The organism is Pseudomonas sp. SDO52101_S400 (assembly GCF_054071635.1).
On record NZ_JBSVWF010000016.1, the window covers coordinates 57150 to 104464 of the forward strand.

Annotated in this window: 50 protein-coding genes, 2 tRNA genes and 2 pseudogenes (1 of these 54 only partly in view); 17 read left to right on the forward strand and 37 right to left on the reverse strand. The window is 58.5% G+C overall.

Features of this window, described 5'->3' with window-relative positions:
- Positions 1-46 (forward strand) — tRNA-Leu (locus ACW9HX_RS10500); it begins 41 nt to the left of the window's first position.
- An 82-nt stretch (positions 47-128) separates the two neighbouring features.
- Here ACW9HX_RS10500 and ACW9HX_RS10505 read toward each other — a convergent pair.
- The 3 genes and pseudogenes from ACW9HX_RS10505 to ACW9HX_RS10515 all read right to left on the reverse strand — a co-directional run.
- A pseudogene (locus tag ACW9HX_RS10505) lies at positions 129-542 on the reverse strand (tyrosine-type recombinase/integrase); the annotation flags it as partial.
- 223 nt (positions 543-765) lie between these two features.
- A pseudogene (locus ACW9HX_RS10510) lies at positions 766-1089 on the reverse strand (hypothetical protein).
- Between the two features lie 497 nt (positions 1090-1586).
- Positions 1587-2270, reverse strand: a complete 684-nt coding sequence (locus ACW9HX_RS10515; protein WP_457380538.1) for a hypothetical protein — start codon at positions 2268-2270, stop codon at positions 1587-1589.
- A 215-nt stretch (positions 2271-2485) separates the two neighbouring features.
- Here ACW9HX_RS10515 and ACW9HX_RS10520 point away from each other — a divergent pair, with 215 nt between their 5' ends.
- Positions 2486-3391 carry a hypothetical protein gene (locus ACW9HX_RS10520; RefSeq protein WP_457380539.1) on the forward strand — a complete coding sequence of 302 codons (906 nt, stop codon included), beginning with the start codon at positions 2486-2488 and terminating at the stop codon, positions 3389-3391.
- 72 nt (positions 3392-3463) lie between these two features.
- Positions 3464-3781, forward strand: a complete 318-nt coding sequence (locus tag ACW9HX_RS10525) for a hypothetical protein (protein WP_457380540.1) — start codon at positions 3464-3466, stop codon at positions 3779-3781.
- Here the strand turns inward: ACW9HX_RS10525 and ACW9HX_RS10530 are convergent.
- Entirely contained in the window at positions 3778-4161 is a 384-nt protein-coding gene (locus ACW9HX_RS10530) for a hypothetical protein (protein ID WP_457380541.1), read from the reverse strand. The genes ACW9HX_RS10525 and ACW9HX_RS10530 overlap by 4 nt on opposite strands.
- A 291-nt stretch (positions 4162-4452) precedes the next feature.
- Here ACW9HX_RS10530 and ACW9HX_RS10535 point away from each other — a divergent pair, with 291 nt between their 5' ends.
- On the forward strand, positions 4453-5604 hold the full coding sequence (locus ACW9HX_RS10535; protein WP_457380542.1) for a putative phage abortive infection protein: 1152 nt from the start codon (positions 4453-4455) through the stop codon (positions 5602-5604).
- A gap of 228 nt (positions 5605-5832) precedes the next feature.
- Here the strand turns inward: ACW9HX_RS10535 and ACW9HX_RS10540 are convergent, their stop codons facing one another.
- The 5 genes from ACW9HX_RS10540 to ACW9HX_RS10560 form a co-directional block, all read right to left on the reverse strand.
- Positions 5833-6027: a hypothetical protein gene (locus ACW9HX_RS10540; protein WP_457380543.1), complete on the reverse strand. Its 195-nt coding sequence runs from the start codon at positions 6025-6027 to the stop codon at positions 5833-5835.
- Entirely contained in the window at positions 6024-6266 is a 243-nt protein-coding gene (locus tag ACW9HX_RS10545) for a hypothetical protein (protein WP_457380544.1), read from the reverse strand. The genes ACW9HX_RS10540 and ACW9HX_RS10545 overlap by 4 nt, the downstream gene beginning before the upstream one ends.
- Positions 6267-6273: 7 nt before the next feature.
- Positions 6274-6837 carry a siphovirus Gp157 family protein gene (locus tag ACW9HX_RS10550; RefSeq protein WP_457380545.1) on the reverse strand — a complete coding sequence of 188 codons (564 nt, stop codon included), beginning with the start codon at positions 6835-6837 and terminating at the stop codon, positions 6274-6276.
- Between the two features lie 188 nt (positions 6838-7025).
- Positions 7026-7301 carry a hypothetical protein gene (locus tag ACW9HX_RS10555; RefSeq protein WP_457380546.1) on the reverse strand — a complete coding sequence of 92 codons (276 nt, stop codon included), beginning with the start codon at positions 7299-7301 and terminating at the stop codon, positions 7026-7028.
- A gap of 76 nt (positions 7302-7377) precedes the next feature.
- Positions 7378-7611: a hypothetical protein gene (locus tag ACW9HX_RS10560; RefSeq protein ID WP_457380547.1), complete on the reverse strand. Its 234-nt coding sequence runs from the start codon at positions 7609-7611 to the stop codon at positions 7378-7380.
- Between the two features lie 217 nt (positions 7612-7828).
- On the opposite strand from ACW9HX_RS10560, the gene ACW9HX_RS10565 reads away from it, so the two are divergent.
- A tRNA-OTHER gene (locus ACW9HX_RS10565) sits at positions 7829-7932 on the forward strand.
- 394 nt (positions 7933-8326) lie between these two features.
- On the opposite strand, the gene ACW9HX_RS10570 is transcribed toward ACW9HX_RS10565, so the two are convergent.
- The 5 genes from ACW9HX_RS10570 to ACW9HX_RS10590 form a co-directional block, all read right to left on the reverse strand.
- A complete protein-coding gene (locus ACW9HX_RS10570) occupies positions 8327-9349 on the reverse strand; it encodes an XdhC family protein (RefSeq protein ID WP_457380548.1) in 1023 nt (340 codons plus the stop codon).
- An 11-nt stretch (positions 9350-9360) separates the two neighbouring features.
- Positions 9361-10713 carry a c-type cytochrome gene (locus tag ACW9HX_RS10575; RefSeq protein ID WP_457380549.1) on the reverse strand — a complete coding sequence of 451 codons (1353 nt, stop codon included), beginning with the start codon at positions 10711-10713 and terminating at the stop codon, positions 9361-9363.
- A 17-nt stretch (positions 10714-10730) separates the two neighbouring features.
- Complete coding sequence (locus tag ACW9HX_RS10580; RefSeq protein WP_457380550.1) at positions 10731-12980, reverse strand: molybdopterin cofactor-binding domain-containing protein; 2250 nt, start codon at positions 12978-12980, stop codon at positions 10731-10733.
- Complete coding sequence (locus ACW9HX_RS10585) at positions 12980-13435, reverse strand: (2Fe-2S)-binding protein (RefSeq protein ID WP_205890821.1); 456 nt, start codon at positions 13433-13435, stop codon at positions 12980-12982. Before ACW9HX_RS10585 ends, ACW9HX_RS10580 begins: the two co-directional genes overlap by 1 nt.
- 78 nt (positions 13436-13513) lie before the next feature.
- Positions 13514-14446: an AraC family transcriptional regulator N-terminal domain-containing protein gene (locus tag ACW9HX_RS10590; RefSeq protein WP_457380551.1), complete on the reverse strand. Its 933-nt coding sequence runs from the start codon at positions 14444-14446 to the stop codon at positions 13514-13516.
- A 229-nt stretch (positions 14447-14675) separates the two neighbouring features.
- On the opposite strand from ACW9HX_RS10590, the gene ACW9HX_RS10595 reads away from it, so the two are divergent.
- Positions 14676-15884 carry an MFS transporter gene (locus tag ACW9HX_RS10595; protein WP_457380552.1) on the forward strand — a complete coding sequence of 403 codons (1209 nt, stop codon included), beginning with the start codon at positions 14676-14678 and terminating at the stop codon, positions 15882-15884.
- Between the two features lie 193 nt (positions 15885-16077).
- On the opposite strand, the gene ACW9HX_RS10600 is transcribed toward ACW9HX_RS10595, so the two are convergent.
- From ACW9HX_RS10600 to ACW9HX_RS10615, 4 genes are all read right to left on the reverse strand, one after another.
- Positions 16078-17076, reverse strand: a complete 999-nt coding sequence (locus ACW9HX_RS10600) for an NADP-dependent oxidoreductase (RefSeq protein ID WP_457380579.1) — start codon at positions 17074-17076, stop codon at positions 16078-16080.
- Between the two features lie 67 nt (positions 17077-17143).
- The gene (locus ACW9HX_RS10605) at positions 17144-18013 is read right to left on the reverse strand and encodes an alpha/beta fold hydrolase (protein ID WP_457380553.1); all 870 of its coding nucleotides are present in this window, start codon (positions 18011-18013) and stop codon (positions 17144-17146) included.
- Between the two features lie 82 nt (positions 18014-18095).
- Positions 18096-18884: an SDR family NAD(P)-dependent oxidoreductase gene (locus ACW9HX_RS10610; protein ID WP_457380554.1), complete on the reverse strand. Its 789-nt coding sequence runs from the start codon at positions 18882-18884 to the stop codon at positions 18096-18098.
- Between the two features lie 39 nt (positions 18885-18923).
- Entirely contained in the window at positions 18924-20024 is a 1101-nt protein-coding gene (locus ACW9HX_RS10615; protein ID WP_457380555.1) for an alkene reductase, read from the reverse strand.
- A gap of 148 nt (positions 20025-20172) precedes the next feature.
- On the opposite strand from ACW9HX_RS10615, the gene ACW9HX_RS10620 reads away from it, so the two are divergent.
- From ACW9HX_RS10620 to ACW9HX_RS10630, 3 genes are all read left to right on the forward strand, one after another.
- Positions 20173-20769: a TetR/AcrR family transcriptional regulator gene (locus ACW9HX_RS10620; RefSeq protein ID WP_457380580.1), complete on the forward strand. Its 597-nt coding sequence runs from the start codon at positions 20173-20175 to the stop codon at positions 20767-20769.
- 129 nt (positions 20770-20898) lie between these two features.
- On the forward strand, positions 20899-21519 hold the full coding sequence (locus tag ACW9HX_RS10625; protein ID WP_457380556.1) for a TetR/AcrR family transcriptional regulator: 621 nt from the start codon (positions 20899-20901) through the stop codon (positions 21517-21519).
- A gap of 199 nt (positions 21520-21718) precedes the next feature.
- Positions 21719-22990: an OmpP1/FadL family transporter gene (locus ACW9HX_RS10630; RefSeq protein WP_457380557.1), complete on the forward strand. Its 1272-nt coding sequence runs from the start codon at positions 21719-21721 to the stop codon at positions 22988-22990.
- A gap of 75 nt (positions 22991-23065) precedes the next feature.
- Here ACW9HX_RS10630 and ACW9HX_RS10635 read toward each other — a convergent pair whose 3' ends face one another.
- Positions 23066-24526, reverse strand: a complete 1461-nt coding sequence (locus ACW9HX_RS10635) for an efflux transporter outer membrane subunit (protein WP_457380558.1) — start codon at positions 24524-24526, stop codon at positions 23066-23068.
- Positions 24527-24736: 210 nt separating this feature from the next.
- Between ACW9HX_RS10635 and ACW9HX_RS10640 the strand changes: the two genes are divergently transcribed.
- Positions 24737-25846 carry an efflux RND transporter periplasmic adaptor subunit gene (locus ACW9HX_RS10640; RefSeq protein WP_457380559.1) on the forward strand — a complete coding sequence of 370 codons (1110 nt, stop codon included), beginning with the start codon at positions 24737-24739 and terminating at the stop codon, positions 25844-25846.
- The gene (locus ACW9HX_RS10645) at positions 25843-28938 is read left to right on the forward strand and encodes an efflux RND transporter permease subunit (RefSeq protein ID WP_457380560.1); all 3096 of its coding nucleotides are present in this window, start codon (positions 25843-25845) and stop codon (positions 28936-28938) included. Before ACW9HX_RS10640 ends, ACW9HX_RS10645 begins: the two co-directional genes overlap by 4 nt.
- A gap of 120 nt (positions 28939-29058) precedes the next feature.
- Here the strand turns inward: ACW9HX_RS10645 and ACW9HX_RS10650 are convergent, their stop codons facing one another.
- Positions 29059-29532 carry a DMT family transporter gene (locus tag ACW9HX_RS10650; protein WP_457380561.1) on the reverse strand — a complete coding sequence of 158 codons (474 nt, stop codon included), beginning with the start codon at positions 29530-29532 and terminating at the stop codon, positions 29059-29061.
- Between the two features lie 14 nt (positions 29533-29546).
- Complete coding sequence (locus ACW9HX_RS10655; protein WP_457380562.1) at positions 29547-30941, reverse strand: amidohydrolase family protein; 1395 nt, start codon at positions 30939-30941, stop codon at positions 29547-29549.
- Here ACW9HX_RS10655 and ACW9HX_RS10660 point away from each other — a divergent pair.
- Entirely contained in the window at positions 30919-31995 is a 1077-nt protein-coding gene (locus ACW9HX_RS10660) for a LysR family transcriptional regulator (RefSeq protein WP_457380563.1), read from the forward strand. The genes ACW9HX_RS10655 and ACW9HX_RS10660 overlap by 23 nt on opposite strands.
- A 144-nt stretch (positions 31996-32139) precedes the next feature.
- Here ACW9HX_RS10660 and ACW9HX_RS10665 read toward each other — a convergent pair whose 3' ends face one another.
- The 9 genes from ACW9HX_RS10665 to ACW9HX_RS10705 all read right to left on the reverse strand — a co-directional run bounded on the left by ACW9HX_RS10665 (position 32140) and on the right by ACW9HX_RS10705 (position 39798).
- Positions 32140-32424 carry a hypothetical protein gene (locus ACW9HX_RS10665; RefSeq protein WP_457380564.1) on the reverse strand — a complete coding sequence of 95 codons (285 nt, stop codon included), beginning with the start codon at positions 32422-32424 and terminating at the stop codon, positions 32140-32142.
- An 86-nt stretch (positions 32425-32510) separates the two neighbouring features.
- The gene (locus ACW9HX_RS10670) at positions 32511-32741 is read right to left on the reverse strand and encodes a hypothetical protein (protein WP_085730787.1); all 231 of its coding nucleotides are present in this window, start codon (positions 32739-32741) and stop codon (positions 32511-32513) included.
- 119 nt (positions 32742-32860) lie between these two features.
- A complete protein-coding gene (locus tag ACW9HX_RS10675) occupies positions 32861-33091 on the reverse strand; it encodes a hypothetical protein (RefSeq protein ID WP_457380565.1) in 231 nt (76 codons plus the stop codon).
- Positions 33092-33162: 71 nt separating this feature from the next.
- Positions 33163-34800, reverse strand: coding sequence for an ATP-binding cassette domain-containing protein (locus ACW9HX_RS10680; RefSeq protein WP_457380566.1), 1638 nt, complete (start codon positions 34798-34800; stop codon positions 33163-33165).
- Between the two features lie 144 nt (positions 34801-34944).
- Positions 34945-35973: a DNA topoisomerase IB gene (locus ACW9HX_RS10685; protein WP_457380567.1), complete on the reverse strand. Its 1029-nt coding sequence runs from the start codon at positions 35971-35973 to the stop codon at positions 34945-34947.
- A gap of 72 nt (positions 35974-36045) precedes the next feature.
- Positions 36046-37125 carry a molybdenum ABC transporter ATP-binding protein gene (modC, locus tag ACW9HX_RS10690; RefSeq protein ID WP_457380568.1) on the reverse strand — a complete coding sequence of 360 codons (1080 nt, stop codon included), beginning with the start codon at positions 37123-37125 and terminating at the stop codon, positions 36046-36048.
- A gap of 3 nt (positions 37126-37128) precedes the next feature.
- On the reverse strand, positions 37129-37809 hold the full coding sequence (gene modB / locus ACW9HX_RS10695) for a molybdate ABC transporter permease subunit (RefSeq protein ID WP_096821551.1): 681 nt from the start codon (positions 37807-37809) through the stop codon (positions 37129-37131).
- Entirely contained in the window at positions 37810-38565 is a 756-nt protein-coding gene (modA, locus tag ACW9HX_RS10700; RefSeq protein WP_457380569.1) for a molybdate ABC transporter substrate-binding protein, read from the reverse strand. It lies immediately after the preceding gene.
- Positions 38566-38736: 171 nt separating this feature from the next.
- Positions 38737-39798, reverse strand: a complete 1062-nt coding sequence (locus ACW9HX_RS10705; RefSeq protein ID WP_457380570.1) for an NAD(P)H-dependent flavin oxidoreductase — start codon at positions 39796-39798, stop codon at positions 38737-38739.
- Between the two features lie 212 nt (positions 39799-40010).
- Between ACW9HX_RS10705 and acuI the strand changes: the two genes are divergently transcribed.
- The gene (gene acuI / locus ACW9HX_RS10710; RefSeq protein ID WP_457380571.1) at positions 40011-40994 is read left to right on the forward strand and encodes an acrylyl-CoA reductase (NADPH); all 984 of its coding nucleotides are present in this window, start codon (positions 40011-40013) and stop codon (positions 40992-40994) included.
- 59 nt (positions 40995-41053) lie between these two features.
- Positions 41054-41512: a GyrI-like domain-containing protein gene (locus ACW9HX_RS10715; RefSeq protein WP_457380572.1), complete on the forward strand. Its 459-nt coding sequence runs from the start codon at positions 41054-41056 to the stop codon at positions 41510-41512.
- Here ACW9HX_RS10715 and ada read toward each other — a convergent pair.
- From ada to ACW9HX_RS10740, 5 genes are all read right to left on the reverse strand, one after another.
- Positions 41509-42576, reverse strand: a complete 1068-nt coding sequence (gene ada / locus ACW9HX_RS10720; RefSeq protein WP_457380573.1) for a bifunctional DNA-binding transcriptional regulator/O6-methylguanine-DNA methyltransferase Ada — start codon at positions 42574-42576, stop codon at positions 41509-41511. The two genes, ACW9HX_RS10715 and ada, sit on opposite strands and share 4 nt — an antisense overlap.
- Before the next feature lie 88 nt (positions 42577-42664).
- The gene (gene alkB / locus ACW9HX_RS10725) at positions 42665-43321 is read right to left on the reverse strand and encodes a DNA oxidative demethylase AlkB (RefSeq protein WP_457380574.1); all 657 of its coding nucleotides are present in this window, start codon (positions 43319-43321) and stop codon (positions 42665-42667) included.
- A gap of 5 nt (positions 43322-43326) precedes the next feature.
- Positions 43327-44040, reverse strand: a complete 714-nt coding sequence (locus ACW9HX_RS10730; protein WP_457380575.1) for a 2OG-Fe(II) oxygenase — start codon at positions 44038-44040, stop codon at positions 43327-43329.
- A gap of 92 nt (positions 44041-44132) precedes the next feature.
- Positions 44133-44309, reverse strand: coding sequence for a hypothetical protein (locus ACW9HX_RS10735; protein ID WP_169430549.1), 177 nt, complete (start codon positions 44307-44309; stop codon positions 44133-44135).
- Between the two features lie 28 nt (positions 44310-44337).
- Positions 44338-44640, reverse strand: a complete 303-nt coding sequence (locus ACW9HX_RS10740; protein ID WP_007958929.1) for a DUF1883 domain-containing protein — start codon at positions 44638-44640, stop codon at positions 44338-44340.
- 212 nt (positions 44641-44852) lie between these two features.
- Between ACW9HX_RS10740 and ACW9HX_RS10745 the strand changes: the two genes are divergently transcribed.
- Both ACW9HX_RS10745 and ACW9HX_RS10750 read left to right on the forward strand, forming a co-directional pair.
- Positions 44853-45209 (forward strand): hypothetical protein, encoded by a 357-nt coding sequence (locus ACW9HX_RS10745; protein WP_457380576.1) that lies wholly within the window; start codon positions 44853-44855, stop codon positions 45207-45209.
- Positions 45210-45281: 72 nt separating this feature from the next.
- Positions 45282-45512, forward strand: a complete 231-nt coding sequence (locus ACW9HX_RS10750; RefSeq protein ID WP_096821535.1) for a hypothetical protein — start codon at positions 45282-45284, stop codon at positions 45510-45512.
- 3 nt (positions 45513-45515) lie between these two features.
- Here ACW9HX_RS10750 and ACW9HX_RS10755 read toward each other — a convergent pair whose 3' ends face one another.
- Both ACW9HX_RS10755 and ACW9HX_RS10760 read right to left on the reverse strand, forming a co-directional pair.
- A complete protein-coding gene (locus tag ACW9HX_RS10755; protein ID WP_457380577.1) occupies positions 45516-45812 on the reverse strand; it encodes a hypothetical protein in 297 nt (98 codons plus the stop codon).
- A gap of 135 nt (positions 45813-45947) precedes the next feature.
- Positions 45948-46136 (reverse strand): hypothetical protein, encoded by a 189-nt coding sequence (locus ACW9HX_RS10760; RefSeq protein ID WP_096821531.1) that lies wholly within the window; start codon positions 46134-46136, stop codon positions 45948-45950.
- A gap of 247 nt (positions 46137-46383) precedes the next feature.
- Here ACW9HX_RS10760 and galU point away from each other — a divergent pair, with 247 nt between their 5' ends.
- Positions 46384-47223 carry a UTP--glucose-1-phosphate uridylyltransferase GalU gene (gene galU / locus ACW9HX_RS10765; protein ID WP_085710029.1) on the forward strand — a complete coding sequence of 280 codons (840 nt, stop codon included), beginning with the start codon at positions 46384-46386 and terminating at the stop codon, positions 47221-47223.
- The last annotated feature ends 92 nt before the right edge of the window (positions 47224-47315 follow it).

Sequence of the window (47315 nt, forward strand, 5' to 3'; positions counted from 1 at the left end):
CCCCGCTCGTAAGGGCGTGCCGGTTCGATTCCGGCTTCGGGCACCATCTAAAATCAAGGGTTTGCGAGCGAAAGCTGATGCAAGCCCTTGTTTGTTTCCGGGCCGCAATTTTGACAGTGGTCCGCAATTCACTTCGTAGGCATGACTCTTTTGCCTTTGCGATTTCGAATGTACTGCTCGGTCATCACGACGGTGGTATGCCCAAGTTGATCCTTGGCCTGCATGATATCGCCACTCGATTCCGCCTTGTCGGTGCCGGCCTTGGCGCGCAGATCGCGCATTTGGAACTCGGCCTTTTCAACTCCAGCGGCCTCTCGGGCCATATCAAACCTCCTCCGCAACATCGCCTCCGTCATCGGAGTGCCATCCTCTGTCACGATCAGCCGCGTCGAGCGGACTTTGTGCCCAGCTTTCCGGGCCATGATTCGATCAATCAAAACCTTCAGCTCGCCAATGACCTCGATTCGCCGTTTGGCTTTCGTTTTCCCCTGCACAACCCAGATCTGGCCATCCCGGACGTCCCGTTCGTCCATCATTCGGGTGCCCAAACCACTCCTGACAGTCCATCAGGAAGCGCCGGTTGTCTTCGTGTTCGTTGGCCAAAATGCATTGATGATTTGCACGTCGTGTGTTGCGCCGTACTGGGCTAGTGCGAGCTTGGTAGCCACTGCCGAAGCAGCACCGCAGCTGAATTGGCAGACGATCCTGTTATTCATCGCCACGGCCCCTTGTAGATGAGGTAGGCCATGTAGAGCGGGGCGAAGATCATGGCGTCACCTCCCGGCGTGCCCACCAGCAGACTGGGCCGTCGTCAGTGTCGTGTATGGCGAGGCAGAACCAGTCTTTCCCGTCAGGGCGTGCCGGGTCCCAGAAGCTGCAATTCGGATCGTGGGATTCGAAGTAGCGGTCGGCAATTGCTGGTTCCGCGAACTCCAGGCTGACCATGCTAACTTGAAGGCCTTGCTCGGCGATCCAGGCCTTACATTTGTCGCCGTCACCCTCGTCGAAGTCGGGCATTTATGGGTGCTGGTACATCCCGTTTTCATCGCGCACAACCGGCGCCGGCTGAATCAGTTTTATCGTTTCCATGGGCGAGCTCGTCCTTGCCGCTATAGCGGCTGACTTTGAAGGGGAAGGGAGTTGCGGGTGTTTTGAATTTATGCCGAGTGCGCATCGGCCGATACTTGAGGTATCGACGCTCCAGTCAGATAATTTTTGTTAAGGCGAACAAAGGATAAATATGGAGCAAGAAAACCGCGCTCTGAGTGCTCTCAAGCGTTTTCGTTACTTGATCCTGAGTGTTATGGTCATCGCGTCCATTGTGAGCGCTTTTTGGCGTTTTACGGGGGAGTGGAGTCAGTTTTGGACATGTATTGCGGCGCAAGCGTGGTTTACACAGGCCGTCTTCGCTTACCTACGAGGCGGATGGGTAGCTATTGGTCCCGGTGGTCTACCGAAAGATGCGAGCCCTGTAGGTAGGGCGGTATTGGCTGCAGTGGCGCTGGGCCTTTACTTACTGATGTTCTGTTACGAAGCGCATGAGCCCGACTCAATTTATGAAAGACGCGCCTCGGACTGGACCATGCCTACTCGCGAGGAGATTGGCAGATCTTCCGATCAGAAATGATTGATGCAGCCAAATGCTGCTGTTCCTGCCGCAGCGCTTCCTGAACGGCCTCGACAACGCGCTGTAGGTACATGAATTCGTGGTTTTCCTCGATGGCCTTGTCGCCGACGGGGTAGTGCCATTCATCACCGAAAAGCTCGGTCAACAGCTTGCTGTGATGCCAGCATTCGTTTGGCGACTCGACGCTACGCAGAACCTCGATGTCGTGCCAAAGCTCGCGAGCTTCGCCCTTGCTCAGGTCATCCAGCTCCCAGTCGTCACGGCCGGTCTGTTGCCGGCGGCGCTGGACAATGCACTTTTTCGCAAATGCGTGAAGCGCGTTCCCGCTGAACCGTGTGCTGCTGATCCCGCGATCCAGGCAGTTCAGAATGTAGTGCCAATCACAATCCGCCACGAACTCGGCCACCGTGCGAGGCCCCATGCCGCCCCAGTAGGCGTTCCAGCTTCTGTCCCAGCAGTTGATCGTTATCTTGCCCTGGGCGGTCTGGTGGTTCGGATCGGATTCAGTTGGGCAGTTTCGACGACCGAAGTCCTCGAGGAACACGGTGATAGGGTCCAGGTTCGGCGCGCCGGTGATCACCAGCTTCGTGACGGTCGAGCGCTCAACCTGCAGCGGCTCGGCCGGTTTGTTTTCTGTGGGCATGGGGCGTCCTATGCCGGGGGCATGCCCGGGCGGTGGAGGGTGGCTTTTGAAAATTCGAATAATGCAGACAGGCTGTGGCGCTCATCAATTGCGGACGAACGGTCCAGCACAACTAGTTGCAGTGGTGCTTGATGGCTTGAGCTTTGAGGGGCAGGATATGGCTAAGTTAGTTGGAAGTTGTTGCAGTTACCGAAAAACTCATTTAGGAGTTGAAGATGCCAGTCGACTATGAGCGAGCTGCAGAAAACGCAAGAAAACACTTCGACTCATTGACTGCTGAAGAACGTCGCAAATGGCAGGCGGAGATCGATCAGGAGCATCACTCACAGCATGCTGACTTCAAGCATGGGTACGAGCGAGGCAAGTGCTACCTCTGTGGAAAGGATTTTAAAACATTAAGCAGGGATGAGCCTTGTTTACACTGGCTGTTGAGAATGGGAAAGTTTAAACCAAAAGATATAAAATTAATTGGTGAAAAGTATGGATATGTGCAAATCGCTGCCTATCTACGGTGGTGTGCGAATCAAGAAAAGCCTCTTGCAAACATCAATGATCTTGAAGAGGAAGCACCAGAAGGGAAGTTTCTGAGCTCAACCATTCGCTGGAAAAATATCGAGTGGACGTTTGATTGTTCGGCAAACGATCTTGCGGGGCACGGCGGGAGCCATTCGAGTTTTCCTCACTACCATTTTCAAATGAGAATCGAAGGTCGTCAATTTATTAATTTCAACGATTACCACTTGCCGTTTAGTGATGTGGATTTGCTATCTTTCCGTCTTCGAAATGAGCCGGGGTTTAATTTTGACTTCGGTGTGCATGGTGCTGGAATGTCTGACGCTATGAAAATAGACCCTGAGCTTATTATTGAAAATACGGTTGTTTCTGAAACGGAAGAGAGCGCCGGATTTGGTTTCTCTACCATGATCATGTCTGATGCTGGAACTATCAGTGGCGATGATATTTATAAAATGATTCAGGAAAGCAAGCGCACAGGAAAATCAATTGCGAGCCTTTCTCGAAAACTCTACGAAAATGACAAAAGCGTGAGTATCGAAACAATCGTATCTCCATCTGATAGCGTTCCGGAGATCACGGCACGAACAGAAATGAAGCGTCGATAACGGGCTGGCGTGATTCGTATAAGTGGGGTATTTGTGTTCGGCCCGGCATGGGGCCGGAACAAGGAGTGAGCTTTGAAAAAATCAATCATCGACCAGACGTGGCACAAGATCGCTGATCTCGATTCACAGGGCCGTGCGGCAGCAGCGACTAAACTCGAGCAAGTTGTTGAGCTTGCTCGTAGGATCGGCCAAACCGAAGGTGGTGAGGTCGCAAACAACGTCTTGGAGCATGGACTTATTGAGGTTGCCCTACTTCGGAGTCGGCAAATTCAAGACCGTGAGCTTGGACTCGACTATGACGACCTGCAGATTTACTACCGCTATGCCACCAACGCGATGAAGAACGCGGAAAAAGTGATCGATAACGAATTGGCGCACCTGGATCTTTAACCGGGTCGTACGATTTCTTCGTCAGGTTCTGGCGGATCGTCGGCCAGCGATTTCATGCCGGCTGCCCTAATGATGCGCGACACCTTTTCAGTAACAACAAAAGGTGTCGTGACACACTTCAACATCTGGGCCTGGGTTTCGAAGTTGGCGGCGATCAGGTTGCGCAGCAGGGTCTGGTAAATCTCCTGCTGGTTGTTGAAGCCGTGGGCGGCCATGACCCGCTTGAGGTCTGGCTTGAACACGCCGGCCACCTCAACCGTAAACTTCTCGACGCCCAATGCAGCGTCCTTCGCCGCTGCCTTCTCGCGCTTCTTGCGCTGCTTGATGGCTTCCGCCGTCAGCTGCGGCTCGACCGGCGCAAGTTCCTGTTCTTCGGCCATGGCCTACCTCTTCAATTCCGCTGGCCGGCAAGTCCAGCCAGGTCTGTCGGCGGCGCGGATGCGCCCGGTTAATGGTTCGTTTCAGTGAGTAACTGAAAAGTTGATGCTCCTTTTGCAGAGGAGGCCGTATCGGTCGATTCGGGCGTGGCACGGAAACTGGCGGACGAATGCTCAGTTTTGGCTCACTGATGCAACGAGCCAAACACCGTTCTCGTTACCGATGATGGCAATTTGACTCTGAATGGGTTATTTAGGTCTCTATAAAACACACGAAAAACATGGAGTGGAAAAGTGGGCTGGTTTGAGCTTAATACCGAAAGTCTTGATTATAAAAATTTGATCGACGTATCACGGTCGGGAGTAACCATTCAGGAAGGAATATCTTCGTTCGCGGACGTCAGTTGGTGGGTCTATGCGTTCTCTCTCGTCGCGACAGTTTGCCTAGGAGGATTCCTTTTTTTAAGAGCAAGCCGACTAGACGATAAAATGGCCAGTTATTGTCGGGTGGCGATTGTGCTATCCGTCGTGCTTTGTATTTATGGAAGCTATTTGTGTATGTTGTTGTGGAATGTGCCTTTCGCAGAATTCGCGGAAAAAATTCGTAAAGGTGTCTTTGGTGATAGTTTAGGTACGCTAAACGCGCTTTTTTCTGGACTGGCTTTTTCCGGCGTTTTAATTACTTTGCTTTTTCAAAGAAAAGACTTGTCTGAAACGCGTACCCAAATCGCTAATCAACAAGTTGAATCTCAGTTCTACAGCATGTTGGCGCAGCAGCAAGAGATAGTCAGGGGGTTCGACCTACAAAATAGAAAATCCAACGAGGTGATTTCTCGTGGGCGCGATTGTTTTAGAGAGTGGGCTGATAGTCTGGTAAATTTGTACGCTGAAATAGCTTCGAGCTCAAGATTTACCTCAGCTGTCGTAACTAGTAGCGATGCGGTTCATGAGCATGAGCATGAGCATGAGCATGAGCATGAGGATAAGGATAAGGATAAGGATGAGGATGAGGATGAGGATGAGGATGAGCATGTTCGGCTATTGATGGCTCGCGCATTATTCTCAGCGTCGAGTACGGATGAAGCTCATAGTGCAGCATATTCTCTAATATTCGAAATCTATAGAGCGGATTTAAGTCTTTATTATCGCAGTCTTTATTCCGTTTTCCGTTTTATCGAAAACTCTAACTACAAAGATAAGAGTAACTTTGGGTTGGTGGTTCGGTCGCTCATTTCAGATTACGAGTTAGTATTTATGTTTTACAACTGTCTCACTGAGCGCGGTGAGAAATTTAAGCGCTATGTCTACAGGTTTGCGCTATTTGATAATTTAGATCCTGGTCTGCTTCTTAATAAGGAGCATGTGAACTTTTTTACCTATGAAGCATATGGTAGCAATAGGGTTATAATCGAGAGTCTGAAAGTTGGTCCACCCGCAAAAGGTTGATACTCTTCGTGTGGCTAGGTCTTTTCTTTCGTAAGGCAACGCGGAGATATCTTTTGAGTGGATGACCGGGGTTTCCTTCCAAGATTTTCCGTCGCGCAGTTACAAATAGTGGCGCTTGACGACATCGGTCCAGCGCTCCACTTGGCAGCCGACCTCGAGCGAGGTCTCGACCGGCTTGAGGTACTCCGCGCCGCGGTCGTCTCGACACATGGCGGCGATGTAGATCGTTCATCGGTAGGAGAAATCGAAGATCGCATTGGCGATCGCCAGACTGCGGATCTGCCGGCAGCTCTTCCAGTTCGCCATGATCTGGCTGCCGCTGGGGTCGATGTTCACTATCGCGACGTGGTTGGTGCGCAGCAGTGCTCGGCAGCTGCGTTCAGCCCGGGCGAAACCGTTGTTGGGTTTGCGTTTTGACTTCATATCGAGTCCGCCATTTTGCGCAGCGCCTTGCGGTCAGCGGCCGATATCGGCTTCGGGCGCCGCTTGAGTACCGTTTCAGGGTCTACCCAGTCCCGCCGCGCAGGTCTGGGCTTTATGCGGGTTGCTGGCAGCTCTTTGAAGGTGCTGCCGGGCCGCGCCCAGAAGTCGGCCATCGCAGCGGCGATTTCATCCGACTCAGTTTGCTTTGCTCGAACTGCGTTGAGGTTGAGGCTGATCATGCTGTCCTCACTTGATCCGGATCGAGCTTTCGCCGCGCTCAAGGTGAGCCCAGACCGGTTCCGGTATCAGTTCATGTTCCGCGTCTTCGCCGGCTTCGATGCGCTTGCGCACAGCGTTGTTGTGATCGCGGATTTCCTTGAGCCGGGCTGTGATCACCTTTTTGTCGGGTGTGATCACACTCTTCACTGAGACAAACTCGTCGGGCACGGCTTGTTCGTTATCGACGATGACCTTCTCGGGCGAGAGTGCGAGCGTTATGGTGAACAGCGGTCGTCTGATCGACTTGATGTCTGCGGCCTCCATATTTCGACGAAGATAATCGCTGAGTTGCCCAACAGTGTTTTTCTTGATGCGCTTGAGCTCGTTCAGACGGTCGACCTCCTTGTCGATGGCGTCGATGTCACCTTCAATGTTCCGGCGCAGCATGACGACGTTGTCGGCCTTCACTTCGAACTCACCCTTGATGCCGTCCATGGTGTCTTGAATAGCCTGGCGTAGCCGTTCGTCGTCGGTGTCAGCAAGCGCTGCGAGTTCGGCCATCTGCGCATTCAGTTTGTAGAGGTCAGTCATGCAGCACCTTCCATAGCGTCTTCAAGGTCTGCCTTGCGGGCATCCTTGGCGCGGGTGAATTTGAGTTTGTGGGCTGCGCAATCTGGATCAGTTTTGCGCAAGTCCAGCTTGCGCATCGCCGACTTGTAGAGCTGTTCCAGCTCATTGAGCGACTGCGCGGTGTCAATCAGATGAAGTGTTTCTGAGAGCTATTCGCGGTACTCGGCTGCCAGACGCTCCTTCGCTTCGATCTTGTCCTCGGCGCGCTCGATTTCGGCTTCACCCAGACGTTCGTTGACGTAGTGAATGTCGTCATACAGACCCAGGCGAACGTCGGCGGAGAAGCCAAGCTGACTTAGGCACTTGCCGATCGTGTCGGTAAGGGATTTCTTCGGAGCATCAAAGTCAGTGCTGATGCTTCCGAATTTGTTCTGAGTGATGAAAGGCGTGTGTCCGTAGTAAGGTGCCTTGGCCTCGATGTTCACCTTGGATAAAGCGCTTCATGGGCGATCCCTGCGATGAAATCCTCAGAAATCATAGCAAGGGTTCGCGAAGGAGTTTTTACACACTCTGGGCCGATAGCGGCCATTCAGGCGTCATCAACACGGCTAGGGTCATCTCGATGAACTCCTCATTCCGATCGATTGCGGCCAGTGACTCGCGAACGTTTTCAGCGACGTCGGCAGATCCGCGCTGCTCCACCCAGAGTGTGAGTTCCATGATGGCGGCCTCGAGGGCGAGTTGGTTTTCGTTGATTTTGAAGAGCAGGGAAGGGAGCAGATCAGAGTTGGACATGGCGGTTTCCTCCGTGGACGAAACCAGAGTAGCAGGGGAAGTTTTCGGTCGGCAGAACGCCGGGGAGGGAGTATGCAAAATCGGCATGATGCTATTGGATCGATCACAGTTTTCTAAGCATTAGCGGCGCCGATTTCAGTAAAAAAATCCGGGCCGCAATCATTTTTTTGTATCTGTAAACATTGGGCCAGATGGGTGTGGATCAGCTGGAATTGCGGCCCGGAAAACAGGCTCAAAGCCGCAGCCTGCCTGATTCTGACGTAGGACTTAAAATCCCCCGCTCGTAAGGGCGTGCCGGTTCGATTCCGGCTTCGGGCACCATGAATATCAAGGGCTTGCATGAGATATCTCATGCGAGCCCTTATTTTTTCCGCAATCAAAAAAACTTTTCCACAATTTTTCTGTGCATGCTGGTCGTCATCGGCTGCCCGGATTCGATTGCTACCCGACGTGTCGATCTGATTTTGTGTGCAGCTTTTCGCGCCATGATTGGCTCGATTACGACCTTGAGCTCACCAACGAGCTCGATCCTTCGTTCAACTTTCCAAGTAAAAATGGTGCACAGCACGGATAACCATCACGTATGTGTTGGTTGTAGTCGGTGCCTATGGACACAGCAGCCATCAATCCACTGAAATCTTGAAAGGATTCATTAAAAGCAGAAGACAAAGAGGGCTGAAGAATATGCGCTGACCATTGGCAACCAAGGATAGGTTTATGACGATGAGTTCAGATACTCAATGGAGTGTTTAGCTTGGGCGATGCCGAGCTCTCTTGCCAGGCTGGCACCATTTTTTGCCGCAAGAATCTCGGCCATGACACTTACGGCGATTTCCGCTGGCGTTTTACTGCCGATGTAAATGCCAATCGGCCCACGCAGACGCTGAAGTGATTCATGGGTCTCACCAAAATGCTCTATCAGGCGTTCGCGGCGCAGCTGGCTGTTGCGCCGCGAACCGATGGCGCCGATGTAGAACGCCGGGCCGTGGAGGGCTTCGAGCAAGGCCAGATCATCGAGTTTGGGGTCATGGCTCAACGCGACGATGCAGGTGCGCAGATCCACCGCGAAGTCCCGGACCACGTCGTCCGGCATGCCGACAATGCGCTCCACACCGTCTACCGCCCAGGTCTCGATGTACTCGGGACGCGGATCGCACACCGCCACCTTGAACCCGTTGAACAACGCCATGGTGGCCAGATACTCGGCCAGCGCGCCGGCCCCGATCATCAGCATCCGATAGCCCGGCCCCAGGGTGTTGAGCATCTGCGCGCCATCGAAGCTGAATTGTTCCGGCGTCGCTGTCGGTTCGAGCATGACCTGACCGGACTCCAACGCCAGGCGACGACGAACCAGTTGCCCGGCGTCCAGTTGCACCAGCAACGCGTCGAGTGACCGCCACGCCGGGTTGAACTCAAGAATCAGCTCAAGCGTGCCACCGCAGGGCAAGCCGAAGCGATGCGCCTCATCGGCGCTGACGCCATAGCGCACCACTTGCGGTGTACTGTGGCTAAAAGCGCTGCCGCCATGGGCCGTGGTGTAGCAATGGATCAGGTCGTCCTCGATGCAGCCGCCAGACACGCTGCCCACCACGCGACCGTCATCACGCAAGGCCATCATCGACCCCGTCGGGCGCGGCGAAGAACCCCAGGTGCGCGCCACCGTGGCGAGCAATACACGCTCGCCGGCGGCAAGCCAGTCGCGCGCCGTGCGCAGGACCAGCAAGTCGATGCTTTCCATCAATCGCTCCTCTAGCGCATCTGCAGGATGATCGGACTGCTGCTGGCCGGATCGGTGTGTTCACGCAGTTTGCCAACCGTCTGCGCATCAACGGCGCTGGCCTGGTTGCCCCAGGTACTGCGCATGAACGTCAGCACTTCGGCGATCTGCTGATCCGACAGCTGCTCACGGAAGGCCGGCATGCGATAGGCATCCGGTACGCCGGCCGCCACCACACGTTGCGAACCATTGAGGGTGATGTTGATCGCCGAAGCGCTTTCCTTGGCCAATGCCGAAGTCGCGCCCGCGAGCGGCGGCATCCATTGCGATTGACCCTTGCCGTCCAGGCCGTGACACGAAGCGCAGCGCGTCACGTAGGTATGTGCACCGGGCGAGTCCAAGCGTACAGCTGCCGATATCGCTTGATACTGCCAAGGCGCACCATCCCGTGTGCGATCCCCGGGTAGCGATTTCAGGTAGTGGGCAATCGCGGTCAGATCGTCATCGCTCATGAACTGCGTGGAGTTGTTGAACGCCTCGGTCATCGAGCCATAGACCACCGCGTGCATGTTGCGCCCGGTCTTGAGGAACTGCACGATCTCCTGCTCACTCCAGCGGCCCAGACCGGTATTGTGGTCGTCGCGCAGGCTCGGCGCGTACCAGCCATCGAGCAGGGCGCCGGACAGGTATGGCTTGCCAGACTCATCCAGTGCCTTCTCGTTGAACGCCAGGCCGCGCGGCGTATGGCAACTGCCACAGTGCCCGGCGCCTTGAACGAGGTAAGCGCCGCGGTTCCACCGCTCATCCTGCGACGGTTTAGCCGCATACGGTTCGGCATCGACAAACACGCCGTTCCACAGCGCAATCGGCCAGCGCAGGTTCAGCGGAAACGGAATCGCACTCGGGATGTTCGCCTGTTTCACCGGTGCCACGCCTTTCATGAAGAACGCATACAGCGCTCGAACATCTTCATCACTGAGCTTGGCGTAGGACGGGTAGGGCATCGCCGGATACAGACGGCGACTGTCGGGCGCCACGCCGTGACGCACGGCACGGTCGAAGTCCGCCAGGCTGTAGTGGCCAATACCGGTTTCCGTGTCCGGGGTGATATTGGTCGCATGGATCGAGCCCAGCGGCGTGGCCATTTCCAGGCCACCGGCGAATGGCGCGCCGCCCGGCACGCTGTGACACGCCACGCAATCGCTGAGCCTGGCGACGTATTCGCCCCGTGCGACCAGCCCCGGGTCGATATCGGCCACGGCAATCTGATGGTTTTCAAGGCGCGAGACGGGCTCGCGGGTGACATACCAGGCCAGCAGGCCTGCCGCGACCAGGCACGGCACGGCAAGCCAGCCAGCGGTTCTTGCGAATCGGCTGTTGTTCATAAACGCTCCGGCGCTGATCAGGTGAAAGTGTGTCGGCTCAGGGGCAGGCTGCGTACCCGTTGCCCGGTCAGCGTTGCCACCGCATTGACGACGGCGGGCGCAACGGCCGGCAACGGCGGTTCACCGATGCCACCCATTTTTTCCCTGCTCTCGACCACACGCACATGAACCCGGGCCATCCGCGCAGGCGGCAGGATCGGATACAAGTCGTAGTTGCGCGCCCGGGGTTTGCCATCAATCCACACGGCTTCTTCCACCAGTGTTTGCGACAGTCCCAACGCTACGGCGCCATTGACCTGAGCCTCGACAATCGCCGGATTGACGATGCTGCCCGGATCAATCGCTTGCCAGATGTCATGCACCTTGACCTGGCCGTTCTCGATGGACACCTCGGCGATTACCGCCGTCTCCGTACCGAACGGCGAAGCCATGGCCACGCCGCGCGCACGTCGGCTGCCATCTTCGGCGGTAAACGGGCCGCGTTTCCAGCCGCCCGACAGCTCACCCACCGCTTGCAGCAGGGTGGTCAAACGCTTGTTGTCGCGCAGCAAATGCAGGCGCAGGTCGAACGGGTCTTTGCCGCCCTTGTCAGCCAGCTCATCGAGGAACGATTCATAGAAGAAGTCGTTCAGAGAGTTGCCCACCGAGCGCCAGTAGCCGAGCATCGCCGGACCTTTGACGTAGATCTGCGCGATGCGTTTGTTGGGGATCGCGTAGGACTTGCCCGACAAGCCTTCAAGCGCAGTTGGGTCAAGTTTTTCGCCCTGCTTGCCGGCAAGTGCCTCGGTCGGGCCTTCGGTGGCACTGATCGCTTCGATTGCCAGCGGCCAGCCGTCGGTGTCCAGTGCGGCACGGAAATTCACTGCGGCAACCGGGCGGAGCACGTCGCGCAGGAACTCTTCTTCGCGACTCCAGATCAGTTTGACCGGGCGGCCCACCGCTTTGGAAAGCGCAATTGCCTGAGGATAGGGACTGGCCGAGTCGTAGAGAAAATGCCGGCCAAAGAAGCCCCCCAGCAGCGGCGAATGCAAGGTGATGCGCGACGGATCCAGCCCCGTGCGTTTGGCGATGTCGGCACGGAACATGTCCGGCGCCTGGTTCGGCAGCCAGACTTCCAGCGAGCCGTCCGGATTGAACCGGGCCAGTGCTGAAGGCGGCTCCAGCTGTCCGTGGTTCAGGTATTGGTTGTGGTAAGTGGCGTCGATCCGGGTCTTGGCTTCCTTGAGAATCGAAGCCACGTCGCCTTCATGTTCATCATCTTTGGCGGGGCTTTTATCTTCAGCGAGGCGCTTGAACCAGGCATCGCTGGAAAAGTCGGCGGGCATCGGTCGCACTTTGCTGTCGGCCGTAGGCTCTTGCCAGTCAACCTGGATCGCCTCGACAGCACGTTTGGCGTGCCACCAACGCTCGGCGACCACCGCCACAGCGCCTGGCAGACGGTGCACGGAATGCACGCCTTTCATCGCCTTGACCTGGTCTTCGTTGCGCAGGTTGCCGACCGTCATCCCCAGGCGCGGAGCATGTTGAACGGCGGCGTGGAGCATGTCGTCGACCTTCAGATCGATGCTGTACAGCGCCTTGCCCGTGGACTTGTCGTAGGCATCGAGGCGCTTCACCGGTTTGCCGATCCAGCGGAACTGGCTCGGATCACGCAGCTTCACCGAGGCCGGATCGGGAACCGGCAGATCCATCGCGCGCTCGGCCAGTTCACCATAGGCCAGCGAGCGGTTCGACTTGGCGTGGACGACTTTGCCAGGCTCGGTGCTCAACTCGCTCACCGGCACGCCCAGTTGCTGCGCGCCGGCCTGCAACAGCATGGCGCGGGCGAGGGCGCCGAGGCGACGCATGACCGGGTAACTCATGCGCACCGACATACTGCCGCCGGTGATGCGCATGCCGTTTTCCATCACCACATAGGCTTCGCCGGGCGGGGCGGCTTCGACGAGGAAGGTCGCCGGGTCGGCATCCAGTTCTTCACCGACGATCTGCGCCATTGCGGTGAACGTCCCTTGTCCGCCTTCCATGAACGGGCAGAGCAGGCGCACGCGGTTGTCCGGGCGGATCTCGAGGAACGCCGGGACCTGCGTGCCGCGTTCGGCCGTCGCAGAAGCGGCAGCTTGTACGCGCGTCGTACCCAGTGGCAGACCGAAGCCGAGGACCAGTGCGCCGACGGCGGTACCGGTCAGAAAACGTCTGCGCGAAACATTGATCGGCTCATGCAGATTCAGTGCTGAGGCTTGCAGTGAAGGGTCGATACGAACGTTCATCACGCTTCTCCCTTGCCGGCAAGCTCATGCACGGCGGCATGAATGGCGTTGTAGGTACCGCAGCGGCACAGATTGACCATCGCCGCCTCGATCTGCGCATCACTTGGTTTGGGGTTCTGTTTGAGCAGGGCGGTGGCAGCCATCACCTGCCCGGACTGACAGTAGCCACACTGGGCGACCTGCAGATCGACCCAGGTCGAGACCACCCTTTTGCCCACTTCATCGGCTTCGATGGCCTCAATGGTGGTGACCTCGCGGCCAACTACACCGGCCACCGGCGTGACGCACGAACGCACCACGTTGCCGTCCACCAGCACCGAGCAGGCGCCGCATTGCGCCAGTCCGCAGCCGTATTTGGTGCCGGTCATGCCCAAATCATCACGGATCACCCATAGCAAGGGTGTATCGGCGTCGGCATCGACCTGGTAGGTCTTCTGGTTGATTCGTAGTTCCATGATTCACCCGCTTGATCATCGGTTGACGTGCATTGTTATGAGCGATGACTCGCGGCGAGGCGCATCACCGGTTTTCGTTCAATTCGCGACTGTTTCGAGCGCTTCTGCCTCTAATGGCTGCCCGCGCAAAAGGGCAATGTCACGACTCGGCGCGGTGCCGAACAGCCGGCCATATTCGCGGCTGAACTGCGAAGGACTTTCATAGCCGACCGCAAACGCCGCCCGCGACACGTCCAGGCGCTCGATCAGCATCAGCCGCCGCGCTTCGTTCAGCCGCAGCCATTTCTGGTACTGCAGCGGACTCATGCCGGTGAGCTGGCGGAAATGATGGTGAAAGGTCGGAGCGCTCATCTGCACCCGTGCGGCCAGATCGTCGATGCGCAGGGCATCGGTGTAGTTGACCTTGAGCCAGTCGATGGCCTTGGCGATGCGATAACCCTGGCCATCGACGGCCGTGATCTGCCGCAGCCGTGGACCTTGGTCGGTGTGGAGCAGCCGATAGTGGATTTCCCGCAGAATCAGCGGCGCCAGGACCGGGATCGCCTCGGGTTCATCGAGCAATGCCAGCAGACGATCAAGCGCGTCCTCCAGAGCTGACGACAGGCTACCAATCGCAGCGCCCGTACCCGTTGATGGCTGGCGTTTTGCGGGCAAGCCACTCTTGGTGATGACCTCGGCGAGCATGCTGACATCCAGTTTCAGAACGAGGCCGACACAGGGCTGTTCTGGACTGGCGAGCATCACTTCGGAGTTGGCGGGCAGATCCAGCGACGTGACCAGAAACCGCGAAGGGTCATAGCTGTAACCCTCACCACCGACCCACAAACGCTTTTCGCCGCGACCCACGAGAATCAGGCTGGGCTCGATCATGCACACAACGGGGGGCGCCGGCTGGTCGCGACGAAACAGCGTCAGGCCGGGTATGGCCGTGGCGAAGTCACCCGGTATCCGCGCACGCGGGTCGATGTGCAGTGCCAAAGGCGATTCCAGGGGCAGGGGGGTAGGGATCATGTCGGGTCACTCCTGTTGACCGAACTCTAATCCGCGCGCGAGACGTTTCCTATCCATCGCCCTGCATCGCCAGAGGATCAGGCAAGCATTCAAGAGGAATGCGCTAGGGAAGCAGCGGATTGACCGGGAGAATGTGTCTATCTGTTACAGGGGCAGTGCCTGGACGGGCGACAAACTGCTTGCCCCTGCGCATCACCCCCCTGCGTTTTTCGCACCACAGGTAGATCCCATGACGTTACGTTCTACAGATCCTTCTAAAAGAACAGGCGGCTGGAGCGCCGTGCTGGCCATGTCGCTGGCCGCATTCGCCCTGGTCGCTTCAGAGTTCATGCCCGTCAGCTTGCTGACGCCCATCGCGTCAGATCTGCACATCACCGAGGGCCAGGCCGGGCAGGGGATTTCCGTATCCGGTGCCTTTGCATTGATCACCAGTTTGTTGATTGCCTCGGTCGCTGCTCGCATCGAACGCAAGAGGCTTCTGCTGGGTCTGACCTTGCTGATGATCGTCTCCGGAACGGTTGTCGCGCTCGCCCCGGGCTACCCGTCATTCATGTTTGGGCGTGCCTTGATCGGGATTGCGATCGGTGGTTTCTGGTCGCTGTCGGCGGCGACGGCGATGCGCCTGGTGCAACCTGATCAGGTTTCCCGTGCGCTGGCCATCGTCAACGGCGGCAACGCTTTAGCCACGGTCATTGCCGCTCCGGCAGGGAGCTTTCTTGGCTCGCTGATCGGCTGGCGCGGCGCATTCTTTTGTGTGGTTCCGGTCACGGTGCTTGCCGCCGTGTGGCTGCTGGTGAGCCTTCCGTCTTTCAAGGCCGAGCGTCAGGCAGGTAGCGGCAATGTCCTGCGACTGATGAAGCAGTTGCCAGTGGCCTTGGGCATGGTCGCCGTCAGCGTATTCTTCATGGGCCAGTTCATGCTGTTCACCTACCTGCGGCCATTTCTTGAGGGCGTGACGGGCGTCAGTGTCTCAACTTTGTCGCTCATGCTGCTGGGGTTGGGACTGGCAGGGTTTATCGGCACCTTTCTGATCGAACGGTTTATGGGTCGCGGCCTCTACCGCACGCTGACAGCCATTCCGCTGATCATGGCAGCCATCGCGCTGGCATTAGTCAGCTTCGGTAAATCACCGCTGCTGACCGCCGTGTTGCTCGGACTCTGGGGACTGGTTGCCACAGCCGCGCCGGTCGGCTGGTGGACATGGCTGGCGCAAACGCTTCCGGATGATGCGGAAGCGGGAGGCGGCTTGCTCGTCGCGATTGTCCAACTGGCAATCGCCGGCGTCGCAATCATTGGCGGTCTGGCGTTTGATCTGAGCGGTTACAAAGCCACCTTCGAGTTGAGTGCCGCTGTCCTGGTCGCCGCGTCTGTGCTGGCCTGTCTGGCCGGGCGCAATGCCGAGGAAGTTCTTCCTGTCGTGTCGAACGCGACAGCCTGACGAGGTCACATTCAACCCGTTTCGCCTTACGGCTCAAGCATCAAACTGCGCCAAACGATAACGGGCGGTTCAACCCGCGCAACGTCCGGTTGAAGCGCTTGCTGTTCCTCTGGCGAAATCACGTGGGATGATGACCGCTCAAGCTGTGGAGGCTGTGCAGGTTCTACGGTCGATTCGTGAGCAGGCGCCGTGGTCATTTGAGCGAAACAACCACCTTTCCCTTGGCGCGTCCCTGCTCAACGTACTTCAATGCCTCTGCCGTTGATTCAAAGGGGAAGGAACGATCAACCACAGGTTTGATGATTCCGTCCTCCACGAGCGTGGTGATGTGTTGCAGTTGAGCACCATTGGCCCGCATGAACACGAACGCATAACTGACGTCCTGCTTGCGCGCTTTGCGACGAATGCCAAGGCTCAGCAGGCGCATGACTTGCTGCAATGGCCAGGACAAACCTTGCTCATGCGCGAACTGTGCAGTGGGTGGCCCCGAGATGGAAATGAGCTGGCCACCGGGCTTGAGGACCTTGAGTGACTTCTCCAGTACGTCGGCGCCAAGGCTGTTCAGCACCACGTCGTAGTCATGCAGCACATTTTCGAAGCTCTGCTGTTTGTAGTCGATCACCAGATCGGCGCCCAGCGCCTTGACCCATCCGACATTAGCGGTGCTGGTGGTTGTGGCGACAAACGCACCGAGGTGTCTGGCAAGCTGAATGGCAACGGTGCCGACGCCGCCGGAACCTGCGTGAATCAGCACTTTCTGGCCCTTTTGCAGCCGAGCGGTTTCAACCAGTACTTGCCAGGCGGTCAGTGCAACCAAGGGCAGGGATGCCGCTTGTGCCATGTTGGTATTGGCGGGTTTCAGGGCGACCGCATTTTCATTCACAGCGATCAATTGGGCGAAGGTCCCGATCCGCGCTTCGGGCGGGCGAGCGTATACCTCGTCTCCTGGTTTGAAGCGTGTCACCTGCGGGCCGACTTCAACCACGACGCCCGCCAGGTCATTGCCCAAAATCAACGGAAAGGAGTAGGGCAGGATCAGCTTGAAGTCGCCTTTGCTGATCTTTGAATCCAGCACGTTGACACTGCTCGCATGGACCTCGATCAAGACGTCGTGGGCACCGACTGCGGGGGCGGGCGCTTCGCCAATGCGTCCGGGGTTCTTGCCATAGCGATCAATCAGAAATGCTTTCATCGTGGTGCGGCTCTTGCTGGTTGTAAGGAGGCTAGCCGGTGCATTGCGGTGTTGCTGCGTGAAGTGGTCAGGCATCGAGGAACGCCTGCGCCTTGGCCACAAAGTCAGCGTGATGCTGGAAAATGCCGCCGTGCCCGGCATCTTCATAAATCACCAACTGTGCGTCGGGGATAAGCCTGGCCAGCTCAAACGAGTTAACGCTGGGCACCATGATGTCGTTGTCGCCGTTGACGATCAGCGTTGGCGTCCGCAAACGTCCTAGCGCTTGCCGCGGTTGTTTGCCCCACGCGGTGATGGCTTTCAATTGCCGCAGGAAAGCGCGGGGCGTCGGGCCCTTGTCGCGATTGTTCTTGCGTGCTTTTAGGCGTCGTAAATACTGCGAGGCGGACCGTCGTCCATTGGCCGACGAGGTGAAGAAAAGGTAGAACTTGGGATCGCGCAGGGTCAGCAGGCCTTTGAGGATCAATGGCCACGACACTGTGCCGACCTTGTCGATACCAGTGCCGCCCGCCGGTCCGGTGCCGGTCAGAATCAAACGGCGCACCCGATCAGGTGCCTTCAGGGCGATGTCCTGAGCGACGAAACCGCCGAGGGAGAAACCGAGCACATCAACGGTTGTCAGCCCCAGCGCCTGGATCAGTTGGATGGCATCGTCGGCCATTTCACCCACCGTCAGTGGTGCGGTTCCACCCGAGTTGCCGATGCCGCGATAGTCGGTGGTGATGACGCGTCTGGTTTGCGCCAGGCCATCGATGATCGCCGGGTCGAAGTTGTCCAGCACCGCGCCCCAATGGTTGAACAGTACGAGGGGCACACCCGTTGCGGGCCCGGTGTCGCGGTAGGCGAAGGGAATGCCGTTGACCATGATCGACTGGTTCGCCGCGTCGATGAACGACGCCGGCGAACCCGAACGGGAATTTGTCTGCATTGAATTCATTGTCACTCCGGACAGCGGGCTGGATTCGATGCAATGTCATGCGCCTGCATCGAATCCGGCGCGAATGCTCGCTAGCAAAAAATCACTGTGGAGTCTGGTAGCGCTGGGCAACCGCAGACTGGCGGATTTGCCCCAGCAGGCCCTGGCGTGCGCCCTGCAGGTCATCCCAGCGCTCAGCTTCTTGCAGCGGCGGGATGGTTACAGCTTCGCGACGATCGAAACCGACCAGTGCGGCATCCACCAGATCACCCACTTCCATGATTTCGCTCAAGGTGTTGACGTCGATGCCGGAGCGATCCCAGATCTCCGTGCGGGTGGCGGCGGGCAATACGGCCTGCACGTAGACGCCCTGAGGCGACAGTTCCAGGCTCAGGCCCTGGGACAGGAACAGCACGAAGGCCTTGGTCGCACCGTAGACCGTCATGCCGAACTCCGGCGCCAGGCCCACCACCGAACCGATGTTGATGATCGCACCGTCGCCGGCCTTGGCCAGGCGTGGGGCGATGGCGCTGGCAAGCCGTACCAGCGCTGTGGTGTTGAGGGCCACCAGTTGCGCGACGCTGTCGGTGCTCTGGTCGACGAAGTGGCCGGACAGCGCGGCGCCGGCGTTATTGACGAGGATGCCGATACGGGCGTCGTCGCGCAGGCGGCTTTCAACGGTGGTCAGATCGCCGAGTTGGGTCAGGTCCGCCGGGATGACATCGACGGCGACGTCGTGCTCGCTGCGCAGGCGCGCTGCCAGTGTGTCCAGGCGAGCCTTGTCGCGGGCGACCAGAACCAGATCGTGGCCACGTTTGGCGAAGCGTTCGGCGTACACGGCGCCAATGCCGGTGGAGGCGCCGGTGATGAGAACAGTAGGGCGAGTGCTCATGGGGTATCTCTCTTTCAGGAGGTGAGAAACAGAACGCGCTCAGCTTGCGCTGGCGCTTGATTCAGCCAGCGTCGGGTAGTCGATATAGCCCGCCGCGCCGCCGCCATACAGGGTGGCGGGATTGAACGCGGACAGCGGCGCACCCTGTTTGAGGCGCTCCACCAGATCCGGGTTGGCAATGAACGGGCGACCGAAGGCGATCAGGTCGGCCTGGTCTTCGGCGAGACTCGCAGTCGCCAGGTCGAGGTCATAGCCGTTGTTGGCGATATAGGTGTTTTTGAAACGCTGGCGCAGGGCGCCGAAATCGAAAGGGGCCACGTCGCGCGGGCCACCGGTCGCGCCTTCGACCACGTGCAGGTAAACCACACCGAGGGCGTCGAGTTGCTCGACGACGTAATCGAATTGCGCCTGCGGATCGCTGCTGGAGACGCCGTTGGCCGGGGACACGGGAGACAGGCGCACACCGGTGCGATCCGCGCCGATCTCATTGACGACAGCCGCCGTCACTTCGAGCAACAGACGCGCACGATTTTCAATCGAACCGCCGTAAGCATCGGTTCGCAGATTGGCGCTGTCCTTGAGGAACTGATCCAGCAAGTAGCCGTTTGCACCGTGAATCTCCACCCCATCGAACCCGGCAGCGACCGCGTTTGCCGCGGCCTGGCGGAAATCGGAGACGATTCCAGGCAGTTCGCTGATTTCCAGGGCGCGGGGTTCGGAGACGTCTTCAAAGCGGTTGTTGACGAACACTTTGGTAGCGGCGCGCAACGCAGAAGGGGCCACGGGGGCGGCGCCGTTTTCTTGCAGGTCTACGTGTGAGACGCGGCCGACATGCCACAGCTGCAGGAAGATTTTGCCGCCCTTGGCGTGGACCGCATCGGTGACGGTGCGCCAACCGTCAATCTGTGCCTGGGTGTAGATCCCGGGCGTGTCCTGATAACCCTGGCCCTGTCGGGAAATCTGCGTGGCTTCGCTGATCAGCAGACCGGCGCTGGCACGCTGGCTGTAATAGGTCGCCGCGAATTCGCCGGGGACAAAGCCCTGGCCTGCGCGGTTGCGTGTCAGTGGTGCGAGAACGACGCGGTTCGACAGCGTAAGACTGCCTAGCGTGTAAGGGGTGAACAGAGTCTGCTTGGTCATCTGATGAATCTTCCGTGCCCGTGATGGAGGTCGGTGGGGTGTGGAATTAGGATGATGATCGAAATCTAAACTGTCAACAGTTTTGATTATGGACAACATCTATGTATCATCGGACGCAGGAATTCCCGCTAAACACGAGGTATCGCACGTGAGAGTGACCAAGGCCCAGGCGCAGGCCAATCGAGAGCACATCGTTGAAACGGCCTCAGAGCTGTTCCGTGAGCGTGGCTTTGATGGCGTCGGTGTGGCGGATCTTATGGCGGCTGCCGGTTTCACCCATGGAGGCTTCTACAAGCATTTCGGTTCGAAGGCCGACCTGATGGTCGAAGCCTCTGCTTGCAGTCTTGGCAAATCGTTGACCGGCGCTCAGGCGCTCGATGTTCCCGGATTCATCAACGTCTATGTGAACAGAGAACATCGCGACGGACGCGGCAGCGGTTGCACGATGGCCGCACTGTGTGGCGACGCGGCGCGTCAGTCGGACGATGTGAAAGCAACGTTTGCCGAAGGCATTGAACACACCCTGCAAACCCTCGGGGAAAAATATCCGACAGGGCCGGATGCCGCGGAGGGTGAGGGGAGAAAGAAAATGATCGACCTGCTGTCGCGTGCGGTCGGCGCAATTGTCTTGTCACGCGCCTGCCCGGATGATTCCGCACTGGCGGATGAAATCCTTGAGGCATGCCGCGCTGAAATGCTTGCTTCATTACCGGTGTTGCCGGTCGATGAAGTGGAAGCGCCGTAGAAGGGCCGAACCGCCCTGTTCGACGACTTGAGCGTCAGACCGATTTCAGCCGATTGGCCAATTATTCGTGACTCTGTACTCAATTGGTCACGATTTGTAAGTCCTCGACAGGGTGAGTAAGCTACGTCCATGAATCAGCCATCCATAACTTCGCCCGGCCCACGTGGCCCAGTCGATCACGACATTCGTGATCAGATTGTCGCGGCAGCCAATGAACACTTCAGCCAATACGGCTATGGCAAAACCACGGTTTCCGACCTGGCGAGGGCCATCGGTTTTTCCAAGGCGTACATCTATAAGTTCTTTGATTCCAAACAGGCGATCGGCGAAGCGATCTGCTCAAATTGTCTGGGCCAAATCGTTGCAGCGGTAGAGCAGGCTGTTAACGCAGAGGCGATTTCGCCGACCGAGCGTTTCCGCCGACTGGTGAAAACCGTGATAGCAACCGGTGTCGACCTGTTCTTCAATGATCGCAAGCTCTACGATATCGCTGCATTCTCCGCCGGGGAGCGCTGGCCCAGTGCCCAGATGTATGAGGAGCAGATCAAGCGCTTTATCTTCGACATCGTGCGTGAAGGGCGAGAGCTCGGAGAGTTCGAGCGCAAGACTCCGCTGGACGAGACCGTCGAGGCGATTCATCTGGCCCTGCGGCCCTTCGTCAACCCGTTGCTGCTGCAGCACAATCTCGATTTTATCGAGGTAGCGCCCACACTGACCTCCAACCTCATTCTGCGCAGCCTGATGCCCTGACCCAACCCGGCTCACCTGTTCAGGTGAGCTGAGCCACAGCGCGACATCCCCCAACCAGATTTCCTGTTCCCGACACATATGCGCCGGGGCGGCGTTCAATTTTGCTTTATGTGACCATTGACTGAAATGGTCACTTGGATAGTATGGCTTCGCTGTCGTTTTCGATGTTGTTTTTCAGTGATCCCATAGAGTCCAGATAATGAAAAAAATAATGCTCAAGAATCCCGTCGGCCTGGCCGTCGCGCTGGTGTCCTCCAATGTGTTGGCTGGTGGTTTTGCACTCAACGAACAAAGCATCAGCGGGATGGGGTCCGGTTTTGCCGGGCGGTCTTCATCTGCCGAAGACGCCAGTACGATCTACGGCAACCCGGCAGGCATGGCGCGGCTTAAACGAGAGCAGGTGAGCGTGGGGGCGGCGACGCTGTTCGCCAAATCGGACATCAGCCAGACACACAGTACGTTTGGGGGAAAGGAAGACGGCGACATGGTGCCCACCACCACGGTGCCGATGGGGTATTACGTCAAACCGATCGATGAACACTGGGCATTTGGTGTCGGGTTCTATGTGCCTTTCGGGTTGATCACCGACTATGGCAGCGGTTTTGCCGGCCGCTATTACGCCAACAAGAGTGAAGTCACCACGCTGACCTTCCAGCCGACGATCAGCTATGCCTTTAACGAAAAAGTCTCGATCGGATTCGGGCCGACCATCAACCGTATCGGCGGAGAAATATCGGGGATGGTGCCCAATCCACTCAGCCCGGGGCGTAATGACGGCAAGCTCAAAAGCACCGGCGATGACACCGCACTGGGTTTCAACGCCGGCGTGCTGGTGCAGGCGACCGAACAGACCCGTCTGGGCCTGACATACCACTCCAAAGTCAGTTACCACCTGGATGCCAAAACCAAGGTCACGGATGGCATCTTCAGCGTGCTTGGCGTCAGCGGCCGTAGCTATGACGCATCGCTGGATGTGGACACGCCGGAGTCGGTGGACTTTTCGCTGACGCATCAATTCAACAACGACTGGACGCTTTATGTGGGCAGTACCTGGACGCGCTGGAGCCGCTTCAAGGAACTGACGATTGAGAACAGCGGCTTGCCGCCGTTGCTGAGCGGCCAATTGGGGACGATCAGCGAAGAACAGAACTGGCATGACACCTGGGCTCACGCGATCGGTGCGGCCTATCAACTGAATAAACAGTGGGTGCTGCGTGGCGGGTTTTCGGTCGATCAGTCACCCGCCAACAACTCCAATCGCGGGCCGCGCATTCCGACGGGCGACCGTAAGGTTGTCAGCTTCGGCGCCGGCTGGACGCCCGTGGACAATGTCACGATCGATCTCGCGTATTCCTATCTTTGGGAGGAGAGCGTCGAGGTCAATGACACCTCGGCAGCGAGAGGTGCCTACAGTGCCAAGTACAAGAACAGTGCCAGCGGATTCGGTACGTCGGTCAGTTACCGCTTCTAGTTGAGCGTGGTTAAGCCAAATGCGGGTCGGGAGTAGACGTGTCTCCCGACTCTTAAAGCGATTTGGGGTAGCTGCTCAGCGCGACGCTACATAATCCGATTCAACGGGTTGCCATCCTCCGCCAAGCGACTTGAATACCGCCACCGCCGCACGGGCTGATTCAGTCCGCGCCTGCGCTCTGGCGTCGGAGGCCTGCAGCAATGTTTCGTCGGCGTGCAGGACATCGATCAGGCTGGCCGTGCCTTTTTCATAGGCGGTGAACGAGGACTGGCGAGCTTGAGTCAGCGCCTCTTCGCCGCCGGTAAGGGTGGCGGTTTGAGTTTGACGATTCACCATTGAGGACAGCGCGTTCTCTACATCTTCGGTGGCGCGCAGTACCGACTGGCGATACGCGGCCAATGCTTCAGCTTCCTGTCCCCTGGCCTGATCGATCTGAGCGTTGATGCGTCCGAAGTCGAAAAGCCTCCAGCGCAGGCCCAGGACACCGCTCGACTGGCTCGCGCCGCTGGTGAAAAGATTGCCGCCCGAGACGGCTGTCGCGCTGCCCAGCAAGGCGCCGAGGGAAAATTTCGGGTAGTACTCGGCAATCGCTTCACCGATGCGCGCGTTGGAGGCCGCAAGACGGCGTTCGGCCACGATCAGGTCCGGTCTGCGCCGCAGCAGATCTGCCGGAGTACCCAGCGCAGTCAGCGAAGGCACATCGGGAATTTCGCCCTCACGTGCCAGTTGCGTGCGGTGAGTGCCGGGAGGCGTGCCGAGCAGCACATCCATCGCATTCATGGCCGCCTCCAGACCGCTTTGCAGTACCGGAACGGTCGCCTGGACTTGCGATAGCTCACCCTCGGCCTGACGCACCTGATACTCCGCGGCCAGCCCCTTGCTGTACAGCAACCGAACCTTCTCCAGCAACGCGCGCCGGGTGTCGACTTGCTGGTTGGCAATGTCCAGCCGTGCCTGTAATCCGCGCAGGGTGATGTAGATATCGGCCGTTTGCCCGGCGATTGCCAGCCGTGTAGCGGTGTAACCCGCTGCTGAGGCCTGGTACTCAGCCAGTGCTGCCTCACGTCCGCGGCGCAGTCCGCCAAATACATCGACTTCCCAGCCCGCCTCGAGGTTGGCCTCGTAAGAACTGCCGTAACGGTCATAGCCCGGTGTTGAGTTCAATACCTGGCCCAGTGGCGTTTCGACGGACTGATAAGCGCGTGCAGCCTGTGCATTGATGTTCGCGGAGGGCAGCAGCGCTGCGTTTGCGGCACCCAGCCCGGCCCTTGCCTGGGTGACTCGCGCCGACGCCTGCGCCAGGTCCAGATTCTGCCGCAGCGCCTGGCTTATGAGGTCGGTCAGCAACGGATCATTAAAGTTTTCCCACCAGGCGACAAGATTGTCCGGCGTCGATTCGGATCGAGGTTCGACAGCGGACTGGCCGAGGTAATGGGCCGAAAGCGGGGCGTCCGGACGTTGGTAATCAGGACCCACCGCACAACCTGCCATCAGGCTGGCGGTAAGCAAAAGAGCAATCGGGCGGAGGGGAGGCATTGGAGTTCCTGGGTAGATTGGTTTGTGACCATAATATTGTTTGGTCACAAACTGTCAATTGGCGAGGATTGTTAAGGTGTACCGTTTTCAATGAATGCTTGAGTATTTAGCTGAGTCCGTGAAGCTTGAAATATTTCAACGTTGTGACTGTTGACGATAACAGTCACCAGGATGAGAATATGATGATCATCCTATTTAGTAAGAGAACCTATGCGCCGGCTCCGATCGTTCCCCATTGCCGCATGCCTGTTGCCACTCGCTCTGGTGGCGTGCGGTGACTCTTCCCCCGTAACCGACCCTCGTACGCAGGCGCCTTTGGTTCGGGCCTCCGCCGTTCAAGCGGCGGCTGACGGTTCTCGATCCTTTACGGGGGTTGTGACCGCGCGCATTCAGACCGACCTGGGTTTTCGCGTATCGGGCAAGGTACTCGAACGTCTGGTTGACACGGGCCAGACCGTCAAGCGCGGCCAGCCGCTGATGCGACTTGACCCCATCGATCTGGGGCTGCAGGCGCGCGCGCAGCAGGAGTCGGTCAGCGCCGCCCGGGCCCGTGCCAAGCAGACAGCCGATGACGAAGCCCGCTATCGCACTCTGGTCAGCGCCGGCGCCATTTCCGCATCGGCCTACGATCAGATCAAGGCCGCCGCAGACACTGCCAAGGCACAGCTCAGCGCCGCTGAAGCGCAAGCGGACGTTGCCCGTAACGCTTCGGGTTATGCGGTGCTGGTCGCCGATGCCGACGGCGTCGTGGTGGAAACACTCGCCGAACCCGGACAAGTCGTCAGCCCCGGTCAACCGATGGTTCGACTGGCGCGGGCAGGGCAGCGCGAGGCCATCGTGCACTTGCCCGAGACCTTGCGTCCCGCAGCAGGATCCACCGCCCAAGCCACGCTCTATGGCGACGCCTCGGGTGTTGTCAGCGCGAAACTGAGGTTGCTTTCGGACTCGGCAGACCGCACGACGCGTACGTTCGAGGCGCGCTATGTACTGGAAGGAGCGCTGGCCAATGCGCCGATAGGTTCGACTGTCACCCTCAGAATTGCCGAGGGCTCGACACCTGCCGCGTCGTTGCAAGTGCCCATCGCCGCGCTTTACGACGCAGGTAAAGGTCCTGGCGTGTGGGTCATCGTCGGCACACCGCCAACCGTGACCTGGCGACCGGTTCAGGTGCTGGGGTTGAGCGATGATTCTGCGCGAGTGGCCGGCGACCTCGGCGTCGGCGAGCAAATCGTTGCGCTGGGCGCTCATCTGTTACGCGAGGGTGAGCCTGTGAGAATCCCTGCGGCGAATGAAGCGACGGTTGCCGGGAGTCGTCCATGAGCGAAGGACGATTCAACATTTCCGCCATCGCCGTTCGCGAGCGGGCGATTACGGTCTTTCTGATTTTTCTGATCGCCGTTGCCGGCATCCTGGCGTTCTTCCAGTTGGGGCGTGCCGAAGATCCTCCTTTTACGGTCAAGCAGTTGACCGTGATCACGGCGTGGCCAGGGGCGACCGCACAAGAGATGCAGGATCAGGTCGCGGAACCCCTGGAAAAACGCCTGCAAGAACTCAAATGGTACGACCGCTCGGAAACCTATACGCGGCCTGGGCTCGCTTTCACGATGGTCTCGTTGCTCGATAGCACGCCCCCTTCGCAAGTGCAGGAAGAGTTCTATCAGGCGCGTAAAAAACTCGACGATGAAGCCATCAAGTTGCCGGCGGGCGTCATCGGACCGATGGTCAACGACGAGTATTCGGACGTGACCTTTGCGCTGTTCGCCCTGAAAGCCAAAGGCGAGCCGCAGCGCCTGCTGGTCCGCGATGCGGAGTCCATGCGCCAGCGCCTGTTGCATGTGCCGGGGGTAAAGAAGGTCAACATCATCGGCGAGCAAGCCGAACGGATATTTGTTTCGTTCTCCCATGACCGGTTGGCGACCTTGGGCTTGTCACCGCAGGATATCTTCGCCGCGCTGAACAGCCAGAACGCACTGACCCCGGCCGGATCAGTCGAAACCCGCGGGCCACAGGTTTTTCTGCGTCTCGATGGTGCGCTCGACAAGCTGCAGAAAATTCGTGACACCCCTGTGGTCGTACAGGGGCGGACACTCAAGCTGTCTGATGTGGCGACCGTCGAACGCGGTTACGAAGATCCGGCCACTTTTCTGGTGCGCAATAACGGCGAAGATGCGCTGTTGCTCGGTGTGGTGATGCGTGAGGGTTGGAACGGTCTTGATCTCGGCAAGGCGCTGGATGCCGAGACCGTCCGGATCAATGAGGAAATGCCGCTGGGTATGAGCCTCTCCAAGGTCACCGACCAGGCAGTGAATATTGACTCGGCCGTCGGCGAGTTCATGGTCAAGTTCTTTGTCGCGCTGCTGGTGGTCATGCTCGTCTGCTTTCTGAGCATGGGCTGGCGTGTCGGTGTGGTGGTCGCCGCCGCCGTACCTTTGACCCTGGCGATCGTGTTTGTGGTGATGGCGGCCACCGGCAAGAATTTCGACCGTATCACGCTCGGATCATTGATCCTGGCACTCGGGCTGCTGGTCGACGACGCCATCATTGCGATTGAAATGATGGTCGTGAAAATGGAGGAGGGCTACGATCGCATCAAGGCGTCTGCCTATGCCTGGAGTCACACGGCGGCGCCGATGCTGTCTGGAACCCTGGTGACGGCGATCGGTTTTCTGCCTAACGGATTCGCTCAGTCAACGGCCGGTGAATACACCAGCAACATGTTCTGGATCGTGGGCATCGCTCTTATTGCATCGTGGGTTGTTGCGGTGGCGTTCACCCCTTATCTGGGCGTGAAACTGTTGCCGGACATCAAAGCAGTGGAGGGTGGACACGCGGCGATCTACAACACGCCGCGATACAACCGCTTCCGTCGGGTTCTGACTCGGGTCATTGCGCGCAAATGGCTGGTCGCGGGCACGGTGATCGCGCTGTTCTTCGTGGCGGCTGCGGGCATGGGCCTGGTGAAGAAACAGTTCTTCCCGACCTCTGACCGTCCCGAGGTCATGATCGAGGTGCAGATGCCCTACGGCACCTCCATCGGGCAGACCAGTGCCACGGCTGCCAAGGTCGAGGCCTGGCTGCAACAGCAAAACGAGGCAAAAATCGTCACGGCCTATATCGGTCAGGGTGCGCCGCGTTTCTTCCTGGCGATGGCGCCGGAACTGCCCGATCCGTCGTTCGCCAAGATCGTGGTGCTGACCGACAGTCAGGAAGCACGGGAAACCCTCAAATTGCGTTTTCGTGAAGCAGTCGCTCAAGGACTCGCCCCGGAAGCGCGCCTCAGGGCGTCGCAAATCGTGTTTGGTCCCTATTCGCCATTTCCGGTGGCCTACCGGGTGATGGGGCCCGATCCGGCGAAGTTGCGCGTGATCGCCGAGCAGGTGCGGGGCGTGATGCAGGACAGCCCGATGATGAGAACCGTGAACACTGATTGGGGGCCGCTGACGCCGGCCTTGCATTTCAATCTGGATCAGGACCGTCTGCAGGCAGTGGGGCTGACATCGGCTGCGGTTGCACAGCAATTGCAGTTCTTGTTGAGCGGAGCGCCGATCACGGCGGTGCGTGAGGATATTCGTTCAGTGCAGGTCATGGGGCGTGCAGCGGGCGACATCCGGCTCGATCCGCGGCAAATCGCAGGCTTCACGTTAGTCGGTGCGTCGGGACAGCGAATCCCGCTGTCGCAGATCGGCGAGGTCGATGTGCGCATGGAGGATCCGATTCTTCGCCGACGTGATCGCACCCCGACCATCACCGTGCGCGGCGACATTGCCGAAGACTTGCAGCCGCCGGATGTTTCCAGTGCGCTGTTGAAGCAACTGCAGCCGATCATCGAAAAACTGCCTGCCGGTTACCGGATCGAGCAGGCGGGTGCGATCGAAGAGTCCGGCAAGGCCGGCAAGGCGATTCTGCCGTTGCTGCCGATCATGATCGCCATGACTTTGGTCATCATTATTGTGCAGGTGCGTTCGATCTCGGCGATGATCATGGTGTTTTTCACCTCGCCGTTAGGGTTGATTGGTGTGGTGCCGACACTGCTCATCTTCAATCAGCCGTTTGGCATCAATGCGCTGGTCGGGTTGATTGCGCTGTCGGGGATCCTGATGCGCAATACGCTGATTCTGATCGGGCAGATTCATCACAACGCGCAAGAAGGGCTGGACCCGTTTCACGCTGTCGTCGAAGCCACGGTGCAACGTGCGCGACCGGTGCTGTTGACGGCCCTGGCGGCGATCCTGGCGTTTATTCCCCTGACGCACTCGGTGTTCTGGGGGACGCTGGCCTATACCCTTATCGGCGGCACGCTCGTCGGCACCATCATGACGCTGGTGTTCCTGCCTGCGATGTACTCGATCTGGTTCAAGATCCGTCCTGACGACAAGGGGCAAACTGAAACAGTCAAACCGGCACAGGTATAAAAGCCTGAAAGCGAGGCCCGCTCTGTCGGGCCTCTTTACCCCCTTACTATTCATCTTTTGACTGGTCACGTCTGGCGGGATCACTGACGGTTTTGTGGTTTGTCGGGGTAGGCGCAGCATTTAGCTGGAGAAAAGCGATATCCATTTATCGCCAAACAAAGCGATGGTAAGCCCTGCCAGCATCACGATCGACCCGCCCAGCTTGAAGGGTGACACCGTCCTTTCAATTGCCCCCATCAGTCCAAAATGATCGATAACCAGTGACGAGACAATCTGCCCGGCGATAGCGAGCCCAAGTAAGGACGACAGGCCAATCCTGGGTGCAAGCACCACGTAGCTGAGCAGAGCACTCGCACCGAGCAGGCCGCCCAACAGGCTCCACCAAGGCTGGGAGGGTATCGCTGCCAACGAGGTCAATATCCCGCCTCTCATGAGGGAGAAGATGCCAAGACACCCCGCGCCAGCAGCAAAAGAAAATAGCGCCGCGGCTACCGAATCTCCCCCTATGCCTTTGGCGAGTTGGCCATTCAGCGTGGTCTGCAGGGTTATACCCAGTCCCGCCGCCATGGCCATCAGGTAATAGAGCGCGTTCATCTCGCTCCTCTCTATTAGGCCGATTCAAGCGGTGCAAATGTCTCGGCAAACATATCAGGCTGATAGCCTGCAGCAGCAAACAAATGCTTACGGGACTCGTCGATCGCAGCGCGAAGCTGCTCGTTGTTCACACCCAGGACCTTGCCGCCCTGTTTGACGACGCGCCCACCAATGATGACCGTGTCGATATTGCTGCGCTCGGCAGCGTGTACAACGGTACCGAAGGCGTTGCCTGACGGGTAAAGGTTGATGTCCTGCGTATTGATAAGGATCAGGTCGGCCTGTTTGCCGGGGGCCAGGCTGCCGACTTTGTCTTGCAATCCGGCACAGACGGCGCCGTCGACGGTGGCGGCCTTGAGCAGGTCATGAGCCGGCAGAGTCACCGAATGATGTTCTGCGCCGCAGCAGCGCCGCTGGTGCATGCCCATGACGCGCTGCAGGTAGAACGCCACCCGCATCTCCATGAACATGTCGCCGCTGTAGGAGGTTTCGTTATCGACACTCAGCCCCGGGCTGATCCCGTGACGCCGGGCCGACTGCATGGCGAACATTCCATCTTCAATGCCGTAGTGGGCATCTGAACGCGGGCATACATTGACCCGCACACCCGCCTCACGAAGGATTTTCCATCCGGCGTCCGGCAGCGCGGTGCAGTGGTTGAAGATGTTATCGGGGCGCAGCAGGCCCTCGCGATGTAAACCCTCCAACTCGGCTGCCATGTCCCCGCCAAAAAATTCGGTGATGATCGGCAGCCCCAGACGCCGGGCTTCAGCCCACAGCTCAGGTTCCAATTGCGCCATCATCGCCAGCGAGAGCAACGGGTTGTCACCGCTCTTGACGTATTTTTCCTGGAGACGCTCCAGGTTACCCGGCCAGTGGGCTTCGTCCCACTCGCCAGAAACTGGCGCACCGCTGGCGTGTACAGAGCGGATACCAGCGTCGAGCAGCGCCTCGATTGCTGCGTCGGAGTGGGCACCGGTGCGGCTGTTATGAGAGTTGTCTACCACGGTCGTGATGCCCGCATCGATGCAGCCCAACGCAGTCAGCAGGTTGCCGATATACATGTCAGCCGGGCGATAGTATTTGGCGAACGAGAAATGTGTTGCGTTGCAGTAGTCTTCCAGGGTTTCGGCATTCGGATTGATTCGACGCAGTTGGCCTTCCCAGGAGTGGCGATGCGTATCGACCATGCCCGGCATGGCAATCATGCCGGATGCCTCGATCACGGCAGCATCGCCGGCCTCGATGTTTTCACCTATGGCCTTGATGGTGCTGCCTTCGACAAGGATATCGCCGCGTGCCAGATTTCCGATATCGCCGTTCATGCTCAGCACAGTGGCGCCGCGGATAAGTGTGCGGGCGGCTGGAGCGGCCGGAGCCTGCACGATGCTGCGGTTGTATTCAGCCATTTTCAGTACACCTCTTCAAATGTCGTTGAAGAAATGTACGCAACGCGATACTGCGGGAAAAAGATGGTTAAACTGTTTTTATTATTCAATATTGACGAATAATAAAGACTTCCCCCCGATCACTGCTTTGAGGCTGCCAACTGTCATGGACCGAATTCAAGCGATGCAGGTGTTCGTCCGTGTGGCTGAGGCGGGAAGTTTTGTTCACGCGGCGCAGACGCTCTCCTTGCCGGCTTCGACAGTTACCAGCAGCGTTAAAAATCTTGAGAAGTACCTGCAGGTGCGGCTGCTGAACAGAACAACGCGCCGGGTTAGTCTTACGCCAGAGGGCGCCCAGTATCTGGCCCAATGCCGGGAAATACTCGAGTTGATTGAACACACGGAGTCCAGCCTGACGGATTCCGTGAAACGGCCACAGGGGCGTTTGCGGGTCGATATGCCTGGTGGCATTGCACACTTCATCGTTATGCCAAACCTGCAGGACTTTTACAGGCGCTACCCGGATATCTACCTGATGATAGGCGTCAATGATCGGCAGGTTGACCTTGTTCAGGAAGGCGTGGATTGCGTAATTCGCACAGGTGAGCTTGATGACTCAACGCTCGTTGCGCGCCCACTCGGCCGGTTTCGCTGGGTGACCTGCGCGTCTGCCGCCTATCTCAAAGAGAACGGTGTCCCGCAAACGCCGGATGATTTGTCTCACCACCGGGCCATCCATTATTTTTCCGGCCGAGTAAGGCGAGCGGGCGAAATGCATTTCGCCAGTGGTACTGAAAAGATCTCGGTCCCAGTGAACGGGACAGCAGCTGTGAATGAGACCGGGCTCTACATAAAAATGTGCCTTGAGGGCTTTGGACTGGTGCAGCTCGCTGAAAGCGTGGTATCCGAGCATCTGCGGGAAGGGCGCCTGGTCGAAGTTCTTGCTGACTGGCAGCCTGCTTCAGTTCCCGTACACCTGCTATATCCGCATCAGCGCTTTCTTTCGCCAACCGTGCGCGCGTTTGCTGACTGGATAACTGTGCTTATCCGAGACCATTATTCGGATAATTGCTAGTCAGGGGGGGGCAACTGATCGGCGATCCAGTTGACCGGCGACCGGTCAGGCTCTGGACCCTTCTCCATAATTACCTGCAGATCTACACAGTCATAAATCCATCAACAAAAATGGGCCGAACAGACGGCCCATTGTGTGACGGGTCTAGACGAAGGCTTGCCCGGTAAAGCCTCTAGGCAGCCGCTGCAGGCCAGCCATTGTCGTCAGTCGCTCGATCCACTCGGAGCGCCAACTGGACGCATGATGCGTTGCCTTGGCGTGGCGAACGGCCCGGCGCGCCGCATTGCGCTGGTCTTTGCGCGCGTTTTTATAGGCGTCCGTATTACGGCAGCTGCGGCACTTGACGCGATTGAGTTCGGGGCTTGCGCTGAGGTTGTTACCCTTGTGACCACAGGCCAGATGCCCGTCGACTTTGAAGTGAATGACCATGAGACGCCTCCTTGGTGACGTGTAAAGGGTTTGACCTCACACCACCAAGGACGTTCTTTTTTGCAGGCATTGCACAAATCAGCGGATCACCTGAAGCGTGGCAGCGGCCGGTCTACAGGTTTGAGCGACGACAGTGTGCTGCGAATCAGCGGAGCATCCTTTTCGATGTCGTTCAAACGGTCGCGAATGCGCAGGGCGGTCGGATGCCCGCCTTGATGATCGACCCAGTCGGCGATCTCTTTGCAGGCTGCGGCGAGGCGCGCCTCCCGGGCATCGAGCAAGGTGAGAAGAGTGGTGATGGACTCTCTTTCGGACATGGAACACCTCCGTTCAGCAAACCGCTCTATGGCAGCAAAAAGCCCGCGAGCGCGAGCTTTCTGCCGTTGGGGCGCTGCTCCTTCAGCTGGTTTGAGTATAGACCCGTAAATGACAGCTATCAGCCGGAAGACTCACTGACAGTAACTCGAGAGCTGACGGCATTCAGTCGCTGGCATTCTCGCCGGGCGTCCTCTTCCAGATCGTAGCCATCCCCGATGAAACCGCCGGTTCGCGTGTCATTGATGCGATACCAACTGGTGGCTTCGGCGGGTTCATGGAGACTTTCTCCAGCGCGGCGACCGTGAATGATGATCTTGTTGCAACGCTTCACGACGAATATGTCTTCCATGGCGTCACCGCAGCTGATTCGTGTCAGATCAACTATAGAAGCCCTGACAAATCGTGCAAAAAATAGTCAGGTCAGTTCGTCGGTTGAAGTACCCAGCCAGAGCGGTGCCAAGTCAGATGGTGAGTCGGATTCAGCGCCTCGAGGAAGTCCCGGTCGTGTGAAACCGCGACTATCGCTCCCGGAAAACGCTGCAAGGCCTGTTCGAAAGCTTCCACCGAGGGCAGATCCAGGTGATTGGTCGGTTCGTCCAGCAGCAACAATTGCGCAGGTTCTGCTCTCCACAATGCGAGCGCCAGTGCGGCTTTCAGGCGTTCACCACCGCTTAACAAGGCACAGCATCCTGTGGCGCGACGAGCATCCAGTTGCAAGTGGGCGAGGTTGCTGCGCAGCGTGCCTTCGTCCAGGGTGGTGCCCTGCATCATCAACTGTTCGGTGATCGAGCGCCGATCGTCCAGTTGGGCCAATTGTTGATCCAGAAACGCGAATGGCACGTGAGTCGTGGCAGTGCCTCGGACGGGGGGCAGTTCCCTGGCGAGAACCTTCAGCAGGGTTGATTTACCGCACCCGTTGGGGCCACTGACAGCGATCCGCATCGCACCACGAATCGACAAGTTCAGGCGGCTTGTTGCTGCTTCGCGTGGCAGCCACGGCAAGCCGGCTTCAATCAGCGTGCAGATCTGACGGTTATTCGGCACAGTGCTTCCGGGCAGGTTGATCAATACACTGTCGGCTGGCTGCACCTTGGCGAAGGCCTCGCGTACCTGGGCATCGAGCTCGGATTTGCGTGCCTTATGTCCCTGTCGGACATGCCCCATGATTTCCCGGGCGGCGCCTTTGATCGCCACGTACTCGAAGCTGGCAATGTTGGCGGTTTCTGCGTTGCGTCGGGAGTTGGCTGCATGGCGTTGTATCGTGTCGTGTTCACGCCGCAACCGCACGCGCTCGCGCTGACGCTCGCTTCGGGCTTGATCAAGACGTGCCTGTGCCGCTGCTTGATGGATCCGCTGATGCTCACGGAACGCCGAATAATTGCCGCCGAAGTCATTTGGCACCGCGCCATTCAATTCGACAATCCGTTGCATGCCATCAAGCAATTGCCGGTCATGGCTGACGACGATCAGTCCAGTCTGCCACCGCTCCAGTGAGGCCATCAGCCATTGCCTTCCGGAACTGTCCAGGTGGTTGGTCGGCTCATCAAGGATCAGCAACGGTGCCCGGCTCAAAAAGGCGCCAATCAGCGCGATACGAGCTTGCTGGCCTCCACTCAGGTTTTCGCTCAAGTCATTGGGCTCAACCTCGGTCAGCCCGGCATCATCGAGCAGTCGTCGCAAGCGATCAGGCAGATCCCACTGTTCGCCAATAAGGTCGAAATCTTCTGCCGAACCGTTGCCCTGATTCAATCGATCCAGGGCCTGCAGAATGGCTGCGCTGCCGGTGGTCTCTGCGACCGTCTGGCCAGGCACCGGGATCAGGGTTTGTGCCACAAAAGCGGCTGCCACCGAGCGTGTGACACTTCCGGACGTTGGCTGCAAATGCCCGGCGATCAAACGCGCCAATACGCTTTTGCCAGCACCGTTGCGCCCGACGATGGCGGTCGGCGTGTGATCGAACTTCAAATTGAGAGCATCGAAAATCGTCTCGCCATTGGCGAACTGGAAACCCAGCTGATTCAGAGAGACGAGGGCAGGCGTACGCGAGACGTGAGTCATCGGCACCTCCAAAAAATGTCGTGAAAACAGACAAACGCCCTGAGAGGCGTGTCGCGATTACATTTTTGAAGGCTTAGTTGTTCACTTTCTGCGGTCGTCCTTGGGAGGGGAAGTCGATTAGCCTAGTCGAGACGCCAGGCTGCTTCAAGCCATGTCAGACATGCGTTCAAGGAATAGCGCCAAAGCGACTTCTTCCTTGCGCAGTCCTTTGCGGATCCGTGGCCTTGGCAGTTCGGCCAGTGCACCCAGCATGAAATGCTCCACCACGGCCGGGTGGATATAACATTTGCGACACACCGCCGGCGTGTTGCCCAGTTGCCTCGCGACACCCTTGACCATCTCCACCACATGTCGCTTGGCCTCGGCTTCCGACTCCCATTGCAACTCCCGCAGCACTGACAGTGCGAGGGCGCTGCCGGCCCAGGTCCGATAGTCCTTGGCGGTGAAGTCCGCGCCGGTCAGGGTCTGCAGGTAAGCGTTGACGTCGGAAGAGCTGACGGTGTGCCGATCGCCATGCTCATCCAGATACTGGAACAGGTTCTGCCCCGGGATTTCCAGGCAGCGTTTGATGATCCGCGCCAAGCGGCGGTCCTTGACCGTGATTTGATGTTCGACGCCGCTTTTGCCGCGAAACTGGAACAGGATCGCACTGCCATTGATCTCGACATGTCGGCTGCGCAAGGTGGTCAGACCGTACGACCGGTTGTCCCGAGCGTATTGCGTATTGCCGACGCGGATCAGCGTGGCATCGAGCAGCGTGATCACCGTGGCCATGACTTTGTCGCGACTGAACCCCGGGGCAGCCAGCAGCGCCTCCAGCTGTTTGCGCAACTTCGGCAGCGCCAGGCCGAACTCGCGCAGGCGTGAGTATTTGTCGGCATCGCGTACTTCACGCCAGCGCGGGTGATAACGGTATTGTTTGCGCCCGCGAGCATCGCGGCCGGTGGCTTGCAGGTGGCCGCGAGGGTCCGCGCAGATCCATACATCGGTGTAGGCCGGCGGCACGGCCAGCGCATTGATGCGTCTGATTTCATCAGGGTCGCTGATGCGCTGGCCTGCTGTGTCGAAGTAGCAGAACTTGCCGCGCAGCTTCTTGCGGGTGAGCCCGGGCTGGGTGTCATCGACGTAATGCAGGTCCGAAGGCAACGCATCGGTCAGCGCGGTATCGGGCATGGCGGGGATCCTTGGCGGGATTCGGGCAGTTACAGCGATTGACCTCATGGCCCGGCAGTCGTGCCGACGGATTTATGCCAGAACCGCGACAGCCTTGATCTGCGCCCACAATTGCTGACCCGCGTGCAGGCCCAACTGATCCCGCGAATAACGGGTGATTCTTGCCAACAGCGGCGTACCACCCGCATCGAGACGGATGAGCACATGAGCGGCATTGTCGGCAGGCATCTCACTGACAACCTTGACCGGCAACCGATTGAGGATGCTGCTGTGCTCGGTGTTTTGCAGGGTCAAACTGATATCGCGCGCCTGCACTTTGCAGCGCAGCGTTTGACCGACTTCCATGGGGGAGTGGGTCACGCGGATGCTCAGCAACGTGTCGGGCAATTGCAGGCAGAGCAATTGGTAGTTGTGATCGTAGGAGATGACTTTGCCCTCGATCACTACGCCGGCGTCATCGCCCATTGCCAGCGGCAAATCAAGACGGGCCAGGGTTTCCCCGATCGGACCGCTGGCCAGCGCTTTGCCGTTGTCGAGCAGCACCAGGTGATCGGCCAGCCGTGCGACTTCATCCTGGGCGTGACTGACATACAGAACCGGGATATCGAGTTCGTCGTGCAGTCGTTGCAGATAAGGCAGGATTTCGCTTTTGCGCTGACTGTCGAGAGCTGCGAGTGGCTCGTCCATCAGCAGCAGTTTCGGACTGGTCAACAACGCCCGGGCAATGCCGACACGCTGACGCTCACCGCCGGACAGATGCTGCGGATGACGCTCCAGCAAATGGCCGATTCCCAGCAGTTCAGTGGCTTGCGCCATGTCGACCCGGCGTTGATTCCTGGCAATCCGCTTGAGGCCGAATTGCAGATTGGCCAGCACGGAAAGGTGCGGAAACAGGCTCGCTTCCTGAAAGACATAGCCGAGAGCACGTTTGTGCGGCGGGACGAAAATGCCTTTCTCGCTGTCCTGCCAGACTTCATCGTTGATTTGCACAAAGCCCTGCGAAGCCCGTTCAAGTCCGGCGATGCAGCGCAGGCAGGTGGTCTTGCCTGACCCCGATTGACCGAACAGCGCGGTCACTCCACGACCGGGCAAGTGCAGGTCGACGTCCAGACCAAAGCCCGAGTATGCGAGTTTCAAGCGTGCTTCGATCATCGATCAACTCCAGCCTGCGCGCGACTTGCGGCTGGAATAGAGTGCCAGCAACACCAGAAACGAAAACACCAGCATCGCCCCGGCGAGCCAATGCGCTTGTGAGTATTCCATGGCTTCGACGTGGTCGTAGATTTGTACCGAGACCACTCGGGTCTTGTCAGGAATATTGCCGCCAATCATCAATACGACACCAAACTCGCCGACGGTATGGGCGAAGCCCAGGATCGCCGCCGTAATGAAGCCGGGACGAGCGAGCGGCAGGATCACGCTGAAAAAAGTGTCCCAGGGATTGGCGCGCAAAGTGGCGGCCACTTCCAGTGGGCGAGTGCCAATGGCGGAGAAGGCGTTTTGCAACGGCTGCACCACAAAGGGCATGGAATAGAGCACCGAACCAATGACCAGCCCGGTGAAGCTGAACGTTAGTGTGCCGAGCCCCAACCATTGGGTGAAATGACCCAGAAAACCGTTGGGCCCGAGCGCGAGCAACAAATAAAAACCGATGACGGTCGGCGGCAGCACCAGGGGCAGGGCAACAATTGCCCCGATGGGGCCGCGCAGCCAGGATTGGCTGCGCGACAGCCACAGGGCGATCGGAGTGCCGATCACCAGCAGGATTGCGGTGGTCAGGGACGCCAGTTTCAGGGTCAGCCAGATCGCCGCGAAATCGGCACTCGTCAGCGACATTTACAGCTGATAACCGTAGGACTTGATGACCGCCGCGGCTTTCGGGCCTTTGAGGTACTCAACCAGCGCTTTGGCAGCGGCGTTGTCCTTGCCTTTGTTCAGGATGACAGCATCCTGCTTGATCGGGTCGTGCATGCTCGCCGGAACGATCCACGCCGAGCCGCTGCTGACCTTGCCGTCCTTGTAGATCTGCGAGAGAGCAACGAAGCCCAGTTCAGCGTTGCCGGTGGACACGAACTGGTAGGCCTGGGTGATGTTCTGGCCTTCGACGATCTTGGCTTTGGTCGCTTCAGTCAGTTTCAGCTTTTCCAGCACCTGGGTGGCAGCCAGACCGTATGGCGCGGCTTTTGGGTTGGCGATGGACAGGTGCTGGTATTCGTTCTTCTTCAGGACGTCGCCTTTGGCATCGACGTAACCTTCTTTGGCCGACCACAGTGCCAGGGTGCCGATGGCATAGGTAAAGCGTGAGCCTTTGACGGTGTCACCTTCCTTTTCAAGTTTTTCAGGGGTGGTGTCATCTGCCGAAAGGAATACTTCGAACGGCGCGCCGTTCTTGATCTGGGTATAGAACTGCCCGGTGGCGCCATAGGCGGCGACCAGTTTGTGCCCGGTGTCTTTTTCGAAATCGGCGGCGATTGCCTGGATCGGTGCAGTGAAGTTGGCCGCGACGGCGACTTGCACTTCGTCGGCCTGAGCGGTGCCGATGGCGAATACCGCAAACAGGGCAGGGGCAAAACGTGAGGCACGATTGATCATGTAACGGCTCCGTGGGTGGCAAGTGCAGTGGGCAGCTGTTAATTGGAAGGGTGGACTGCACCGATGCGAGGGGTGAAACGCTATATAGCGAAATATATAGCGAAATGCCGCCAGACGGGAAGCTCTGCTTTCAAACCGGGTGAGGGCCACGTGCATCACCCGGTCGGTTCATCATCGCTTCAGTTTTGCCAGTGCACCTTCAGCCAGTTGCCGTGTCAATTCAGCGCTGCCGAGATCCTTGCCGAGCGTGAAAGCCTGACCGGCCCAAAGGTTGCTGAAGTCCGCTTCACTCTTCGCGCGCAGCGGCATCAAGGCACCGCCGGCCAGCGGGAAGGCAGGAGCCTTGAGCGACATCGGGCCCAGCTCGCGCATCACCCGATTGAGAATCCCTCGCGCCGGGCGCCCGGTAAACAAATTGGTCACCGCCGTTTCGCTTTCCTTGGAGGTGCGCAAGGCCTTGTGGTGCGAAGCGCTGACCTTCGCTTCCGGGGTAAACAGATACGCCGTCCCGACCTGCACCGCCGAAGCGCCGAGCATGAACGCTGCCGCCACGCCTCGTGCATCGGCAATCGCACCGGCAGCGATCACCGGCACACTTACGGCGTCGACCACTTGCGGTACCAGCGCAAACGTACCCACCTGACTGCTCAGGTCATCACTGAGAAACATCCCGCGGTGGCCACCGGCCTCGTAACCCATGGCAATGATCGCGTCGCAACCGTTCTGCTCCAGCCAGATCGCTTCGTCGACTGTGGTCGCTGACGAGATGATTTTTGCACCGGTAGCCTTGACCCGATCCAGCAAGGACTTTTCCGGCAGTCCGAAGTGAAAACTCACCACTTCAGGGCGAAACTCTTCCAGCACTTCGCAAGCAGCCGCATCAAACGGCGCACGATTGGATACCGGCGTCGGTGCATCGAAATCGGCACCCAGTTCGCGGTAGTAGGGTTCCAGCAGGTTTTTCCATTCGCGCGCCTTTTGCTCATCGGCAGCCGGAGGTTGATGGCAGAAAAAATTGACGTTGAACGGCTTGTTCGTGCCTTGGCGAATAGTCTTCAGTTCTTCGCGCAGCTGCTCGATGGTCAGCATCGCGGCCGGCATCGAGCCCAGGCCGCCCGCGTTGCACACGGCGATGACCATCGACGAGTTTGTGGCACCGGCCATCGGGCCCTGGATGATCGGCAGTTCGATGCCGAACAGATCAAGAATGCGGGTGTCAGGCCATTGGCTCATGGAATAGCTTCTCCGACGACAAAACAGGGCAGGGACGGTAGCCACCGGTTTTTAACGCAAAGCCATCCACGTGACCAGCACAGATTTGTAGCTTGCGCCCAGGCGCCGGCTCGGCATCCAGGCTCGATTGGCTAAAGGTCGAGTGGGGCAAAATGTTGCAGTGTGCTATTCCAATGTCTCGACATCCTGAATTCCATCCGTGAGAGGCAGTCATGTTCAAAGGCATTTTGATCGACAAAGACGACAGCGGTTATCGCGCCAGCCTGCAAGAAATCAGCGACGAACAGTTGCCGCAGGGCGATGTGACAGTTCGCGTCGCGTACAGCACGCTCAACTTCAAGGATGGCCTGGCGATTACCGGCAGCAGCCCGGTGGTGCGCAAGTTTCCGATGGTGCCGGGGATCGACCTGGCCGGCACTGTCGAAGTCAGCTCGCATCCTGACTATAAGGTGGGCGATCAGGTGCTGCTCAACGGTTGGGGCGTGGGTGAAAACCATTGGGGCGGCCTGGCCCAGAAGTCCCGACTCAACGGCGACTGGCTGATTCCGCTGCCCAAGGCTTTTTCCGCCGCGCAAGCCATGGCCGTTGGCACGGCGGGCTACACGGCGATGCTGTGCATCATGGCGCTGGAGCGTAATGGCGTGAAGCCAGAGCAGGGCGAAGTGCTGGTCACGGGTGCCAATGGCGGGGTCGGCAGCTTTGCTATCGCCTTGTTGCACAAGCTTGGCTATCGCGTGGTCGCTTCGACCGGTCGTGTGTCCGAGCATGAATATCTGCAGCAACTCGGCGCCAGCGAAATCATTGATCGTGCGACCTTGTCCGAACCCGGCAAGCCACTGGCGAAGGAGCGTTGGGCTGCAGTTATTGATTCGGTCGGCAGCCACACCTTGGCCAACGCCTGCGCCAGCACCCGCGCCGAAGGCACTGTCGCTGCGTGCGGTCTGGCTCAGGGCATGGATTTCCCGGCGTCGGTGGCCCCGTTCATTTTGCGTGGCGTGACGCTGGCCGGGATCAACAGCGTGACCCAGCCAAAGGCGCGCCGAATCGAGGCCTGGACGCGTCTGGCCAAGGATCTGGACTTTGCCCTGTTGCCCCTGATCAGCCACGAAATCGGCCTCAGTGAAGCTATTGAGGCGGCGCCGAAGTTGCTCGCCGGACAGTTGCGCGGACGGGTTGTGGTGGACGTCAATCGCTGACACATTAAGCGCCATCGCGGACCTGCCGGGCCGCACTTTAAAAAGGGAGTGGCACTTCGATGGATTTACAACAACAGCACGTTGAGTCGTTCACGGTTTCAGGCTTGCGTGTTCGAACCACCAACGCCGCAGAACACAAGGCCGAGACCGCGAAAATCGGCCCGATGTGGGGCGAGTTTTTTGGCAAGGGCCTGGCGGCAACCATTCCCGGCAAACTGACGGAGTCGCCGATTTATGGGGTGTACTCGGCGTATGAGTCGGATGCCTCGGGTGCATTCGATGTGACGGCAGGCGTCGCGGTCGTCGATCCGCAGACAGATTTCGAGACGATCCGGATTGAAAGCGGCGAGTATCTGGTGTTTCAGGGGCATGGTGCATTGCCTGATGCGGTCATCGCCACTTGGGGCAGGATCTGGAAACACTTCGAAGCCAATCCGCAAATTCAGCGACGTTACGCCACCGACTTCGAGGCCTACCTCGGCCCCGAGTCAGTGGCGATTTACATCGGCATTCGTTAAGGCTGCGTTTCCCGGGACAACAACTCACGCTTGCGCTCTACACCCCAGCGATAGCCCGAAAGGTTGCCGTCGCTGCGTACCACGCGGTGGCAAGGAATGGCCACCGCGAGGCTATTGGCGCCGCAGGCCTGAGCCACGGCCCGAACAGCTTTTGGTGAGCCGATGCGTTGGGCGATGTCGGCGTAACTGGCGGTGCAGCCAACCGGAATTTCGCGTAGCGCCTTCCAGACCCGTTCCTGAAACGCGGTGCCTCGCACGTCCAGTGGCAGATCGAGACCGATGGCCGGCGCTTCAATGAAGCCGACGACGTGGGCGATCAATTGCTCGAACCCGGCGTCGGCGCCAATCAGGTTGGCCCGGCGAAACTGATCCTGCAGGTCGCAGACCAGTTGATGCGGATCATCTCCCAGCAGAATCGCGCAAATCCCCCGGTCGCTCTGTGCCACCAGAATCGCGCCGAGCGAACATTGGCCAACCGCAAAGCGAATGTCGTTGTTTTGCCCGGCTGCCCGGTAGTCACCGGGTTTCATCCCCAGCAACTGGTCAGCAGCTTCATAGAAACGGCTATTGGAGTTGAAACCGGCGTCGTACAAGGCGTCGGTCACTGAGTCGCCCTCCGCCAACCGTTGCCGCACTCTGCGAGATCGGTGCGCGGCGGCATAGCCCTTGGGCGTCAAGCCGGTGGCGGCTTTGAATACCCGATGGAAATGAAATGAACTCAGGCCTGCGGCGTCCGCCAGTTCGTTGAGCGCTGGCAGGGTTTCGGCGGTTTCGATCTGCCGGCAGGCAGCGGCTACGGTCGCGGCATGTTGCGCGGCCACGTCGCTCTGATCCTTGCTCGCCCGCTTGCTGGGGCGATAACCAGCCGCTTCGGCCGCTTCGGCGGTGTCGAAGAACTCGACATTCTGCGGTTTCGGCAAGCGCGCCAGGCTGCTCGGGCGGCAATAGATGCCGGTGGTTTTCACGGCGTAGACAAATTGGCCGTCCGCCCGTGGGTCGCGGGCGACAACGGCGGACCAACGTGGATCGTCTTCAATGTTCAGCGGGGTCGAAAGCGTTTTCATGATGGAGAGTCCGTTGACCTGTTGATTTTCAGGTTAACCAGTGCCGCCGACGGTATCACTCCGGCCCTTGCGGTCAAACTTTGCGCGGTCATCCCGCGGTGCGGAATGTCAGGTTGAAGCGTTGTTCGCCCAACTGCGGATGCCGACCGTACTTGATCGGCAGGACGCCGTGGTAGCGCAGTCGATCAACGCCTCCCCAGATTACGATGTCGCCGTGCAACAGCGAAATGCGCTGGCTCTTGTTGCTACGGGCGAAACCGCCGAACAGGAACATCGCTGGCAAACCCAATGACAGGGACACGATCGGTGCGGCGTAGGAATGTTCGTCCTTGTCCTGATGCAAAGACATTTTCGCGCCGGGGACATAGCGGTTGATCAGGCAGGAATCCGGTGTGAAGTCGGAAAATCCGACTTGCTTCGCCGCTGCTTGCGCCAGTTCGCGAAACACTTCAGGCATTTCCGGCCAGGGCTGGTGGCTGAGCGGGTCTTCGGCCGAATAGCGGTAACCGCTGCGGTCGGTGATCCAGCCGAGTGCTCCGCAACTGCTGGTGGCCACTGACATGCTGAAGCCGCCGGGCGTCATCATGTGCCGCAACGGGGCGTGTTCGATGACCGATTCCAGCGCCGGCAGCAATTGCTCGATACGGGGCAGGGCGAAGCTGCGCAACACCCACGATTGCTCTCCAATCTGCTCGGCGCGGTGTGGCTGCTCGGTGTCGGCGAAGAGGTCGAAATTGCTGTGCATGATAGTCAGGTAGCGTCGTGAAAAATGATGCCCAGAGTATGCCGTTTTCCGCTGTGCAGGCGGCTGACACCGTGGCGCATGGTGACGCGATAATCGCCGCGCAGGCCTCTGACAGGACGCTGGTTGACGGCAAAGATCAATGCGTCACCTTTTCTCAAGTCCATCACCATCGGGCGAGACTGCATTCTTGGACGTTGTTCGGTCAGGACGAATTCGCCGCCGCAGAAATCCTCGCCAGGCTCTGACAGAAGAATCGCCACTTGCAGCGGGAACACATGTTCACCGTACAAGTCCTGGTGCAGACAGTTGTAGTCCTGTGGCCCGTATTGCAGCAAGAGCGGGGTAGGTCGCAGTTGACCGGCGGCATGACAGCGCGCGAGAAACTCGCTGTGAAGGGGTGGAAAACGTTGTGGCAAGCCCATCCGTTCATGCCAGCGGTTGGCCAGTGGAACAAGGCGCGGATAAAGCGCACTGCGCAGGCGCTCCACCAATGGAGGCAGAGGATAACGCAGATATTTGTACTCACCGCGACCGAAACCGTGGCGGGCCATGATCACCTGCGAGCGGAACGGTTCGCTTTGCGGATACAGCGCACTCAGGCGATCACAAGTTTGTGGGCGCAACAGCGAACGGATGATGGCGCCACCGTCCTGATCCAGCTGTTGTTCCAGTGCGACCCAATCGAGCGCATCGAGGGGAGAGTCGGGTGACATCGGCATGCTGATTCCTTGGCTTGCGTCCAGGCGATCAGTCTAGGCAGCCCGCCAGGCCGGAACACTCCGGCGCTTGCGGTCGAATTGTCACCCGTGTGTTACAGCGCTTTGCTGACGCTGATGTCGCTGATCACGTCTTCGCTTTGGCCATGCAGGGCATCCAGCGCAGCCTTGGCTTCTTCCGGCGTGCCGTTTTCCAGCTGGGCGAATTCGAAGCGGCGCTCGCCGTTCAGTTTGTACTTGATGACGTATTTGGTCGTTTGAGCCACGGTCATGCTTACCTGATTGCGTTGAGGGAGCCGATCAGCTGAGTTTCGAGCTGGAACGACGGATGATCTTGATCGAGTGCGTCAGGGTCGGCTTGCGGGTCACGCTGATGGCACGACGGTTGACGGTGTCGATGGTGATGTTCCAGAACCCGGTGCTCGGCGCAGTGATGCGGGCCGGGAACGTGTCGAATGCGCCGCCGTGATAGGTGTGACGGCCGCCGTTCTTGAAGCTGCGAAAGTTGGCGTCGTTCATCAGACGGATGTTGCAGGTTTGTGAGCATTGAATGACGACGATGTCGTCTTCGTTGAGGTGCTCGCGCTGGTGAATAAATTTCATGGGCGCCTCCAGAAGGGCTTTTTCTACAAAATCAAAACGATAGCAGAGTCGATTGGCGCAGTTTATCAGCCCGGACAGGTTATTATCCGGCCGTCGGGCGCTGCTTTGACAATTAAAAACAGTTATTCGCGATTTCGTGTGCGCTAAATGCAATGAGCCTCGGAGAAAAACGGCATTTGTGCTGTCGGAGGGTCTTTATAGGAGGTTTTGGTATGAAGTGGGGTTTGGCGTGTTTGCCATTGGTATTGGCAGTGGGTGGATGTGCAAGTGTTTCGGAGATTAACGAAACACTGCCTACCATGAACGTCATTTCCGGCAAGAAACCTCATGAGTACGCGCAGTGCCTGGCCGATAAGTTGGCGCAAAGCCGCGGCGCCCTGCAAATGCAGCCGCACAAGGACGGGATGCGGGTGATCGTGCCAGGCAAGTTCTCGTCCGGTCCGGCCGCCGTGTTTGACATTGAAGACCGTTCCGGCGGCAGCAGCATCAAGCTGCACGAGCGCATGTCCAATGTACCGCTTCGCCCGCGGGATGTGCGCAATGCCGCCACGGTGTGCATTTCCGGCTGATAAACTGTCAGTCATCGGTATTGATGCCGTCCAGGTCACGCCTGGGCGGCATTGTCATTTCTGGAGATGTGCATGAAGCGAGAGCAGGTGCGCGAGCGCCACAAAGAGGGTCTGATTGCGGCCACTCATGTGATTCAGAACCCGGCAAATTCGGGCGAATGGATCGTGTTTTTCAAGAAGAGCGCCGGGCGCAGTTACTTTCTGGTGGATGAAAACGACGAAGTCGAATCGTTCGGCCGTCTGGATGACCTGATAGAGGTCGTTCGCGGACTGGGGATCAAATTCGCCGAAATTCACATGTAGAACTTACTTGCAGACCACTACGACACTGCGGTTCTTGTAGTTGCCGACATCGATACCCAGGGTCTTGTCGCTTTCCTTGGGAGACGGTGTGCCATCGGTTCCGACGATGCGATAGCCGGTGCCGGCGCAGGAGGCGTCAGCCTTTTCATAACAGGTCGCCCAGGAGTTGGCCTCACCGGAGCAATCGATGCTCAACCCTTGTTCGCCGTTGTTCAGATAAGTGGGTTGAGAGGTAGCGCAGCCGGCCAGGGCCAGAAGTGCTAACAGAGGCAGCATTTTGTGCAGCGTACGGATATTCATGGCGATGTCGTCTTCAGAAGGAGGGGGCTAGACGCTATGACAGCGCCGGCATGAAAAGGTTATAGCGATTGGCCACATCTTCATGTTCGAAAAAAGCCCTGCGCAATGGCAGGGCTCTGGATGCGTTACAGCTGATCAGTCCTGATCCTTGCCGCGACGTTTCGGTGCAGGAGGCGTGTAATCGAGCACCGCGGCTACCTCAATCGCCATCGCTTCAGTGGGCAATGGGCCGGACACATCTTCGCCGTTGGCGGCGGTGATATGCCACTGGCCATCTTTCGCCTTGGCAACGGTGTACCCGTTGATGATTTTTGCTGCGGACATCTAGCGGCCTCGTTGGCTGGTTCAAAGGCGTCATGATAACGGGAAACGGGCGAACGGGCTCGGGTCGATGTGGTGTTCCTGAATCTTTGGGCTACGCTGAGTGCGCAGCTTCTGCGTGCGGATTGAACTATCCGCCAGAATATTTCTCTATGTTGACATCGGTTAGCCAGTGCGGGGCATTGTAAGGTGCACGCCGCCTGATTAGACTGCGCCGAAACTCGTACACACAGCCCTTTCAAGGACTTATATGATCAAGAAATGCTTGTTCCCAGCAGCCGGTTACGGTACTCGCTTCCTTCCAGCGACTAAGGCCATGCCCAAAGAAATGCTGCCGGTGGTAAACAAGCCACTGATCCAGTACGGCGTCGAAGAAGCTCTGGATGCTGGTCTGACTGAGATCTCCATCGTGACCGGCCGTGGCAAGCGCGCCCTGGAAGACCACTTCGACATCAGCTATGAGCTGGAAAACCAGATCAAGGGCACCGACAAAGAGAAATACCTGGTCGGTATCCGCAAGCTGTTGGACGAGTGCTCGTTCTCCTACACCCGTCAGACTGAAATGAAAGGCCTGGGTCACGCGATCCTGACCGGTCGTCCGCTGATCGGCGATGAGCCGTTTGCCGTGGTGCTGGCGGACGACCTGTGCGTCAACCTCGAAGGCGACGGCGTGCTGACCCAGATGGTCAAGCTGTACAAGCAGTTCCGCTGCTCGATCATTGCCATTCAGGAAGTCGATCCGGCAGAGACCAGCAAGTACGGCGTTATCGCCGGCGAGATGATCCGCGACGACATCTACCGCGTACACAGCATGGTCGAGAAGCCAAAGCCGGAAGACGCGCCGTCGAACCTGGCGATCATCGGTCGTTACATCCTGACCCCGGACATCTTCGATCTGATCGAGCAGACCGAGCCAGGCAAGGGCGGCGAAATCCAGATCACCGACGCCCTGATGAAGCAAGCCCAGAACGGCTGCGTGATGGCATACAAGTTCAAGGGCAAGCGTTTCGACTGCGGTGGCGCAGAGGGTTACATCGAGGCAACCAACTTCTGTTTCGAAAACTTCTACAAAACCGGCAAGGCCTACTGATAGCGCCTGATCTGCCTGTACGAAAAAGCCACCTTCGCAGACTGTGTGAAAACCTAGCAATCTGCGCGGTGCTCAAAGAAAATGCTCCGTAT

What these genes read in the sequence shown, in the direction of transcription:
- ACW9HX_RS10515 (WP_457380538.1), bottom strand. Translation starts at nt 2,270, where the DNA reads ATGCCCACAGAAAACAAACCGGCCGAGCCGCTGCAGGTTGAGCGCTCG.
- ACW9HX_RS10520 (WP_457380539.1), top strand. Translation starts at nt 2,486, where the DNA reads ATGCCAGTCGACTATGAGCGAGCTGCAGAAAACGCAAGAAAACACTTC.
- ACW9HX_RS10530 (WP_457380541.1), bottom strand. Translation starts at nt 4,161, where the DNA reads ATGGCCGAAGAACAGGAACTTGCGCCGGTCGAGCCGCAGCTGACGGCG.
- ACW9HX_RS10540 (WP_457380543.1), bottom strand. Translation starts at nt 6,027, where the DNA reads ATGAAGTCAAAACGCAAACCCAACAACGGTTTCGCCCGGGCTGAACGC.
- ACW9HX_RS10545 (WP_457380544.1), bottom strand. Translation starts at nt 6,266, where the DNA reads ATGATCAGCCTCAACCTCAACGCAGTTCGAGCAAAGCAAACTGAGTCG.
- ACW9HX_RS10550 (WP_457380545.1), bottom strand. Translation starts at nt 6,837, where the DNA reads ATGACTGACCTCTACAAACTGAATGCGCAGATGGCCGAACTCGCAGCG.
- ACW9HX_RS10560 (WP_457380547.1), bottom strand. Translation starts at nt 7,611, where the DNA reads ATGTCCAACTCTGATCTGCTCCCTTCCCTGCTCTTCAAAATCAACGAA.
- ACW9HX_RS10570 (WP_457380548.1), bottom strand. Translation starts at nt 9,349, where the DNA reads ATGGAAAGCATCGACTTGCTGGTCCTGCGCACGGCGCGCGACTGGCTT.
- ACW9HX_RS10575 (WP_457380549.1), bottom strand. Translation starts at nt 10,713, where the DNA reads ATGAACAACAGCCGATTCGCAAGAACCGCTGGCTGGCTTGCCGTGCCG.
- ACW9HX_RS10580 (WP_457380550.1), bottom strand. Translation starts at nt 12,980, where the DNA reads ATGAACGTTCGTATCGACCCTTCACTGCAAGCCTCAGCACTGAATCTG.
- ACW9HX_RS10585 (WP_205890821.1), bottom strand. Translation starts at nt 13,435, where the DNA reads ATGGAACTACGAATCAACCAGAAGACCTACCAGGTCGATGCCGACGCC.
- ACW9HX_RS10590 (WP_457380551.1), bottom strand. Translation starts at nt 14,446, where the DNA reads ATGATCCCTACCCCCCTGCCCCTGGAATCGCCTTTGGCACTGCACATC.
- ACW9HX_RS10595 (WP_457380552.1), top strand. Translation starts at nt 14,676, where the DNA reads ATGACGTTACGTTCTACAGATCCTTCTAAAAGAACAGGCGGCTGGAGC.
- ACW9HX_RS10600 (WP_457380579.1), bottom strand. Translation starts at nt 17,076, where the DNA reads ATGAAAGCATTTCTGATTGATCGCTATGGCAAGAACCCCGGACGCATT.
- ACW9HX_RS10605 (WP_457380553.1), bottom strand. Translation starts at nt 18,013, where the DNA reads ATGAATTCAATGCAGACAAATTCCCGTTCGGGTTCGCCGGCGTCGTTC.
- ACW9HX_RS10610 (WP_457380554.1), bottom strand. Translation starts at nt 18,884, where the DNA reads ATGAGCACTCGCCCTACTGTTCTCATCACCGGCGCCTCCACCGGCATT.
- ACW9HX_RS10615 (WP_457380555.1), bottom strand. Translation starts at nt 20,024, where the DNA reads ATGACCAAGCAGACTCTGTTCACCCCTTACACGCTAGGCAGTCTTACG.
- ACW9HX_RS10625 (WP_457380556.1), top strand. Translation starts at nt 20,899, where the DNA reads ATGAATCAGCCATCCATAACTTCGCCCGGCCCACGTGGCCCAGTCGAT.
- ACW9HX_RS10630 (WP_457380557.1), top strand. Translation starts at nt 21,719, where the DNA reads ATGAAAAAAATAATGCTCAAGAATCCCGTCGGCCTGGCCGTCGCGCTG.
- ACW9HX_RS10635 (WP_457380558.1), bottom strand. Translation starts at nt 24,526, where the DNA reads ATGCCTCCCCTCCGCCCGATTGCTCTTTTGCTTACCGCCAGCCTGATG.
- ACW9HX_RS10640 (WP_457380559.1), top strand. Translation starts at nt 24,737, where the DNA reads ATGCGCCGGCTCCGATCGTTCCCCATTGCCGCATGCCTGTTGCCACTC.
- ACW9HX_RS10645 (WP_457380560.1), top strand. Translation starts at nt 25,843, where the DNA reads ATGAGCGAAGGACGATTCAACATTTCCGCCATCGCCGTTCGCGAGCGG.
- ACW9HX_RS10650 (WP_457380561.1), bottom strand. Translation starts at nt 29,532, where the DNA reads ATGAACGCGCTCTATTACCTGATGGCCATGGCGGCGGGACTGGGTATA.
- ACW9HX_RS10660 (WP_457380563.1), top strand. Translation starts at nt 30,919, where the DNA reads ATGCTGCGGTTGTATTCAGCCATTTTCAGTACACCTCTTCAAATGTCG.
- ACW9HX_RS10655 (WP_457380562.1), bottom strand. Translation starts at nt 30,941, where the DNA reads ATGGCTGAATACAACCGCAGCATCGTGCAGGCTCCGGCCGCTCCAGCC.
- ACW9HX_RS10665 (WP_457380564.1), bottom strand. Translation starts at nt 32,424, where the DNA reads ATGGTCATTCACTTCAAAGTCGACGGGCATCTGGCCTGTGGTCACAAG.
- ACW9HX_RS10670 (WP_085730787.1), bottom strand. Translation starts at nt 32,741, where the DNA reads ATGTCCGAAAGAGAGTCCATCACCACTCTTCTCACCTTGCTCGATGCC.
- ACW9HX_RS10675 (WP_457380565.1), bottom strand. Translation starts at nt 33,091, where the DNA reads ATGGAAGACATATTCGTCGTGAAGCGTTGCAACAAGATCATCATTCAC.
- ACW9HX_RS10680 (WP_457380566.1), bottom strand. Translation starts at nt 34,800, where the DNA reads ATGACTCACGTCTCGCGTACGCCTGCCCTCGTCTCTCTGAATCAGCTG.
- ACW9HX_RS10685 (WP_457380567.1), bottom strand. Translation starts at nt 35,973, where the DNA reads ATGCCCGATACCGCGCTGACCGATGCGTTGCCTTCGGACCTGCATTAC.
- modC (WP_457380568.1), bottom strand. Translation starts at nt 37,125, where the DNA reads ATGATCGAAGCACGCTTGAAACTCGCATACTCGGGCTTTGGTCTGGAC.
- modB (WP_096821551.1), bottom strand. Translation starts at nt 37,809, where the DNA reads ATGTCGCTGACGAGTGCCGATTTCGCGGCGATCTGGCTGACCCTGAAA.
- modA (WP_457380569.1), bottom strand. Translation starts at nt 38,565, where the DNA reads ATGATCAATCGTGCCTCACGTTTTGCCCCTGCCCTGTTTGCGGTATTC.
- ACW9HX_RS10705 (WP_457380570.1), bottom strand. Translation starts at nt 39,798, where the DNA reads ATGAGCCAATGGCCTGACACCCGCATTCTTGATCTGTTCGGCATCGAA.
- acuI (WP_457380571.1), top strand. Translation starts at nt 40,011, where the DNA reads ATGTTCAAAGGCATTTTGATCGACAAAGACGACAGCGGTTATCGCGCC.
- ACW9HX_RS10715 (WP_457380572.1), top strand. Translation starts at nt 41,054, where the DNA reads ATGGATTTACAACAACAGCACGTTGAGTCGTTCACGGTTTCAGGCTTG.
- ada (WP_457380573.1), bottom strand. Translation starts at nt 42,576, where the DNA reads ATGAAAACGCTTTCGACCCCGCTGAACATTGAAGACGATCCACGTTGG.
- alkB (WP_457380574.1), bottom strand. Translation starts at nt 43,321, where the DNA reads ATGCACAGCAATTTCGACCTCTTCGCCGACACCGAGCAGCCACACCGC.
- ACW9HX_RS10730 (WP_457380575.1), bottom strand. Translation starts at nt 44,040, where the DNA reads ATGCCGATGTCACCCGACTCTCCCCTCGATGCGCTCGATTGGGTCGCA.
- ACW9HX_RS10735 (WP_169430549.1), bottom strand. Translation starts at nt 44,309, where the DNA reads ATGACCGTGGCTCAAACGACCAAATACGTCATCAAGTACAAACTGAAC.
- ACW9HX_RS10740 (WP_007958929.1), bottom strand. Translation starts at nt 44,640, where the DNA reads ATGAAATTTATTCACCAGCGCGAGCACCTCAACGAAGACGACATCGTC.
- ACW9HX_RS10745 (WP_457380576.1), top strand. Translation starts at nt 44,853, where the DNA reads ATGAAGTGGGGTTTGGCGTGTTTGCCATTGGTATTGGCAGTGGGTGGA.
- ACW9HX_RS10750 (WP_096821535.1), top strand. Translation starts at nt 45,282, where the DNA reads ATGAAGCGAGAGCAGGTGCGCGAGCGCCACAAAGAGGGTCTGATTGCG.
- ACW9HX_RS10755 (WP_457380577.1), bottom strand. Translation starts at nt 45,812, where the DNA reads ATGAATATCCGTACGCTGCACAAAATGCTGCCTCTGTTAGCACTTCTG.
- ACW9HX_RS10760 (WP_096821531.1), bottom strand. Translation starts at nt 46,136, where the DNA reads ATGTCCGCAGCAAAAATCATCAACGGGTACACCGTTGCCAAGGCGAAA.
- galU (WP_085710029.1), top strand. Translation starts at nt 46,384, where the DNA reads ATGATCAAGAAATGCTTGTTCCCAGCAGCCGGTTACGGTACTCGCTTC.